Annotated in this window: 48 protein-coding genes; 27 read left to right on the forward strand and 21 right to left on the reverse strand. The window is 73.1% G+C overall.

Features of this window, described 5'->3' with window-relative positions:
- The coding region (locus HII36_RS18300; RefSeq protein ID WP_173524419.1) for a helix-turn-helix transcriptional regulator at positions 1-2,653 on the reverse strand (2,653 nt) is incomplete at its 3' end.
- A gap of 92 nt (positions 2,654-2,745) precedes the next feature.
- On the opposite strand from HII36_RS18300, the gene HII36_RS18305 reads away from it, so the two are divergent.
- A complete protein-coding gene (locus tag HII36_RS18305; protein WP_217369667.1) occupies positions 2,746-3,495 on the forward strand; it encodes an alpha/beta fold hydrolase in 750 nt (249 codons plus the stop codon).
- Between the two features lie 42 nt (positions 3,496-3,537).
- Here HII36_RS18305 and HII36_RS58675 read toward each other — a convergent pair whose 3' ends face one another.
- Entirely contained in the window at positions 3,538-6,264 is a 2,727-nt protein-coding gene (locus HII36_RS58675; protein WP_173524421.1) for an AAA family ATPase, read from the reverse strand.
- A 117-nt stretch (positions 6,265-6,381) separates the two neighbouring features.
- Here HII36_RS58675 and HII36_RS18315 point away from each other — a divergent pair, with 117 nt between their 5' ends.
- The 8 genes from HII36_RS18315 to HII36_RS18350 all read left to right on the forward strand — a co-directional run bounded on the left by HII36_RS18315 (position 6,382) and on the right by HII36_RS18350 (position 15,191).
- The gene (locus HII36_RS18315) at positions 6,382-7,317 is read left to right on the forward strand and encodes an alpha/beta hydrolase (RefSeq protein ID WP_328807772.1); all 936 of its coding nucleotides are present in this window, start codon (positions 6,382-6,384) and stop codon (positions 7,315-7,317) included.
- A gap of 25 nt (positions 7,318-7,342) precedes the next feature.
- Positions 7,343-9,637, forward strand: coding sequence for an ATP-binding protein (locus HII36_RS18320; RefSeq protein ID WP_173524423.1), 2,295 nt, complete (start codon positions 7,343-7,345; stop codon positions 9,635-9,637).
- Between the two features lie 150 nt (positions 9,638-9,787).
- Positions 9,788-10,357 carry an alpha/beta fold hydrolase gene (locus tag HII36_RS18325; RefSeq protein ID WP_173524424.1) on the forward strand — a complete coding sequence of 190 codons (570 nt, stop codon included), beginning with the start codon at positions 9,788-9,790 and terminating at the stop codon, positions 10,355-10,357.
- 32 nt (positions 10,358-10,389) lie between these two features.
- A complete protein-coding gene (locus tag HII36_RS18330) occupies positions 10,390-11,688 on the forward strand; it encodes an MFS transporter (RefSeq protein ID WP_173524425.1) in 1,299 nt (432 codons plus the stop codon).
- 119 nt (positions 11,689-11,807) lie between these two features.
- Positions 11,808-12,632 (forward strand): alpha/beta fold hydrolase, encoded by an 825-nt coding sequence (locus HII36_RS18335; RefSeq protein ID WP_173524426.1) that lies wholly within the window; start codon positions 11,808-11,810, stop codon positions 12,630-12,632.
- A gap of 12 nt (positions 12,633-12,644) precedes the next feature.
- Complete coding sequence (locus HII36_RS18340; protein WP_173524427.1) at positions 12,645-13,469, forward strand: alpha/beta fold hydrolase; 825 nt, start codon at positions 12,645-12,647, stop codon at positions 13,467-13,469.
- A 29-nt stretch (positions 13,470-13,498) separates the two neighbouring features.
- Positions 13,499-14,293, forward strand: a complete 795-nt coding sequence (locus HII36_RS18345; protein ID WP_173524428.1) for an alpha/beta hydrolase — start codon at positions 13,499-13,501, stop codon at positions 14,291-14,293.
- Positions 14,294-14,399: 106 nt separating this feature from the next.
- Positions 14,400-15,191 carry an MBL fold metallo-hydrolase gene (locus HII36_RS18350; protein WP_173524429.1) on the forward strand — a complete coding sequence of 264 codons (792 nt, stop codon included), beginning with the start codon at positions 14,400-14,402 and terminating at the stop codon, positions 15,189-15,191.
- 11 nt (positions 15,192-15,202) lie between these two features.
- Here the strand turns inward: HII36_RS18350 and HII36_RS18355 are convergent, their stop codons facing one another.
- The gene (locus HII36_RS18355) at positions 15,203-15,682 is read right to left on the reverse strand and encodes a winged helix-turn-helix transcriptional regulator (protein WP_328807773.1); all 480 of its coding nucleotides are present in this window, start codon (positions 15,680-15,682) and stop codon (positions 15,203-15,205) included.
- Positions 15,683-15,876: 194 nt separating this feature from the next.
- On the opposite strand from HII36_RS18355, the gene HII36_RS18360 reads away from it, so the two are divergent.
- Together HII36_RS18360 and HII36_RS18365 are read left to right on the forward strand one after the other, a co-directional pair.
- On the forward strand, positions 15,877-16,689 hold the full coding sequence (locus HII36_RS18360; protein ID WP_173524430.1) for an MBL fold metallo-hydrolase: 813 nt from the start codon (positions 15,877-15,879) through the stop codon (positions 16,687-16,689).
- Positions 16,690-16,919: 230 nt separating this feature from the next.
- A complete protein-coding gene (locus HII36_RS18365) occupies positions 16,920-19,307 on the forward strand; it encodes a DUF4132 domain-containing protein (RefSeq protein ID WP_173524431.1) in 2,388 nt (795 codons plus the stop codon).
- Between the two features lie 5 nt (positions 19,308-19,312).
- On the opposite strand, the gene HII36_RS18370 is transcribed toward HII36_RS18365, so the two are convergent.
- A complete protein-coding gene (locus HII36_RS18370; RefSeq protein WP_173524432.1) occupies positions 19,313-22,279 on the reverse strand; it encodes an AfsR/SARP family transcriptional regulator in 2,967 nt (988 codons plus the stop codon).
- A 117-nt stretch (positions 22,280-22,396) separates the two neighbouring features.
- Here HII36_RS18370 and HII36_RS18375 point away from each other — a divergent pair, with 117 nt between their 5' ends.
- Positions 22,397-22,543 carry a hypothetical protein gene (locus HII36_RS18375; protein WP_173524433.1) on the forward strand — a complete coding sequence of 49 codons (147 nt, stop codon included), beginning with the start codon at positions 22,397-22,399 and terminating at the stop codon, positions 22,541-22,543.
- A gap of 296 nt (positions 22,544-22,839) precedes the next feature.
- Positions 22,840-24,897: an AfsR/SARP family transcriptional regulator gene (locus HII36_RS18380; RefSeq protein WP_173524434.1), complete on the forward strand. Its 2,058-nt coding sequence runs from the start codon at positions 22,840-22,842 to the stop codon at positions 24,895-24,897.
- An 18-nt stretch (positions 24,898-24,915) separates the two neighbouring features.
- Here HII36_RS18380 and HII36_RS18385 read toward each other — a convergent pair whose 3' ends face one another.
- Positions 24,916-25,323 (reverse strand): MerR family transcriptional regulator, encoded by a 408-nt coding sequence (locus HII36_RS18385; RefSeq protein ID WP_173524435.1) that lies wholly within the window; start codon positions 25,321-25,323, stop codon positions 24,916-24,918.
- 49 nt (positions 25,324-25,372) lie between these two features.
- Between HII36_RS18385 and HII36_RS18390 the strand changes: the two genes are divergently transcribed.
- Positions 25,373-26,260 (forward strand): NAD(P)-dependent oxidoreductase, encoded by an 888-nt coding sequence (locus HII36_RS18390; RefSeq protein WP_173524436.1) that lies wholly within the window; start codon positions 25,373-25,375, stop codon positions 26,258-26,260.
- A 6-nt stretch (positions 26,261-26,266) separates the two neighbouring features.
- Here HII36_RS18390 and HII36_RS18395 read toward each other — a convergent pair whose 3' ends face one another.
- Entirely contained in the window at positions 26,267-27,427 is a 1,161-nt protein-coding gene (locus tag HII36_RS18395) for an alpha/beta hydrolase family protein (protein WP_236003623.1), read from the reverse strand.
- Between the two features lie 110 nt (positions 27,428-27,537).
- Here HII36_RS18395 and HII36_RS18400 point away from each other — a divergent pair, with 110 nt between their 5' ends.
- Together HII36_RS18400 and HII36_RS18405 are read left to right on the forward strand one after the other, a co-directional pair.
- Positions 27,538-28,752: a sensor histidine kinase gene (locus HII36_RS18400; RefSeq protein ID WP_173524437.1), complete on the forward strand. Its 1,215-nt coding sequence runs from the start codon at positions 27,538-27,540 to the stop codon at positions 28,750-28,752.
- Positions 28,749-29,396, forward strand: a complete 648-nt coding sequence (locus tag HII36_RS18405; protein ID WP_173524438.1) for a response regulator — start codon at positions 28,749-28,751, stop codon at positions 29,394-29,396. The genes HII36_RS18400 and HII36_RS18405 overlap by 4 nt, the downstream gene beginning before the upstream one ends.
- Positions 29,397-29,410: 14 nt before the next feature.
- On the opposite strand, the gene sigJ is transcribed toward HII36_RS18405, so the two are convergent.
- The 4 genes from sigJ to HII36_RS18425 form a co-directional block, all read right to left on the reverse strand.
- Positions 29,411-30,301: an RNA polymerase sigma factor SigJ gene (sigJ, locus tag HII36_RS18410; protein ID WP_173524439.1), complete on the reverse strand. Its 891-nt coding sequence runs from the start codon at positions 30,299-30,301 to the stop codon at positions 29,411-29,413.
- 723 nt (positions 30,302-31,024) lie between these two features.
- On the reverse strand, positions 31,025-31,750 hold the full coding sequence (locus HII36_RS18415) for a class I SAM-dependent methyltransferase (protein ID WP_173524440.1): 726 nt from the start codon (positions 31,748-31,750) through the stop codon (positions 31,025-31,027).
- A gap of 119 nt (positions 31,751-31,869) precedes the next feature.
- Complete coding sequence (locus tag HII36_RS18420; RefSeq protein ID WP_173524441.1) at positions 31,870-32,763, reverse strand: hypothetical protein; 894 nt, start codon at positions 32,761-32,763, stop codon at positions 31,870-31,872.
- A gap of 109 nt (positions 32,764-32,872) precedes the next feature.
- Positions 32,873-34,171, reverse strand: coding sequence for a hypothetical protein (locus HII36_RS18425; RefSeq protein WP_173524442.1), 1,299 nt, complete (start codon positions 34,169-34,171; stop codon positions 32,873-32,875).
- 80 nt (positions 34,172-34,251) lie between these two features.
- Here HII36_RS18425 and HII36_RS18430 point away from each other — a divergent pair, with 80 nt between their 5' ends.
- On the forward strand, positions 34,252-34,476 hold the full coding sequence (locus tag HII36_RS18430) for a hypothetical protein (protein ID WP_217369668.1): 225 nt from the start codon (positions 34,252-34,254) through the stop codon (positions 34,474-34,476).
- A 112-nt stretch (positions 34,477-34,588) separates the two neighbouring features.
- On the opposite strand, the gene HII36_RS18435 is transcribed toward HII36_RS18430, so the two are convergent.
- The gene (locus tag HII36_RS18435; RefSeq protein ID WP_236003624.1) at positions 34,589-35,305 is read right to left on the reverse strand and encodes a TetR/AcrR family transcriptional regulator; all 717 of its coding nucleotides are present in this window, start codon (positions 35,303-35,305) and stop codon (positions 34,589-34,591) included.
- A gap of 65 nt (positions 35,306-35,370) precedes the next feature.
- Between HII36_RS18435 and HII36_RS18440 the strand changes: the two genes are divergently transcribed.
- Positions 35,371-35,850: a DUF1772 domain-containing protein gene (locus HII36_RS18440; protein ID WP_328807774.1), complete on the forward strand. Its 480-nt coding sequence runs from the start codon at positions 35,371-35,373 to the stop codon at positions 35,848-35,850.
- 4 nt (positions 35,851-35,854) lie between these two features.
- Here the strand turns inward: HII36_RS18440 and HII36_RS18445 are convergent, their stop codons facing one another.
- From HII36_RS18445 to HII36_RS18455, 3 genes are read right to left on the reverse strand one after another with little or no spacing between them, the layout of a single operon-like run.
- Positions 35,855-36,670, reverse strand: a complete 816-nt coding sequence (locus tag HII36_RS18445; protein ID WP_328807775.1) for a MerR family transcriptional regulator — start codon at positions 36,668-36,670, stop codon at positions 35,855-35,857.
- A gap of 32 nt (positions 36,671-36,702) precedes the next feature.
- Positions 36,703-36,954 (reverse strand): hypothetical protein, encoded by a 252-nt coding sequence (locus HII36_RS18450; RefSeq protein WP_328807776.1) that lies wholly within the window; start codon positions 36,952-36,954, stop codon positions 36,703-36,705.
- Positions 36,955-36,973: 19 nt separating this feature from the next.
- Positions 36,974-38,422, reverse strand: coding sequence for a Gfo/Idh/MocA family protein (locus HII36_RS18455; protein WP_173524445.1), 1,449 nt, complete (start codon positions 38,420-38,422; stop codon positions 36,974-36,976).
- A 93-nt stretch (positions 38,423-38,515) separates the two neighbouring features.
- On the opposite strand from HII36_RS18455, the gene HII36_RS18460 reads away from it, so the two are divergent.
- Complete coding sequence (locus HII36_RS18460; protein WP_173524446.1) at positions 38,516-38,995, forward strand: hypothetical protein; 480 nt, start codon at positions 38,516-38,518, stop codon at positions 38,993-38,995.
- Between the two features lie 12 nt (positions 38,996-39,007).
- On the opposite strand, the gene HII36_RS18465 is transcribed toward HII36_RS18460, so the two are convergent.
- A complete protein-coding gene (locus tag HII36_RS18465; RefSeq protein WP_173524447.1) occupies positions 39,008-39,520 on the reverse strand; it encodes a MarR family winged helix-turn-helix transcriptional regulator in 513 nt (170 codons plus the stop codon).
- 40 nt (positions 39,521-39,560) lie between these two features.
- Here HII36_RS18465 and HII36_RS18470 point away from each other — a divergent pair, with 40 nt between their 5' ends.
- A complete protein-coding gene (locus tag HII36_RS18470; protein WP_173524448.1) occupies positions 39,561-40,487 on the forward strand; it encodes a DMT family transporter in 927 nt (308 codons plus the stop codon).
- Here the strand turns inward: HII36_RS18470 and rph are convergent.
- Positions 40,423-43,023 (reverse strand): rifamycin-inactivating phosphotransferase, encoded by a 2,601-nt coding sequence (gene rph / locus HII36_RS18475; protein ID WP_328807777.1) that lies wholly within the window; start codon positions 43,021-43,023, stop codon positions 40,423-40,425. The two genes, HII36_RS18470 and rph, sit on opposite strands and share 65 nt — an antisense overlap.
- A gap of 213 nt (positions 43,024-43,236) precedes the next feature.
- Between rph and HII36_RS18480 the strand changes: the two genes are divergently transcribed.
- The gene (locus HII36_RS18480) at positions 43,237-43,455 is read left to right on the forward strand and encodes an EF-hand domain-containing protein (protein ID WP_173524450.1); all 219 of its coding nucleotides are present in this window, start codon (positions 43,237-43,239) and stop codon (positions 43,453-43,455) included.
- A 168-nt stretch (positions 43,456-43,623) separates the two neighbouring features.
- Positions 43,624-45,786: a hypothetical protein gene (locus HII36_RS18485; protein ID WP_173524451.1), complete on the forward strand. Its 2,163-nt coding sequence runs from the start codon at positions 43,624-43,626 to the stop codon at positions 45,784-45,786.
- On the opposite strand, the gene HII36_RS18490 is transcribed toward HII36_RS18485, so the two are convergent.
- On the reverse strand, positions 45,749-46,357 hold the full coding sequence (locus HII36_RS18490) for a TetR/AcrR family transcriptional regulator (RefSeq protein WP_173524452.1): 609 nt from the start codon (positions 46,355-46,357) through the stop codon (positions 45,749-45,751). The two genes, HII36_RS18485 and HII36_RS18490, sit on opposite strands and share 38 nt — an antisense overlap.
- A 71-nt stretch (positions 46,358-46,428) precedes the next feature.
- Between HII36_RS18490 and HII36_RS18495 the strand changes: the two genes are divergently transcribed.
- Positions 46,429-47,694: an FAD-dependent oxidoreductase gene (locus HII36_RS18495; RefSeq protein WP_173524453.1), complete on the forward strand. Its 1,266-nt coding sequence runs from the start codon at positions 46,429-46,431 to the stop codon at positions 47,692-47,694.
- Positions 47,695-48,061: 367 nt separating this feature from the next.
- Positions 48,062-48,625: a hypothetical protein gene (locus HII36_RS18500; protein WP_173524454.1), complete on the forward strand. Its 564-nt coding sequence runs from the start codon at positions 48,062-48,064 to the stop codon at positions 48,623-48,625.
- Positions 48,626-48,783: 158 nt separating this feature from the next.
- Here HII36_RS18500 and HII36_RS18505 read toward each other — a convergent pair whose 3' ends face one another.
- Positions 48,784-49,668: an AfsR/SARP family transcriptional regulator gene (locus HII36_RS18505; RefSeq protein ID WP_173524455.1), complete on the reverse strand. Its 885-nt coding sequence runs from the start codon at positions 49,666-49,668 to the stop codon at positions 48,784-48,786.
- A gap of 27 nt (positions 49,669-49,695) precedes the next feature.
- Positions 49,696-50,157 carry a cupin domain-containing protein gene (locus HII36_RS18510; protein ID WP_173524456.1) on the reverse strand — a complete coding sequence of 154 codons (462 nt, stop codon included), beginning with the start codon at positions 50,155-50,157 and terminating at the stop codon, positions 49,696-49,698.
- Between the two features lie 153 nt (positions 50,158-50,310).
- On the opposite strand from HII36_RS18510, the gene HII36_RS18515 reads away from it, so the two are divergent.
- From HII36_RS18515 to HII36_RS18525, 3 genes are all read left to right on the forward strand, one after another.
- Positions 50,311-51,360, forward strand: a complete 1,050-nt coding sequence (locus HII36_RS18515; RefSeq protein ID WP_173524457.1) for a helix-turn-helix transcriptional regulator — start codon at positions 50,311-50,313, stop codon at positions 51,358-51,360.
- Positions 51,361-51,422: 62 nt separating this feature from the next.
- Positions 51,423-51,851, forward strand: coding sequence for a hypothetical protein (locus tag HII36_RS18520; RefSeq protein ID WP_173524458.1), 429 nt, complete (start codon positions 51,423-51,425; stop codon positions 51,849-51,851).
- Positions 51,852-52,017: 166 nt separating this feature from the next.
- Positions 52,018-52,794 carry a rod shape-determining protein gene (locus HII36_RS18525; RefSeq protein ID WP_173524459.1) on the forward strand — a complete coding sequence of 259 codons (777 nt, stop codon included), beginning with the start codon at positions 52,018-52,020 and terminating at the stop codon, positions 52,792-52,794.
- Between the two features lie 85 nt (positions 52,795-52,879).
- Here the strand turns inward: HII36_RS18525 and HII36_RS18530 are convergent, their stop codons facing one another.
- Positions 52,880-53,779 carry an NAD(P)H-binding protein gene (locus tag HII36_RS18530; RefSeq protein WP_173524460.1) on the reverse strand — a complete coding sequence of 300 codons (900 nt, stop codon included), beginning with the start codon at positions 53,777-53,779 and terminating at the stop codon, positions 52,880-52,882.
- Between the two features lie 71 nt (positions 53,780-53,850).
- The coding region (locus tag HII36_RS18535) for a hypothetical protein (protein ID WP_217369670.1) at positions 53,851-54,695 on the reverse strand (845 nt) is incomplete at its 5' end.

The raw sequence follows: 54,695 nt of genomic DNA on the forward strand, positions 1-54,695 counted from the left end.
CCTTCGCACGCCCGCCCCCGACTCCGACCGCGCCCGCGCTGTCCTTCAGTGCGTCGCGTAAGGCGGCGCGGGAGGTGATCCCGAGCTTGGGGAAGATCCGGTACAGATGGGCGCTGACCGTACGCGAGGACAGGAACAGCCGTTCGCCGATCTCCTTGTTGCTCAACCCGGCTGCGGCCAGCCGCGCCACCTCCAGCTGCTGGGCGGTCAGGCCGTGCGCGGCCTGGGGCCGCTGGGCCACGGCCACCCCGGTGGCGCGTAGTTCCTGCTCGGCCCGCTGCTGCCAGGCGGTCGCGCCGATGGCGGCGAACAGGTCGGCGGCGCGGCGCAGCTCGGGCCTGGCCTCGCCCGGCTGCAGACGGCGGCGCTGCAGTTCGCCGAGCGCGAGCCTGACCCGGGCGTGGTCGAAGGGCCAGCGCTCGGTCCTGGGCAGCGCGAGCGCGGCCTTGAACAGCGGCACCGCCTCCTCCTCCGGCGCCACCAGCGCCTGGGCGGCCATGACGTGCAGGCGCAGCCGGGGCGCCCGGTCGGCCAGCCCGGCCGCGGCGGCGGCGTGCGCCCGGGCCTCGGCGGTTCTGCCGGTGCGTACCGCCGACTCCACCAGCTCGAACACCGCCCAGGGCGCGAACGCCACGTGCGGTGGTATGACGCCGGGCGGGCTGATGCTGCTCCAGTAGGCGTAGGCCGTCTCGTAGTCGCCGTGCGCCATCGCGGCCAGGGCGAGGTTGCGGGCGGCCAGCGACAGGTGCAGGCCGCTGCCGCGCGGGGCGGCCCATTGCTCGATGGTCCTGCTGTAGGCGAGGGCGCTGTCGGCGTCGCCGCGGGCGGCGGCGATCCAGCCCAGGCTGCAGCGCAGGTCGTGGGCCAGCAGTTCGAGGTCGTGGCGGACGCACAGGTCGAGCCCGGCGTTGGCGGCGGTCTCCGCGGCCTCCCACCGTCCGGCCAGGAAGTGGTCGTGGGCGGCGAGCCAGTGGCCGCCGGCGGCGTGGGTGATCGCGCCCTGCCCGGATTCGCCGTCGGTCAGGGCGCGGATACGTTCGCGGTAGTCGGGCAGCAGGTCCATCCAGGTCGCGGCCCGGCACAGCGCGGCCACCCGGCCGGGCGGGGCGTCGGCGGGCAGGGCGTCGAGCGCGGTGCGTACCCGCTCGGCGGTGCCCGCGCCGAGGAAGACGTCGTGCAGCAGGCGCGCGTGCTCGTCGTCGCAGCCGGCGACCACGTCCGTGACCTGCGCCCACTCTTCCGGGTCCTGGGCGTAGGAGGCGGCGAGCACCCTGACCATGGCACCCGCTCCCGGGGTGCCGCGCAGCAGGCGGCGGGCGGCGTCCAGGTCGCCGTCGCGCAGCAGCAGGATCTGCGCGCGCACCGCCAGTGCCCTGGCCGGGTCGTCCAGGTGGCGGCGCGCCTCGTCCAGCAGGGTCTCGGCCAGGTCGAGCTGCCCGGACTCGCCGGCCAGCTCGGCCGCGAGCTCCAGCCGGGCGGCGCGGGCCGCCGTGTCGGGGGTGAGCTCGGCCGCGCGTTGCAGCGCCTTGACCGCCAGGCCGCTGCCGCCGCGCAGGCGTACCGCGCGGGCGGCCTTCTCGATCTCGGCGGCGACCCGCTCGTCCGGCTCGACGGTGGCCGCCGCGAGATGCCACATGCGCAGCTCCGGATCGGACCGGTGCTGCTCGGCCAGTACGGCGTGCGCCTGCCGCGTCTCCTCCGGCGAGGCCAGGTTGATGATCGCCGACCTGACCAGCGGATGACGGAACCGCAGGCCGGACGGCGTCGAGTCGCGGGTGACCAGGCTCAGCCGCTCCACCTCCATCAGCTCGTACGGCGACAGCTCGGCCCGGTGCTCCAGCCGGTCGCCGTCCAGGGCCGTCACCAGCAGCGTGGTACGGATCTCGGGCGGCAGCTCCAGCACCCGTCCGGCGAACGCGGTCTCCAGCCGGGTGCGCAGCGGCGCGCCGGTGGGCAGCAGCTCCGCGTCGACCGAGGTCTGCGGCAGTTCGGTGAGCGCGAGCGGGTTGCCCGCGGCCTCGGCCAGCACCCGCGCGCGCACCGAGCCGGGCAGGCCGGGGTGCCACAGGTCCAGCAGACGCCCGGCCGCCTCGCCGTCGAGCGGCCCGACCTCCATCATGCTGATGCCGGGCGTGACGCGCTCACTGGCCGTCAGCGGCCGGCGCGCGAAGATGGCCCGCAGGTCGTACGGCTTGAGCCGCATCAGGATGAACATCATCACCTCGCGCGTGGGATGGTCCACCCAGTGCGCGTCCTCCACCGCGATCAGCACCGGCCCGTCGGCGGCGACGGCGGCCAGCACCGCCAGCGACGCCACCGAGATCGCCAGCCGGTCGGGCACCGGCCCGTCGCTCAGGCCGAGCACCCGGCGCAGCACGTCCCGGTGGAAGGGCTCCACCCGGTCCAGATACTCCATCACCGGCGCGAAGAGCTGGTGCAGCCCGGCGAAGGCGAGCTGTGCCTCGCTCTCGAAGCCGCTGCCGCCCACCACCCGCATGCCCCGCTGCTCGGCGTAGGCGATGCCGGCCCGCAACAACACCGACTTGCCCACGCCGGGGTCCCCGTGCAGCACGACGTTGGGCGGCACGCCAGGGACGCGGTCGATCGCCTGCCGCAGCGCGGCCAGCTCGCTCGCGCGTCCGATGAGGTCCATGTTCGTCTCCTTGGTGCAGTCATTTGACCGATTGCCCCGGCTTTTCGCGGCGGCATGCTGGGCGGGTGCCGCGACTACAGGTGGGAACAGACGTGACCCTCTTCTACGAGGACGTCGGCGACGGGCCGCCCGTCGTCCTGGTGCACGGCTGGCCTCTGTCGCACCGGTTCTGGGAGCCGCAGATCGGACCGCTGGCCGCGGCCGGGCACCGGGTGGTCTGCTACGACCGGCGCGGCTTCGGACGTTCCAGCCGGCCCTGGCACGGCTACGACCACGCCACCTTCACCGCCGACCTGGCGGCCCTGGTCGAGAGCCTCGACCTGACCGGGCTGGCGCTGGTGGGCTTCTCCACCGGCTGCGCCGAGAGCGTCGGTTACGCCGCCGCGTCCGGCCGGGTGGCCAGGCTGGTGCTGGGCAGCCCGGTGCTGTATCCGGACCCGCTCGCCCACGAGCTGCGCGTCGCCGCGCGCCGGCACCGCCTCCCGATGCTCGACGATCTGCTGCTCAGGTTCTTCGCCGTGCGCGGCCGGCCGACGCTCGACGAGCAGACCCGCCAGTACCTGCTGCGGCACGCCGCGGACGCCTCGCCCCAGGCGACCGCGGACTCGCTGGCCGTCTGGAGCGCCGCACGCCCGGATCAGGACCTGGCCCGCATCACCGTGCCCACGCTGATCATCCAGGGCGAGGAGGACGCGTTCGTGCCCGCGGAGTACGGCGGGACGCGGGTCGCCCGCGCGGTCGCCGGCAGCTCGCTGGCGACGATCCCCGACGCGCCGCACGGCGCCCCGCTCACCCACGTCGAGCAGTGGAACGCGCTCATGCTGGAGTTCCTGGCGGGATGACGGCATGCGGCGACCGTACGTCCCGGGTGACGGACCCCGGTATCAGTCGCGTGACGTATTCGCCAGCGCGTCGCGCAGTTGCCCGCGCGAGGTGATGCCCAGCTTGGGGAAGGCCCGGTACAGATGCGTGCTGACGGTCCGGTGCGACAGGTAGAGCTGCTGGCCGATCTCGCGGTTCGACAGCCCGGCCGCGGCCAGCCTGGCGATGTGCAGCTCCTGCGCGGTGAGCAGTTCCGCGACAGGCGCGACACGCAGGTCGCTGGCCTCGCCCGCCGCCCGCAGCTCCTGGCGGGCCTTCTCGCCCCAGGCGAGCAGCCCGAGCACGTCGAAGGCGTCGCGGGCGGCCCGCAGCGGCACGCGGGCCTCCTGGATCCGGCGCCGGCGGCGCAGCCACATGCCGTGGGAGAGCAGCAGGCGGGCCCGCGCGGTCGGCCAGCCCGACAGGTCGGCGCTCAGCGCGGTCCGGTAGAGCGCGTCGGCTTCGGCGTCGCCGGCCAGCAACGCCCGCGCGTGACGCAGGCCCAGGTGCAGCAGGGGCGATCGGGTCCTGGCGGCCACCGGCTCCAGCTCGGCCACCATCCGCCTGGCCGGCTCGGGCTGGTCGATCGCGACCGCGGCCTCGGCCAGCTCGCTGATCACCCACTGCCGCCAGATCTGGTGATGGGCGGCGTCGCCCGGCTCGAACAGCCGCCACAGGTGGGCGAAGGCGTCGTCGTACCGTCCGGCGCACAACGCGATCACGCCCTTGGCGTGCTGGAGTATCGCCACGGCCGAGCTGATGGCGACGGTGCCGAGCGCGCGTTCGCCCTCGGCGGCCAGCGCCAGGCCGCGTGTCTCCTCACCGCGCAGCCCGGCCAGCAATGCCAGCATGCCGAGGGCGGAGGACTGCCAGCGCGGCTGCGCGGTCTCGCGGGCCAGGCGTTCGGCCTCCTCGGCGACCAGCAGCGCCCCGGCCCAGTCGCCGCAGAAGACCTGGCGCCACATCTGCGTGCTGAGCGCCTGCGTGAGCAGGCCCAGCCTGCCGTGGGTGCGCAGGTCGGCGATGGAGGCGTCCATGAAGTCGCCGACCAGGTCGAAGGCGCCGACCGTGCTCGCCGCGACCCCGAGCAGCCGGGTCATGGCCCCGTCGAGCCGGGCGCCGCGCAGCTTGGTCAGGTGGTCGATGACGTCCGCGCCGCGTTCCAGCGGTCCCGCCGTGGCCAGCGTCATCAGCAGCTCGGGATCGTCCCGGCCGGCCGCGAGGCGTTCCGCCAGGGCGATGACGCGGCCGCGCTGCTCCCAGCCGGGATCGCCCCACCAGCAGCGGATGGCCGCGGCGCGGACGCAGTTGAGCGCCAGAGCGCGATCGCCCGCGGCCGCCACGGCTTCCGCGGTCGTGACCAGCCGCCTGATCCGCGCCGGGCCCTCGTTGCGCCCCTCTTCCAGCACCTCGCTCAGCCAGACCGCCCTGGCCCGCCGCGACTCGCCGAGCACGGACGGCTCGGCCAGCGCGAGCAGCTCCGCGGCCTCGTCGCCGCGGCCGAGCTCGAAGGCCAGCTCGGCGGCGGCCAGCAGGCGGTCGGCGCCCGCCGCGGGATCGTCGCCGACCTCCGCCGCGCGGCGCAGGGCGGCCACCGCGACCGGGATCGCGCCACGCTGCCTGGCCCGGGCGGCCACCTCCGCCAGCTCGGCGGCGACGGATTCGTCCCGGTGTGCGATCGCCGCCGCGCGGTGCCAGGCCCGGCGGTCCGGGTCGCGGTCGTGCACCCGGACCAGCGCGGCGTGGGCGGCGAGGCGATCGGTACGACCGGCCCTGTGGTAGATCGCCGAGCGCACCAGCGGATGCCGGAAGCGCAAGGTCTGCTCGTGCAGTTCCACCAGCCCCGCGTCCACGGCCGGGATCAGCGTCTCCGCGGTCACCTCGGCGCCGGTCAGTAACCTGCCGCCGGCCAGCGCGTCGGCCACGTCGTGTCCGTCGTTGGCCGCGGCCACCAGCAGCAGCCCGCTGGTACGGGGCGGAAGCTCGGCCAGCCGCACGGCGAAGGCCCGTTCCAGACGCGCCGTGAGCGGCAGCAGCCCGGCCTCGGCGGTGACCGTCCCGGCGTCGAGCGCCAACGGCAGTTCGACCAGGGCGAGCGGGTTGCCCGCCGCCTCGCTGAGCACGCGCCAGCGCATGCCGACGCCGAGATCGGCGGCCTGGGCGTCCAGGAGCGCCTCGGCCGCGGCGGGATCGAGCCCGCTCAGCCGCAGTTCGGGTACGTCGCTGTCGTCCAGACTGGTCGGATAGCCGTCGCGCAGGGCCATCAGCAGCACGATCGGGTCCGATCGCACGCGCCTGGCCACGAATCCCAGCACCTCCGTGGTGGGCCGGTCGAGCCACTGCAGGTCGTCGACCACGATCAGCAGCGGACGCTGGGCGGCCGCCTCACCCAGCAGGTTGAGCACGGCCAGCGCGACCATGAAGGGTTCGGGGTCGTCGACCTCGGCCATCCCGAACGCGCCGAGCAGGGCCTCGCGCTGGCGGGCGGGCAGCTGGTCGGCGGCGCCGAGCATCGGCCGCAGCAACTGGTGCAGCCCGGCGAAGGGCAGGTGCGTCTCGCTCTGCACCCCGGAGGCGCTGGTCACCATCACGTTCCCGGCCTCGGCCCGCGCGGTGGCGACCGCCAGCAGGGCGGATTTGCCGATCCCCGACTCGCCGCGGACGACCAGGGCGTCGCCGCACTCGTGCACGCGATCCACGAGCCCTTCGAGCTGCGCCACCTCGCGGTCGCGCCCGAAGAGCGTGGTCACGCGACACCTCCCCCTGGAGCCCGATGATCGAATTGTCGCATGAGTACGTCATTTGACGAATGACCGGTCCCTTGACTTCTCCTAGCATCGGCGTCGCGTCCGCCCTTGGAGTCGCTCGTGACCAAACCCGTTCTGGAGCCGGCTGCCCAGGCCTTCGCCGATGCCACCGCCAACCCGCCCTACCTGCACCGCCTGCCGCTCGAAACGGGCCGCCAGGCGATGGCCGAAGTGCAACGCCCGGACCTCCGCGTGCCCGGCGTGACCCGGCAGCCGATCGCCGGGACGAGGCTCACCCTCTTCCGTCCCGCGCACGCCGAGGGACCGCTGCCCGCGGCGCTCTACCTGCACGACGACTGGGTGTTCGGCGGCGGGCACGCCCACGAACGGCTGGCCCGCGAACTGGCCCACGAGTCGCGGACGGCGACGGTGTACGTCGACTACAGCCTCTCGCCGGAGGCCCGCTACCCCGTCGCGCTCGGCGAGGGCCAGGCGGCGCTGGACTGGGTGCGCAGGCGCGGCGGCGCCTTCGGCCTGGACGCCTCGAAGATCGCGGTGGTGGGCGGCAACCTGGCCGCCGCGCTGGCCGTCGCGGCCCGCGGGCGGCTGGCCGCGCAGGTGCTGCTCTGCCCGGCGACGGACGCGTCGTCCGACACCGGCTCCTACCGGCAGTTCGCCGAGGGCTACTTCCTGCGCGCCGACGGCATGCGCTGGTGCTGGGACCAGTACACAGCGGACGACGCGCAGCGGGCCGACATCACCGCCTCGCCGCTGCGCGCCACCGCGCGGGAACTGGCCGGGCTGCCTCCGGCGCTGGTCATCACCGCCGAGGCCGACGTGCTGCGGGACGAGGGCGAGGCCTACGCCGCCAAGCTGCGCCAGGCGGGCGTGCCCGTGACCGCGGTGCGCTACCACGGCGTCATCCACGGATTCCTCACGCTCAACGCCCTGCGCGGCACCCACGCCGCCCAGGCCGCCATCGACCAGGCCGGACGCTACCTGGCCAGGATGCTCGCTCCGGCGGGCGGGCCGGATTGCCGGGCTCCCGCCCGCTGACCGCCCGGCGCCTTCCGCGTAAGCTTTGGCTGATCTTCACCGGAACGCGGAGAAGGAGCACCCGATCGCCACGCCACCCGGCTTCGCGGAGGTGCTGCGTCGCCATCGGCACGCGGCGCGCCTGACGTTGGAGCAGCTCGCCGAGGCCTCCGGCGTCAGCGCCAGGACGCTGTCCGACATGGAACGCGGCCGCAGCAGGGGCCCGCAGCACCGGACCGTCACCGCGCTGGCCGACGCGCTCGGCCTGGCCGGGGCCGAGCGCGAACAGCTCGTCGGGCTGGCGCGCGAGGGGCGTCTGCGCGACCACTGGACCCGTCCGAGCGGGCTGTGCGAGCTGCCCCGCTCGGTCGACGACTTCACCGGCCGGGCCGCCGAGCTGACCTGGCTCGGCGAGCTGCTGCGCGGCGGGGGCGCGCCGGGCGCCGCCGGAGTCGGGCTCATCACCGGCGCGGCCGGGCTGGGCAAGACCACGCTGACCGTCCGCGCCGCGCACGCCCTGCGCGAAGACTTCCCCGGCGGGGCGTTCTTCCTCGACCTGTTCGGCATGTCCGCGCAGCCCCTGCCCGCCGACGAGGCGCTGGGCCTGCTGCTGCGCGCCCTGGGCAGCACCGACCAGCAGATCCCCGGCGACGTCGGCGGGCGCGCGTCCCTGTACCGGTCGCTGCTGCGCGATCGGCGGGTGCTGATCGTGCTCGACAACGCCGCGTCCGAGGAACAGGTCCGGCCGCTGCTGCCGGGCGACGGCACGGGACGGGCCCTGGTTACCAGCCGCCGCCTGCTGGCCGGTCTGGAAGGAGTGCGCAGGCTCAGCCTCGGGCCCCTGCCCGCGCCGGAGGCCACCGAACTGCTGGCCGGAATACTGAAGGACCGCGGCGGCTCGGACGACGGATCGGCGCTCCGGCAGCTCGCGCGGATGTGCGGCGGGCTGCCCCTCGCGCTGCGGATCGCCGGGAACCGGCTCGCCAGCCGGCCCGGATGGAACGCCGCCGACCTCGCCGCCCGGCTGACGAACGAGGAACGCCGCCTCGACCAGCTCAGCGCCGGCGACCTCAAGATCGCCACCGCGTTCGGCCTGTCCTACGACCAGCTGGCCGACTCGACGCGGCGGGTCTTCCGCCGGCTCGCCCTGGTGCCCGGCCGCGACTTCGACGCCGCGCTGGCCGCCGTCGCGGGCGGCACGCCCGTCGAGGGGGCCTGGGACGCACTCGACGAGCTCGTCGACCTCGGCCTGCTGCAGGACGGCACGTCCGGCCGCTACCGCTTCCACGACCTGGTCCGGCTGTTCTCCCGCGACCGGCTGCGGGAGGAGGAGACCGCGGCCGAGCGCGACGAGCTCACCGCGACGGTGACGTCGTGGCTGCTGCGGATGGCCACCGCCGCCGGGCGCTGGTTCGAGTTCGGACCCGGCCGTCCCGACCCCGACCCCGATCTCGCGGAGCCGTCCTCCGCCGAAGAGGCCGACCACTGGTTGCGCGTGAACGCGGACAACTGGCTGGGCGCGTTACGCCAGGGGGCGAGCGGCGATCAGTTCGCCGCCGTGCTCGACTGCGCCGAGTCGCTGAACAGGTTCTCCGACCGGTGGATGCACGCGCCGCACTGGCACGAGGTCTTCACGCTCGGCGCCGCGGCCGCCGCCGCCCTGGACGACCCGGCCAGGCAGGCCGGCCAGCTGAACCAGGTGGCCTGGGTGCACCTGATACCGCGTGACGACCCGGAGGCCTGCCTGCGCCACACCCCGCGGGCGCTGGACCTGGCCACCCGCAGCGGCGCCACGGCGGAGATCATCCAGGCCCACCACCTGGAAGGCGGCGCGTTCCGCCAGCTCGGACGGCTCGACGAGGCCATCGCGGCGGAGACGCGGGCGGTCGAGATGGCCGAGGCCGATGACGACATCGATCAGTACTGCGAATCGCTCGGCGCCCTCGGCACCTGCCTTCGTCTCGCCGGTCGCCACGCCGAGGCGCTGGAGCAGTACCACAAGGTGCTGGCCCTGGTGAACGACGAGCGGTCCGGCATCACGCCGAGCGTCGCGGCGTTCATCCGGCCGATCGCGCTGGCCCGCGTCGGTGAATGCCTGGGCCTGCTCGGCGAACGCCCCGCGGCGATCGCCAGGCTCGCCGAGGCGATCGAGCTCATGGAGCGGATCCAGTTGGCCGTCCCGCAGGCCCGCGCTCTGGAGACGCTGGCGGCGCTGCTGTCGGAGGAGGACCGGGCCGGCGAGAGCCGCGACGCCTACGCGCGGGCGGCCGAGGTGTACCAGGCCGTCGGCGACACGGCGGCGAGCGGCCGCTGCCGCGACCTGGCGAACACCCCGACCTGACGAACACCGCGACCTGGGCGAACACCGCGACCTGACGGTTCCCGCGCTACTTCTGCGTGCTGTTCTGCGTGGCCCGGCAGCCTGCCCGCCACTTTGATGGAGCGCACGGGGGACAGGCGATGGGCCTGGCCGGCAGCGCGGGGAGCGACCATGACCGCAGGCAGGAACGTCATACTCGTGCCCGGCGCTCTCGCGGACGGGTCCGGCTGGCAGGGCGTCCAGGACGAACTGGCCGCGGCCGGGCTCCGCGTCCACGTCGCGCGGATCCCGATGTCGCCGGCGGGTGACGTCGCGCTGACCCGCAGGCTCCTGGACGGTCTCGACGGCCCCGCCGTCCTGGTCGGCCACTGCTACGGCGGCGTCGTCATCACCGAGGCGGGCACCCATCCCCGGGTCGCGTCGCTGGTGTACCTGGCCGCGTTCGTCCCCGACCAGGGCGAGTCGATCGACACGCTCGTCGCCGCCGGGCCGGCGCTGCCCGTGCCGGCCCGCGGCGCGACGGTCACCGACCCGGCCTGGCGGCACCGGCCGAGCTGGTACCTCGTCGCGCTCCAGGACCGGATCATCGCGCCGGCCCTGCAGCGCGGGATGGCCGAGCGCGCCGGATCGATCGTCGTCGAGGTGGTCGGCAGCCATGCCGTCCACGTCACCCAGCCGGCCGCGGCCGCCGACCTCATCCGTGAGGCGGCCGCCGCCGTCTTCGGCCCGGCCGCTCCATGAGGCGCCGCGGCGCCGCACCGCAGGAGGCAGACATGACAGGCAAACCCGTGACCAAGGCCGCCGTCGTCGGCACCGCGATCGAGTTCTACGACCACGCGCTGTTCGGCCTCGCCGCGGCGATCGTGCTCAACGGGCAGTTCTTCCCCGCGGACAGCCCCGCCGCGGGCACCCTCGGCGCCTTCGCCGCGTTCGCGGTCGGATTCCTGGCCCGTCCCATCGGCGGTGTCGTGTTCGGGCACCTGGGCGACCGGGTCGGGCGCAAACCCGCGCTGGTCGCGACGCTGCTGCTGATGGGACTGTCCACGGCCGGCATCGGGCTGCTGCCCACCTACGACCAGATCGGCGTGGCCGCGCCGGCCCTGCTGATGCTGCTCCGGCTGGCGCAGGGCTTCGGCGCGGGCGCCGAGTACGCGGGCGCGCTGGTCCTGGTGGCCGAGACCAGCGACCCGCGCCGGCGGGGCCTGTGGGCCGCGCTTCCCGGGGCGGGCGTCCAGATCGGCATCCTGACCGCCACGCTGGTCTTCACCGCGGCCGCCGCGTTGCCGTCGTTCGAGACCTGGGGCTGGCGGTTGCCGTTCCTGATCAGCCTGGTGGGCGTGGGGGTTGGGCTGTTCGTCAGGTTCCGTACGCCCGAGTCCGAGCTCTTCGAGCGCGAGCGGGTGCGCGGACTGAGCCGTTTCCCCGCGCTGGAGGTGGTCAGGAGGCAGCCGCGGAGCCTGCTGATCGCCGTCGCGGCCAACGCCCCGTTCGGCGCGCTCGCCTACATCATCAACGTCTTCCTGCTGTCGTACGTGACCAGGACGGTCGGCCTGCCGGCCACCGTGGGCCTGGCCGCCAACCTGTCGTCGTCCGCGGCGGCGATCGCGGTCTCGCCCCTGTTCGGGCTGCTCGCCGACCGGGTCGGGCGGCGTCCCGTCTTCCTCGGCACCGCGGCCTTCCTCGCCGCGTACGCCTTCCCGATGTTCTGGATGGTCGACACCGGACGCCCGGAACTGGTGATCCCGGCGATCACGCTCGGGTACGGCGTCTGCGTCGCCGGGATGTTCGCCGTGCTGGCCTCGCTGCTCACCGAGCTGTTCGACACCCGCTACCGCTACAGCGGCATCGCGATCGCCCGCGAATGGACGGCCGCGCTGACCAGCGGCCCCGCTCCGCTCGTGGCGACCGCCCTGGTGACGGCGGCCGGCGGGGCGTCCTGGCCCATCGCCCTGCTGCTGGTGGTCTGCGCGGCGATCACCTTCGTCGCCGTCCTGCTCGCCCCGGAGACCAGCGGCCGCGACCTGACCGGGGCCGCCGCCGAAGCGCCCGTCCCGGCGCGTGCGGGCGTCTGACGCCGATACCTACGTCACCGCCCCGGAGGCGAGTGCAGTCAACTGACCGATTACCGGCAGGGGGCCCCGAACCTAACGTCGAAGCGCATCGAGACCGCACCGACGAACAGGAAGTCGAAATGCCGTACATCACCGCCAACGACGGAGCCCAGATCTTCTACAAGGACTGGGGCGCCGAGGGTACCCCGGTCCTGCTCAGCCACGGCTGGCCGCTCAACTCCGACGCCTGGGAGGCCGCCGCGCTCTTCCTGGCCCAGCACGGGCACCGCGCCATCGCCCACGACCGGCGCGGGCACGGCCGCTCGGCGCAGACCTGGCACGGCAACGAGATGGACACCTACGCCGACGACCTGGCCTGCCTGATCGAGCAGCTCGACCTGCGCGACCTCACCCTGGTCGGGCACTCGACCGGCGGCGGGGAGGTCGCGCACTACCTCGGCAGGCACGGCGGCGACCGGGTCTCGAAGCTGGTCCTGGTGTCCGCGGTGCCGCCGCTGATGCTGCGCACCGAGGACAACCCCGAGGGCCTGCCGATCGAGATCTTCGACGCGATCCGGGCCGGCGAGGCCGCCAACCGCTCCCAGCTCTACCGCGACCTGGCCGACGGGCCGTTCTTCGGGCACAACCGCGGGCAGGACGTCCCGCAGGGGTTCCGCGACGCGTTCTGGCTGCAGAGCATGGCGTCCGGGCACCGGGGCGCGTACGAGTGCATCGCCGCCTTCTCCGCCACCGACTTCCGCCCGGACCTGGCCAAGATCGACGTCCCCACCCTGGTCATCCACGGCGACGACGACCAGATCGTGCCGTTCGAGGTCGGGGGCAAGCGCTCGGCCGAAATGATCAACGGCGCCGTGCTGAAGGTCTACGAAGGCAGCGGGCACGCCCTGCCCGACACCGACCGCGACCGGCTGCACGCCGACCTGCTCGCCTTCGTGAACTCCTGAGGAGCGCCGCGCATGAACCCCCTACGCCGATTCGGCCACCTGCTGGGCGCCCTCGTCGGGAGCTGCGCCCTGATCCTCGGCCTGAGCGGAGCGGCCGTCCCCGCCTCCGCCACTCCGACCGCCACCGCCGGCTCCGGCGCCAAGCCGACCGTGGTCCTGGTCCACGGCGCGTTCGCGGACGCCTCCGGCTTCAACGACATGATCACGCTGCTGGGCGCGGCCGGGTTCCCGGTGATCGCGCCGGCCAACCCGCTGCGTGACGTGGCCGGTGACGCCGCCTACCTCTCCAGCGTCCTGGACACCATCACCGGGCCGGTCATCCTGGTCGGCCACTCCTACGGCGGCGTCGTCGTCACCAACGCCGCCCGCGGCCACGACAACGTCAAGGCGCTGGTCTACCTGGGCGCGTTCGCGCCGGACCAGGGCGAGAGCGCGCTGCAGCTGGCCGAGCGGTTCCCCGGCAGCGAGCTGGGCCACGCGCTGCTGACGCGGCCGTACCCCGGTGGCGGCATCGACGGCTACATCACCGCGGAGAAGTTCCGCGAGGTGTTCGCCGCCGACCTGCCCGCGTACAAGACCAGGCAGATGGCCGCCACCCAGCGGCCGGGCAGCGCCACCGGACTGTCCGACGGCAGCGGCGACCCGGCCTGGAAGACCATCCCGTCCTGGTACCTGATCCCCAGGCAGGACAAGGTGATCCCGCCCGCCGCCCAGCGGTTCATGGCCGAGAGGGCCGGCAGCAGGGTCCGCGAGATCGACTCCTCGCACGTCGTGATGATGTCCCACCCCGCCGCCGCGACCGCGGTGGTCCTGTCCGCCTACGCCGCCATCCGATAGAGCCGCCACCCGACAGAGGAGAACCTTCGATGAGACCCGACACGATCGTCCTGATCCACGGCTTCTGGGTGACGCCGCGCAGCTGGGAGCACTGGATCACCCGCTACCAGGAGCAGGGCTTCAAGGTCATCGCCCCCGCCTACCCCGGCTTCGAGGTCGAGGTGGAGTCGCTCAACGCCGACCCGACCCCCATCGAGCAGGTCACCGTCCCGCAGATCATCGAGTCGCTGGAGACGCTGATCCGCGGCCTGGACAAGCCGCCGATCCTCATGGGCCACTCGGCCGGCGGCGTGTTCACCCAGATCCTGCTGGACCACGGTTACGGCGCCGCCGGGGTGGCGATCAACTCAGCCCCCACCGAAGGCGTCAAGGTCATCCCGTTGTCGCAGCTCAAGGCCACCTTCCCGGTGCTGAAGAACCCGGCCAACCGGCACAAGGCGGTCGGCTTCACCTTCGAGCAGTGGCGCTACGCCTTCACCAACACCTTCCCCGAGGAGCAGGCCCGCGCCACCTACGAGCGCTACCACATCCCGGCCTCCGGCCACATCTTCTGGGGCAGCGCCCTGGCCAACATCCACCCCGGCAAGGACGACAACTGGGTCGACTACCACAACGACTCACGCAAGCCGCTGCTGTTCATCTCCGGCGAGCACGACAACCTCATGCCGCCCAAGGTCCAGCGTTCCAACGCCGCGCACTACAAGTCGCCGCGCACCATCACCGAGGTCGTCGAGTACGCCGGCCGCTCGCACCTGATGCCGGCCGAGAACGGCTGGGAGAAGATCGCCGACCACGCCCTCACCTGGGCTCTGGACCACTCCTGAAAGCCGGGGGCCGGCTCCCGGAGCGGATCTCCGGGAGCCGATCCCCCCGGACGGGGCTCGCGTGACCGACATGAACGACCATTGGTGCTGACGAAGGGAGAGGTCCGTGACGAAGGTCCGGTTCACGCACATCGGCGGTCCCACGGTCCTCATCGAGTTCGGCGGCTGGCGGCTGCTCACCGACCCGACCTTCGACCCCCCGGGCCGTACCTACTCCTTCGGCTGGGGGACCTCCTCGCGCAAGCTGACCGGCCCCGCCGTCGACCCGGCCGACCTGCCGGACATCGACGCCGTCCTGCTCTCGCACGTCCACCACGGCGACAACCTCGACGACGCCGGACGCGCCCTGCTGCCGGCCGCGGGCACGGTCGTGACGACCTCCTCCGGCGCCCGCGCCCTGCCCTGCCCGGCCCGCGGCCTGCGCGCCGGCCTGACCACCCGGCTCACGGCCGAGGGACGGCCGCCCATCGACATCACCGCCACCCCCTGCAGGCACGGCCCGCCGCTCAGCGGGCCGATCGTGGGCGAGGTCATCGGCTTCGCGCTCACCTGGCCCGGCCAGGAACACGGCCCGCTGTGGATCACCGGTGACACCGTCGACCACCGGGCGCTGCGCCGGGCCGCCGCCGCGATCCGGCCGGGCACCGTCCTGCTGCACCTGGGCGGCGTCGGCTTCCCCGGCACCGGACCGCTGCGCTACACCATGACCGCGCGTCAGGCCGTCCGGCTGTGCGGGGCCATCGCCCCGCGCACGGTCCTGCCGATCCACTACGAGGGCTGGCAGCACTTCAGGCAGGGCCGCGCCGGCATCGAACGTGACCTGCGGGCCGCGCCCGGCCACGTCGCCGGCCTGTTCCACTGGCTGCCCCTGGGCACGCCTGACCAGATCCACCTCTGACCCGGTGGTCGTCACCGTTGCTCGATCTCGGCGGCGGCGAGGCGTTCGAACGGGCCGGCGCCGTCGTGCGGCTTCGGCGGGGCGTCCAGGTGGCGGACGCGCAGCTCGTCCATGAGCTCCTCGACGAACGCCGGCCCGGCGTCGCGCAGGAACCGCTGCCGGCTCCGGTGCCCGGTGTCGCCGGGACGCCAGTCGAGGCCCCAGTCGCCGAGCGCGCAGATGATCGGAAGAGTCCGGATGCCGGCCTCGGTCAGGCTGTAGCGGACGCGCTGCCCCCGCGCGGCGGCGCCCCGGGTGAGCAGCCCCGCCGCGACCAGCCGGACGAGGCGGTCGGCGAGGATGTTCGACGCGATGCCCTCGCCCGACCCGGTGAGCAGCGCACGGAAGTAGCGGCGGTCGCCGAAGATGACGTCGCGCAGCACGAGCAGCGACCAGCGATCCCCGAGCACCTCGACGGCGGCGTTGACCGGACACCCGGACCGTGGTTCCACGGCTTCCTCCTTGACAGGGATATCGCCCTCTCTATAGTAGTTGCAAAATACAATCACTCCTGGGAAGAGGAGCCGATGGGCCGCTTCGTCCATTCCGCGCAGGCGTCTCATGACCTGCGGATCGAGCAGGTTCGCGGAGACGACGGGGCGTGGCCGCGCGACGCCGATCACTTCGCGACGAAGGAGGCGGGCTCGTGCTGACGCAGGTAGCGGCGGGCGTGCTGGTCCACGAGAGCGAGTTCGTGCAGAGCAACGCAGTCGTGGTGCGCGGCCGGGCCGGGGTGCTGCTCATCGACCCCGGGGTGACCGGCGCCGAGCTCGACTGCCTCGCGGACGACCTGCACGCGCTCGGTCAGCCCGTGGTGGCCGGGTTCTCCACGCATCCGGACTGGGATCACCTGCTCTGGCACGCCCGGCTCGGCGAGCCGCCGCGGTACGGCACGGCGCGCTGCGCGGCCGCCGTCCGCGACCAGCTCGCCGCCCCGGACGCCAAGGAGCGCATCGCCGAACACCTGGTCGACACGGAGGTCGCCGGGCAGGTGCCGCTGGACCTGCTCGGCCTCGTCACCGGCCTGCCCGCGGGCGCTGTCCACGTCCCCTGGGACGGCCCCCAGGTCCGGATCATCGAGCACCGGGCGCACGCCCCGGGCCACGCGGCGCTGCTGATCGAGGAGCATGGCGTCCTCGTCGCCGGCGACATGCTCTCCGACGTCCTGGTCCCGATGCTCGACCTGGACACGACCGGTGACCCGATCGAGGACTACCTCGACGCGCTGCGGCTGATCGAGGACGCGGCGGGCCAGGCCGAGGTCGTCGTGCCCGGCCACGGTTCCGTCGGCGGCCCCGGCCGGGTACGGGCGCGGATCGACCTGGATCGGGCGTACGTGCTGGCGTTGCGTGACGGCCGCGACCCCGACGACCCGCGGCTCGGCGCGTCGGCCAAGCCCGGCTGGGAGTGGGTGGACGACGTGCACGAAGGGCAGCGCCGGCGCCTCGCGGCACGATAGGGGGCCGGACCAGTCGACAGCGGGCCGGACCGGTCGATCGCCGTCACGTGTCGCGGGCGGAGCCGAATGTCGGTGCCCGCTGATAATCATGACCCGTCACGCCGACCGACCGACGTTGGAGCCCCCCATGGCCACGGCCGTCCGCAGAATCGAGAGCGCCGCCCGCGGGCGCCCGCCCCAGAACCCGGTGCGCGGGTTCGCCCGCCCCGAGCCGCGAGCCGGAGGCTGACGTGGGCGTGCTCGACAACCTGCCCTGGTCCCTGACCCGCCGGTTCACGTACCGCACCGAGGGCCCGACCAGCGAGCTGCTGGCCAGGTTCGACGCGGGCGGGCGGCCCGGCGCCGACGAGGTCGGGCGCAGGGCGTACGGCATCTGGGCGCAGCTGCGGCTCGGCCTGGGCGAGCAGGGCGGCCACGACTACCCAGGCGAGGTGCTGCGGTTGGTGCGCGAGGTGGCCGGCGCCGACATCCCCTGGACGATCGAGGACACCCGCCTGCTGTGGGAGGTCGCCGACGTGCTGTCGTGCTGGCGTCACACCGGCTACGCCGAGCTGTACCGCATCCCGATGGCCGCCATCGCGACGCTTTCGCACTCCGAGCGCCGTCAGGTCGCCGGCGACCCGCCGCAGCGGCACCCGGGCCTGCGCAGCCCCGGCCGGGCCGCCGTGCGCAAGGATCTGGCGCGCGTCCTGGCCGAGCCGCCCGAGCACGGGCCGGCCGGGATCGTGCGCGGCCTCGTCTGGGACGGCGACCCCCTCGCCCGCGCCATGGCCGGGAAGTACGCCGCCCGCCTGACCGCCCCCGCCATGCTGCCGCTGCTGAAACACCTGTGCAAGGCCAAGGCGCGCCGGCCGAGCGAAGCCTGGCTGGCCAGGGCACGCACGCTGCTCGCCGACGACGGCGTGGTGGTGCTGCGCGAGATCCTGTCCCGCCTGGCCACCCACCGCGAGAGCCGCGAGCCCGGCGGCCGGATCTTCCTGGCCGGGCACACCGTCGTCGCGCTGCGCGGCATGGTGTGGGCCTGCCAGGTGATCGACGCGCCCTGGGTGTCCACGCTGCTCGGCGACATCGCCGTCAACTGCGGCATCGGGCGCAACGGCACCGGCGGCGCCGCCGTCTGCCGCAGCGAGCCGCTGGCCAACGCCGCGCTGAACGTGCTGGCCGCGCGGGGCGGCCTCGACACGGTGGGCGTACTCGCCCGGGTGCGGGCCAAGCTGCGCAGGCCGGCGCTGCTGGAGAAGGCGGCCGCGGCACTCGACGCGGTGGCCGCGCACGAGGGGCTGAGCCACGAACAGCTCATCGACAGGACGGTCCCGGACTTCGGGCTCGGTCCAGGCGGGGTCAGGGAGGAGCGGGCCGGCGACCACGTCGTCCGGCTCGACGCCGAAGGGCCGGCGCTGCGGTTCGTCAACCCGGCCGGGCGCGTCGTCAAGACGGCGCCCCGGTCCATCCGCCACGACCCGGTGGTCACCGATCTCAAGGCCACGCTGAAAGACCTCAAGCGCACGCTGGCCGCCGAGCGGCTGCGCCTGGAGCAGATGCTGATCGTCGAACGCGAGCTGTCCTGGCAGGAGGCCGGGCGATACCTCTTCGACCACCCGGTCACCGGCCCCTGCGCCCGGGCCCTGATCTGGCGGCTCCCCGACGGGTTCGCCGGGCTGCCGGTCAGGAGCGATGGCGGCTGGGCACTGGCCGACGCGAGCGGCCGATCCGTGCGCCCGGGCGCCGGCACGCCGGTCAAGCTGTGGCACCCGATCCTCGACAGCGCGGAAGGCGTGCGGGGCTGGCGCGACCACCTGCTGGAGCGGGGCGTCAGGCAGCCGTTCAAGCAGGCGTTCCGCGAGGTCTACCTGATCACCCCGGCCGAGGAGTCCGCCCGTACCCGCTCCGAGCGGTTCAGCGGTCACTTCGTCCGCTACGGTCAGGCCAAGGCGCTGCTGGAGCAGCGCGGCTGGAGCGGGCTGTCGATCGGCCACTGGGACTACGAGTGCGGCGGCGACCAGGGCTCGGCCGTCAAGACGCTGGCCGGCTGGCAGGCGAGCTGGAGCATGTGCGTCGCCTCCGATCCCGAGCGGGACGACTGGGGCACGGCCTCCTGCGCCGCCACCGAGGCGATCCGGTTCAGCCACGCGGACCTGCCCGGCGACGCGCCGCTCACCGACGTGCCGCCGCTGGTGTTCTCGGAGCTGCTGCGCGACGCCGACCTCGCCGTGGGCGTCGGGTCCCTGGGCCTCGACCAGCAGGCGGCGGCCGGGCTCGACGGCTACTGGCGCTCGTACGGGTTCGGCGAACTGAGCGAGACCGCCCGCACCCGGCACGACGCGCTGACCCGGCTGCTGCCCCGGCTGGCGATCGCGGATCGGGCCGAGCTGACCGACAGGTTCCTGCGCGTGCGCGGGCACCTGCGTACCTACCGGATCCATCTGGGGTCGGGCAACATCCTGATGGAGCCGAACGACGCCTACCTGTGCATCGTCCCCGACCGCGTCGCCACGCCGGTGTTCCTGCCGTTCGAGGAGGACGGCATGTTGTCGGTGATCCTGTCGAAGGCGTTCCTGCTGGCGGACGACACGAAGATCACCGACCCGAGCATCACCCGCCAGCTCGCCACCGGATGACCCGCCTACCCGCCGGCCGAGCCGGGCCCCGGGTCCTGCGGCGGGCGTGCGGCGCGCACCTCGCCGAGCAGTTCGCCGGCTCGTACGGCCAGGGGCCTGGCGCCGATCTCCGTGGCGATCGCCACCGCGGCCTCCAACTGGGCCTCGGCCTGCGCGGTCCGGCCGGCCGCGTGGTGGAACTCGCCCAGCGCCGTCCTCACCCGCGTCTCGTTGAGCAGGCTCTTGATGCTCCTGGTGATGTCCAGGGCCTGGGTCAGCGCGGCCTCGGCCTCCGCCGGCAGTCCTTGCCGCAGGCTCGACACGCCCAGTCCGTGCAGGGCCAGCGCCTCTCCAGCGCGGTCCCCGATCGTGCGCACGCTGGTCAGGGTTCTGGTGAAGGCCGCGCGGGCCTCGGCGTACCTGCCCTCCTGCAGTTCGAGGTTGCCCAGCCAGTAGAGGGTCTGCGCGAGGCCGCGTTGCGCGTTCAGCGGTTCGTAGATCGCCAGGGCGGCGTCGAAGTGGTCCCTGGCGAGCCGGTGCCGGCCGTGGTCGAGGTGGATCTGGGCGATGCTGCGCAGGGCGTACGCCTCGGCGCCGGAGTCGCCCGCCTCCCTCAGCTCCTCCAGGGCCCGTTCGTAGTGGGCCATGGCCCGGTCGGGACGGCCCACGAAACGGTCCACCATCCCCAGGAACGTTCGGGCGATGCCGGTGCCGTGCACGTCGCCCGCCTGCTGGAACAGCTCCAGCGAGCGCTCGAAGTCGGGCGAGGCCAGGTCGTAGCGCGCCTGGTCCGCGTAGAGGCCGCCGCGCCGGTGGAGCACCGCCGCCATGCCGCGGACGTCACCCGCCTGCTCGGCCGCCGCGTAACCGGTCGCGAGCGTCGCGTGCTGGTCGTCGAGGTACTTGCGGAGCGAGAAGAAGATCGCGGTCGTGGTGGCCAGGTCCCAGGACAGGTCCTCGTGCCCGGCGCTCGCGGCCAGCTCGACCGCGTTGACGATGGTCAGCCGCTCGGTCTCGAACCACTCCACCGGATCGGCGACCAGGCTCTCCACGTAGCCGGCGGGCAGGCGCCGGCGCTTGGGCGAGCCGCGGACGATCTGGTACTCGCCGCCGTACAGCGCGCTGTAGGCCGCTCTGCTGACGGTCAGCAGGCAGCTCAGCATGCGTCCGACGGCCTCCTTGCGCACCTGGGCGGGGTCCTCGGCCTCGCTCATCTCCCGCGAGAACAGCCGCACCAGGTCGTGGAAGCGGTAACGTGTCCGCCCGGCCGGGTCGCTGGCGGCGACCTGGAGCAGCTGGGCGTCCACGAGCGTTTCGAGGAACCTCTCCGCCTCCTGGACGTCGATGTCGAGCAGCGCGGCGGCGGCCCACGCGGGGAAGCTCGTGACCTCGACCAGGCCCAGCCGCCGGAAGGCGCGCTGCTCGTCCGGCTCCAGGCCCTGGTAGCTGAGCGCGAAGACGGCACGCACGTGCAGCGGGCCGTAGGCGAACTCGTCCAGCCTGCGCCGCTCGTCGCTGAGATGCGCCACGAGCGCGGCGGTGCTCCAGTGGCGCTTGGCGGCCAGCCGGGCGCCGGCGATGCGCAGGGCCAGCGGCAGGTGGCCGCACAGCGACAGCAGCTCCGTGGCCGCGGCGGGATCCTGGGCCAGCCGCTCCGGTCCGACGATCCGCTCCAGCAGGGTCATGGCCTGCGACGGGCTGAGCACGTCGAGATCCACCTGCCGCGCCCCGGCGAGCGCGGCCAGGGACCTGCGGCTGGTGACGATGACGGCGCACGACGCGCTGCCCGGCAGCACCGGCATGACCTGGGCCGCGTCGGCCGCGTTGTCCAGGATGATCAGCGCCCGCCGATCGGACATCAGCGTGCGGAACAGCTCGGCCCGCTCGTCGAGGCTCGGCGGGATCGAGTCGCCGTTCACGCCCAGGATCCGCAGGAAGCGGCTGAGCACCTCGGCCGGGCCGACCGGCTGGGCCTGTGTGCCGGTGCCGTGCAGATCCATGAACAGCTGCGCGTCGGGGAAGCGGTCGCGCACCTCGTAGGCCAGACGCAGCGCGAGCGCGGTCTTGCCGATGCCGCCCATGCCCGAGATCGCCACGATCGCCACCGTGTTCCGGCCCGCGTCCTCCAGGTATCGCCGCAGCTCCTGCCGGGTCTTCTCGCGTCCGGTGTAATCGGTCACGTCGGGCGGGAGCATGTTCGGGGTCGCCCGGCGGGCCGGCTGCCCGCCGCCGGCGCTCGCCTCCTCCGCCAGCAGCGCGAGGTGGGCGTCGCGGAGCTCGGGCGAGGGATCGACGCCGAGTTCGTCCGCCAGCCTTCTCCTGGTGGCCTCGAACCAGCGCAGCGCCTGCGCCCGGCGGCCGGACGCGCCCAGGACGGTGATGAGCCGCGCGTGCAGCCGCTCGTCGTACGGATGCCGCTCGGCCAGGCCGGTCAGATGATCGACGGCCTCCTCCGGCCGGTCGCGGGCGAGCGCGAGGTTGGCCAGGTCCAGCACGCACGCCAGATGCGTCGTCTCCAGCCGGTGTGCCTCGGCGCTGGCGCGTAATCCCTCGGGCGCGCCCAGCAGCACGGGGGCCCGCCACTCCGCCAAGGCCCGCTGGAGCAGGTCGAGCCGGTGCGCGGGGTCGCGTTCGGCCGCAGCGGTCTGGGTCAGTTCCATGAAGCGGGCGGCGTCCAGCCGGACGCGCGCGACGTCGAGCCGGTAGCCGTGACCGGTCAGCTCGATGGCGTCGGGCAGCGACATCTCCTCGCGCAGCCAGGCGCGGATGCGGCTGACCCCGGTGCGCAGCGCGCCCATGCTCGCGCCCGCCGGACCCCACGCCCACTCGATGAGCCGGTCCTCCGGCACCGGACGACCGGCCCCGAGCGCGATCCCCGCCAGCAGCCAGGGACCGCTACGGCCGGGAACGCTCACTTCGCGTCCCGCGATCCTGACCTCCAACGGCCCGAGAACGCGGATCGCCGGCATGACCTGGTCGTTCTGGTGACGCATGCGTATCCCCCTGGCACGCTGCCCGGCCGTCTCGTCGATCGCTGTAAACGAACTGAAAACGGGCCTTGGCAACATATTTCTTGATCAACGACGACATCTCGAAAGAAGGGCATTCAGATGCTCAAGCGCAAGCTCGCGGCTCTACTGCTGGCACTCTCAGCATGCGTGGCCGCGGGGGCCGCCTATGCCGACTCCCACCAGCAGGCGCCGGTCATCGTCCAGGCGGCGGACTGCGGCGGCGAACACGAGTGGGGCTGCGCCTGACGGCGGCACCGCGGGGGACACGCGGAACGGGGAGGCTGTCTTCGCACGTGACGCCGGTGCTTGAGGGGCAGGATCCAACGGTCGTTCACGTGAATTCATGGTTCTCCGATCCGCGTGGCGCTCTTCACCAGCTATAGAGGCTTGATCGGGGCCATCCGGACAATCGCCGTGCGATTTTTTGTCTGCAGTGATGAGAGGGCCCGCCAGACAATCGGCCATTGCCAGGACCTGCGCCCGTCGCGCGAGATCGGCACCGGGGGATCGGTACGGGGATCGGCATCAGGGGGATCGTGATCATGCACGAGGTCATCGCTTCACCGACGGCACGGGCCGGGACGAGTGGTTCGGGGATGTGGTTCGGCATCCTGGGGCCGCTGGCCGTGACCGTCGGCGGCCGGCCGGTCCACATAGGCGGGTCGCGAACACGAGCCACACTCGCGGCGCTGCTGCTGGCCGACGGGCGGATCGTGTCCGTCGAGCGGCTCATCGACCAGGTGTGGGGGGAGGAGCCCCCGCTCTCCGGACGTAATCAGGTGGCGATCGCCGTGTCCGCGCTGCGCAAGGCGTTCCGTGCCGCGGGCGGCGATCCCGACGTGATCGAGACCGTGGCGTCCGGGTACCGGCTGCACACGGTCGCACTCGACGCCCGTCAGGCGGAGGTGAACCTGGCCCGCGCACGTCAGGCGCCGCCCGCCGCGAAGGCCGCGCTGCTGCGCGAGACGCTCGGGCTGTGGCGCGGGCAGGTGCTCGGGGGGATCGGCAGCCGGCCGTTGCGTGCGGTCGCCGGCCGGTGGGAGGAGCTGCGGCTGAGCGCGCTGGAGGACTGGGCCGAGGCGGAGCTCGACCTCGGCGGGCATCGGGAGCTGGTGGGCGTGCTCGGGGTGGCGGTGGCCGAGCACCCGCTGCGCGAGCGCATCAGGTCGCAGCTCATGCTCGCGCTGCACCGCTCAGGACGCCGCGCGGAGGCCCTGGAGGTCTACGACCGGGGCCGGACGGTGCTGGTGGAGGAGCTCGGCCTGGAACCCGGGCAGGTGCTGCGCGACCTGCACGCGGCGATCCTGCGCGACGAACCGGGCGTACGGTGGGCCGCTGCGGGGGCACGGCTCGCCGGGGGCGCGGGCGCCCGGCAGCCGGACCCGGGGCTCCGGCCGGCCCGGGTACCACCCGCGGTTCCGTCCCAGCTGCCGCCCGCGGTGTCGGCCTTCATCGGCCGGTGCGCGGAATTCGCCGCACTCGACGCGCTGCTCGACCGGCGGGACGGCAAGGGGCTCGCTCTGCAGGACGGCAGCGGGCTCGACCGGCGGGACGGCAGCGGGCTCGACCGGCAGAACGACAAAGGGCTCGCTCGGCGGGACGGCAGCGGGCCTGCTCTGCAGGACGGCTGCGAGCTCGACCGGCGGGACGGCAACGGGGAGCTGCCGCTCTGTGTCGTGTACGGCATGGCCGGCGTCGGCAAGACCGGGCTGGCGGTGTCGTGGGCGCATCGGGTGGCCGACCGGTTCCCCGACGGCCGGCTGTTCGCGGACCTTCGCGGACACCACCGCCATGCGCCCCCGCTGCGCCCGGAAACCGTCCTGGATCGTTTTCTCCGCGCACTCGGCATGCCGGAGAAGAGCATCCCGGCCGGGCTGGACGAGCGCGCCGCGCTGTTCCGCAGCCTGCTCGAAGGCAAACGCACGCTGATCGTGCTGGACGACGCGGCCTCGGCCGCGCAGGTGCGCCCGCTGCTGGCGGGATCCGACTCCTGCTGCGTCGTCATCACCGCGCGCTCGCCGCTGGGCGCGCTCGTCGCCCAGGACGGCGCCCGCTGCGTCGGCCTGGACGTCCTGAGCCCGGAGGAGGCCGAAGAGCTGCTGGCCCGGATGGTGGGCGCGGACCGGATCGCCGGGGAGCGGCCCGCCGCCCGCCGGCTCGGCGAGCTGTGCGACAGGCTGCCCCTGGCCCTGCGCATCGCCGCGGCCAAGCTGATCTCCAGGAGCGACTGGACGGTGTCCGGCATGGCCGCCCGCCTGGAGAGCGAGCACGGCCGCCTGGACGAGCTGCGCCACGCCGAGCTGGAGGTGCGCGGCGGCTTCGAGCTGAGCTACCGGGGCCTGCCGCCGGCGGCGAAGCTCGCCTTCCGCCGTCTGGGGCTGCTCGATCCGCCGGGCGGGTTCGCCGCCTGGACGCTGGCCGCGCTGGCCGAGGTGCCGCTGCCGATCGCGGAGAGGTTGTGCGAGCACCTGGTGGACGCCCAGCTCGTCCGGCCGCTCGACCGGGACCCGGCCGGTGGGCCCCGCTACGGGCTGCACGACCTGGTGCGGCTGTACTCCAGGGAACGCGCGCACGCGGAGGAGGAACTCCGCGCGGGGTGAGATTCGCGGCGGGCCGGTTCAGGCGGGGACGGACTCCAGATCGGCGCCGTCGAAGGGGCCGTAACGTCCGGCGCCCATGCGTTCGGCCGCGTCGATGTAGCCGGCGAGGGCGCCGCGCGAGCGGGCGAGCAGGTCGAGCTGCTCGTCCAGCCGCCGCAGCCGCGAGCGCATCGCGGCCAGCAACTCCGGGCAGCCGACCAGCTCAGGAGCCTCGCCGGTGGCGCAGGGCAGCAGGTACGCGATGTCCTCCGACGACAGACCGGCGCCGAGCAGGTGCCGGATCTGCTTCACCCGCAACACCGCGCTCTCGTCGTACTCGCGGTAACCGTTCGCGCCACGCCTCGCCTCCAGCAGGCCCTGGGCCTCGTAGTAGCGCAACTGGTGAGCGTTCACGCCCGCTCGCCGGCTCAGTTCCCCGATCAACATCGAAACCTCGCTTGACCTTCATACCGGTATCAACGTTGACGATGCTGCCATGAACCACGAAACCAAGACAGCGGTGACCGTCATCGGGCTCGGGCTGATGGGCCGGGCGCTCGCCGGCGCGTTCCTGAAGGCAGGACATCCCACGACCGTGTGGAACCGGACGGCGTCCAAGGCCGACCAGCTCGTCGCGGAAGGCGCCAGGCCGGCCGCGACGGTCGCCGAAGCGATCGAGGCGAGCCCTCTGACGATCATCTGCCTCACCGACTACCAGGCCGTGCACGACCTGCTCGACCCGTGCGACCTGGACGGCGCCATGCTGGTCAACCTGACGTCCGGCGACTCGGCCCAGGCCAGGCAGGCCGCCCGCTGGGCCGCCCAGCGCGGCGCCCGCTACCTGGACGGTGCCATCATGGCCGTTCCGCCGGCCATCGGCACGGACGAGGCGGTCATCCTGCACAGCGGGCCGCTGGCGGACTTCGAGTCGCACGAGGCGACGCTCGCCGCGCTCGGCACCGTCACCCACCTCGGCACGGACCACGGGCTGGCGTCCCTGTACGACGTGGCCGGCCTGGCCATGATGTGGAGCGTGCTCAACGCCTGGCTCCAGGGCACCGCGATGCTCCGCACGGCCGGCGTCGACGCCGCCACGTACGCGCCGTTCGCCATGCAGATGGCCGTCGGCGTGGCCGGCTGGCTGCCGGGGTACGCCGAGCAGATCGACAGCGGCGCCTTCCCCGCCGAGGTGTCGGCGCTGGAGACCGACGCGCGGGCGATGACGCACCTGATCGAGGAGAGCGAGGCGCTGGGCGTCAACGCCGAGCTGCCGAGGCTGTTCAAGGCGATGGCCGACCGGGCGATCGCCGCGGGGCACGGCGGTGAGCAGTACCCCGTACTGATCGACGAGTTCAGCCGGCCGGGAAAGGCCGGTACGGAGTGAGCCGGTCTACCAGAACCGCACCTCGGGATGGTCCTTCGACGGCCCGTCCAGCAGCGGCCGGCGCTCACCCTTGAGGTGCAGGTCGAGGAAGGCCGTGACGTACGCGCGGGTGATCGCGATGGCCCGCGCGCCGTCGATCGGCGCCTTCGGCAGCCCGAGCTGCGGTTGGAGCACCGCGTAGTCGACGAAGCTCAGGTGCTCGGCCCCGGTCACGGTCAGCCAGCGCTTCCAGTCGCCGGTGACGTGCGGCCAGAACGCGTCCCACGAGCCGTCCCTGTCACCGGAGTCCGGCCGGTGCCTGGGGTTCCCGATCATCATGAACGGCTTGGCCAGCGGCTCGGCCGGGGTTCTGGGGTGGTAGGTGCCGTCGAGGTTGACCGCGGCCTTGATCCGCTCCGCGGCGGGCAGCAGGTGCGCGGCGCTCTGGCCGCCGACGGAGTGTCCCACCATCGCGATCCGCCGCTCGTCGATCAGCCGGTTCCAGTGCTTGCTCCGCTCCAGCCGGTCCAGGACGAACGCGGTGTCGGCGGCCCGCACCCGGGCCACCTTGGCCCCCGTCTCGGCGGTCTGGCCGGCCTTGCCCGCCTCGAAGGTGACGGTCCGGCCGTCGGGGAACGTGGTCGCCATCGACTCGTAGGTGTGCTCGATCCCGGCGACCAGGTAGCCGCGGCTGGCGAACTCCTCGGCCAGCGTGGTCATCGTCGCGCGCGGCATCGTCATGCCGGGGGACAGGACCACCAGCGGCCAGCCGCCTCTCCGCTTCAGCGCGGGGGCGTCGGCGCGGGCGTGCGTCGGGGTCTTGGCGAGCGTGTCGGCCGGTACGTCCTTGAGCTGCGGCACGCTTCTGATGATCAGCTCCGACTCCTGCGGGGTGAGGTACGGCGCGCGCCTGCCCGTGGCCTTGCGCGCCGGGTACCAGAGGGACACCATCAGCTCGCGGGCGTCACGGCCGGCGACCCAGGGGTCGGGACGGCTGGAGTCGACCAGGTGCAGGTCCGTCCTGCCGACCGGATGGCCACCGGTCGGCGCCGGCAGGGAGGTCACGGGCAGGGAGGTGACGGGCGGGGAGGCTGCCGCTGGGGAGGTGCCCGGGACGGCCATTGATGCGGAGAGCGCGAGAACACTCGCGGCCACGGTCTTCTTCATGTGCCCGACTGTCTTCTTCATGTGTTCAACCGTGCCGCGCGGCCCCGCGGGACCGTCCCCGGCGAAAGACGCGCGGCACCCGCAACTTTCGTAGGGGATGTCCGGCTCGTTATGCCTTGTAACCTCTGGCCATGATTGACCGGGCTACCAGGATTGCCGACCTGATCACGCCTTGGGTGCTCGGCGCGACGGTGTTCCTGCTGTCCCTGGCGTCGACGTCCGGCTCGATGGGGGTGCGGTCGGCGCTGCCCATGCCGCTGCTCGTGGCCGTGGCGGCAGGTTGCGGAACGGCCGCGGCCTTCGCCAGGCGCCGGCTGTGGCCGCTCGTCGCGGCGGGCGCCGTGGCCTACGCCTGGCTGGTGATGTGGCCGGCCGCGTTCGTGGCCTCGTACTACGCGGGGACTCGGCTGCGCCGCCGCCGTGACCTGTGGCTCTACGTCGGCGGTGCGGTCGCGCTGCACGCGCTCGCCGGGCTCATCTCCCACCGCAGCGAGGGATACCGCGCGCTGGTCGCGGGCACCGTCGTCAACGTGCTGCTGATGGGCGCGGCCATGCTCGCGCTGCCCCTGGTCGCCGGGCTGTGGGTACGCGCCAGGCGTCAGGTGCTCGACGGGATGCGCGAACACGCCGAACAACTGGTGCGCGAGCAGGTGCTCCGCGCCGACCAGGCCCGCGACCAGGAACGGGCCCGCATCGCCCGCGAGATGCACGACGTGGTGGCACACCGGGTGTCCCTGATGGTCCTGCACGCCGGGGCGCTGGAGATGAACGCGCCCGACGCCCGTACGGCCGAGGCCGCGGCGCTGATCGGCGGCGTGGGCAGGGAGGCGCTGACGAATCTGCGGGAAGTGCTCGGCGTGCTGCGCTCACCGGTCACGGACCGCGGGCAGCGGCCGGCGGCCGATCGCGGCCCGCAGTCGGCGGCCGAACGCGGCCCGAGCCTGGTGGCCGAGCGCGGTCCGCAGCCGACGCTGGCCGATCTCGACCGGCTGCTCGACCAGTCGCGCGCCCTGGGCATCGTGGTCAACCGCCACGACGAGGGAACCGTCCGCCCGCTCACGCCCACCGCGGAACGCACCGCCTACCGGGTCGTCCAGGAGGCGCTGACCAACGTGCACAAACACGCGGGCGACGCCGAGACCGACGTGCACGTCCGATACCGGCCCGCCGAACTGGAGATCCTCGTCCGCAACCAGTCCACCACGGCGGCCGACGGCGACCTGCCCGGCTCCGGCTGGGGCCTGGTCGGGCTGCGCGAACGCGTCGAACTGGTCGGCGGCAGACTGGAGGCCGGGCCACGGGACGAAGGCGGCTTCCAGGTTCGGGCCGAGATCCCCGTCGCATGATCCGGGTGCTGATCGTCGACGACGAGGCGCTGGTCAGGTCGGGCCTGCGGATGATCCTGGAGGCGACGGGCGAGATGGCGATCGTCGGCGAGGCGTGCGACGGCGACGCGGCCGTGGCCGCCGTGGCCAGGCTCAAGCCGCAGGTCGTCCTGATGGACGTGCGCATGCCGGGCACCGACGGCCTGACCGCCGCCGCCCGCATCCTCGCCGCTCCGGGCGCGCCGAAACTGATCATGCTCACCACGTTCGACCTGGACGAGTACGTCCACGAGGCGCTCCGGCTCGGCGCCGTCGGCTTCCTGCTCAAGGACACGCCGCCGCGCGACCTGGCCGCCGCCGTCCGGACCGTCGCTGCGGGCCAGGCCATGTTGTCCCCCGCCATCATCAAACGGCTGATCGGCTCGTTCGTCGACAAGGCCCCCTCGCGCGCCGAGTCCGCGCGCAAGCGGCTCGCCGCGCTGACCGCCAGGGAGGAGGACGTGATCAGGGCGGTGGCCTGCGGTCTGTCGAACGCCGAGATCGGGCGGGAGCTCCGGCTGACGGAGGCGACGGTGAAGGCGCACGTCAGCCGGGTGCTGACCAAGCTGGGCCTGGCCAACCGGGTGCAGGCGGCCATCCTCGTCCACGACGCCGACCTCGGCTGACCGGCGGGCGTCCGTCACGAATTCAGGGCGGTCAGGTCGAGACGGGACAACCGGTCGGGGTCGGACAGGATGTCGATCGCGGCGATCCTGCCGTCGGCGACGGTGAAGCTCATGACCGAGATCAGCCCGTCGTCGACGGTGTTGACCAGGCCGGCCAGGCCGTTGACCAGCGCCGGGCGGGTGGTGGTGCCGGTGGCCATGCGCTGGAAGACGGCCAGCCGCCCGGCCACCGCGGCGGAGCCGCGCAGGACCCGCAGGCCGCCGGTGCGCATCCCGCCGTCGGCGCGCAGGACCACGTCGGGGTCGAGGATGGACAGCAGCGCGTCGAAGTCGCCGCCGCGCGCGGCGGCCAGGAACGCGTCCACCACCCGCCGCTGTCCCGCCGGGTCAGGGTCGGGGCTGGGCGCGGCGCCGCGGACCCGCTGCCTGGCGCGGCTGGCGAGCTTCTTGGCCGTCGCCGGGGTGCGGTCCACGATCGACGCGATCTGCTCGAACGGCAGGCCGAACAGGTCGTGCAGCACGAACGCCAGCCGTTCCGCCGGGGTCAACGACTCCAGCACCACCAGCAGCGCCAATCCCACCGAGTCGGCCAGCAGCACCTCCTGCTCCGGGTCGGCGACGGCGTCCGCACGGCTGATCACCGGATCGGGCAGGCGGTCCTCCAGCGAATCCTCGCGGCGAGACTTGCGCGCGCGGAGCAGGTCCAGGCAGACCCGGCCGACCACGGTGGTCAGCCAGCCGCCCAGGTTGTCGATGTCATCGGAGTCCGAGCGCGCCAGCCGCAGCCACGCCTCCTGAACCGCGTCCTCGGCCTCGGTCAGCGAGCCGAGCATGCGGTAGGCGACCGCCCGCAGATGGGGGCGATGCTCCTCGAACCGCACGGCCAGGAAGTCATGGGGCGTCACGGTCTCGATCCTCTCTTTCGGTGAGATGTCGTACCACTGACGTCGCGAGGGCGACGAAGGTGACCGCGCGGGGGGCACGTTTGTCTGTGCCCTCCGTCGGCGGGGGTGTCGGTCCCTCTGCGGATCCCGGGACGGCGACACCGCTGGGGAGAAAATCGTCCGGCACCCGGTCTCCGGTCTCCGGTCTCCGGTCTCCGGTCTCCGGTCTCCGGTCTCCGGTCTCCGGTCTCCGGTCTCCGGTCTCCGGTCTCCGGTCTCCGGTCTCCGGTCCCCGGTCCCCGGTCCCCGGTCTCGGGCCCTGGCCCCATCCCCGGCCCCCGGTCACATGCGCAGCAGCCGGTTCGGCGGGCCCGTCCCGGCGTTGGACACCGTCCCGATGCTCGCCGCATCCGGGTTGGTCCGCGGGTCGGTCCGCGGGCAGTCTGTGGGTCGGTCCGCGGTCGTCACCGGCTGGTCGCGTTCCGCGTGTTGTACGGCGGGGTCGGCGGCCGCGCCTCTGGCCGCCGGGCCGAGCCGCCGAGCCGCCGGGCCGAGCCGCCGGGCCGTGAAACCCGCGCGGTGTGTGCTGGGCAGTGAAGCCGTGCGGCGTGTGCCGTCTCGGTGTTCTCAAAAGCCCAGGCAGTCGCCGCCCCGGCCGTTGGTCATGAGGGTGAAGGGCGTCGGCCGCCTGTGGTCGCCAGGCTGGCGGTGGCCGCCCGTCACGGTGGCGCATCAGAGGGTGGATCAGCGGCGTCGTGCCAGGAATACGAACTCCTTTCCCGGGCGGTCGGGCGCGTCGCGGACGTCGTCCACCACGAATCCATGCGCGGCCAGATCCCGTTCGACCTCCTCCCGCTCACGAAAACGCAGCGTCGAATCCGACGTCAGCACCTGGCCGTCCGCGGCGAACCGGTAGGTCCAGCGGAACGTCACCAGCGGCCCGTCCACCTCCGTCAGCTCGACCCAGCTCTCGACGGAACCGACACCGGGAATCTCGGTCACCCGGTGGGAGTTCTCGCGAGTCCACTCCTCCCAGGCGCGCTTGGCCGGATCGCGCGTCTCGAAGACCAGACGCCCGCCGGGCCGCAACGCTTCGCGGGCTCCGCGCAGCGTCCGCCGCCACGCCCCCGGATCGGCGATGGCCTGGGCCACGTTCGCTGTCATCGTCACCAGGTCGACCCGCAGCGGCGGCAGGTCCGTCGCGTCCCCGTGGATCCAGCGCACTCGCTCACTCCCCGGCTTGGCCCGGGCGACGTCGATGGACGCCAGGGCCGGGTCCACACCGACGACCTTGACCCCGCGCTCGGCCAGGAGCAGCGCGAACACCCCCGTGCCGCAGCCGATGTCCAGCACGCGCCGCGCCTCGAACTCCTCCGCCAGCCGCAGGTACGCGTCGAGGTCGCCGCGGTCGGGGTCGAGCGGATCGTAGATCGCGGCGAGCCGTGGATGCGCGAAACACTCGTCAGCCATGCGCCCGAACGTATGCGGACCGCCCCCCGACGGCCACCGGGTTTCGCACCGCGATCTTCCCCCAGACCACGACCAGCCGACCAAGCGGGCCGAGCACCAGATGCGCTGTGCCTGGCCGGCTACTCGTCGAATCCGTGTTGCTTCAACCGGGCGATGAGGTCGTCCAGGTTCTTCGGTTCCAGCCAGGCGGCGCCGCCCACGCCGAGCGGTTCGCGGCCGCCGACGAGTGCCGTCTGGCCGTCGGCCGCCTGCGTCCTGAGGAGTGGGTCTTCGAGCACGAGGTCCTGCGGGCCCACGCTCATCAGCTTGGCCAGGGGCGGGATCGGTTGCCCCGGCTTGCCGACCGGGCCGAGCGCGTGCTCGGGCGTCTCCTCCGCGAAGACCAGGACGCGGGTGCCGGGCGGCATGGCGGCGGCGAAGTCCCGCGCGTCGCGCTCGGGTTTCCACTCTTCGACGGGCAGCGCGTCGTCGCGGATGACCGCGCCCTGGTCCAGGACGATGTACAGCAGGCCGTTCACGATGGACGTCCTGCCGGTCACGCCCTTGAGCGGGTCGATGATCCGGACGCGGAGCAGCATCCGGTAGTCGAGCGGCCCACCCGGGTAGCTCTCCAAGGCCGGGCCTTGCTGCCAGCCGTCGATGACCCCGGCCGCGACGATGGGGCTGCCCGCGGCGAGCGCCTCCGGCGTCTCGATGGCCGGAAAGTCGACCTCGGTGACGCGCAGCGGAGACACGTCGAGCGAGCCCTCGACGGCCGTGACTGCGGGCTTCTGCCGGGTCGTCGCCGCGACCGTGGGTTCCCGCGACGCCGACGCCGCGACCGCAGGTTTCTGCGACTCCGGTGCCGTGACCGTGGGTTTGTGCGGGGTCGGCGCGGCGGCCGGGGCGCCGCCGGCGCACGCCGTCAAGACGGCGGACGCGAGCGCGAGCGCGAGCCTGGCAGCGAGAGCGGACGCGGCCGGGAGAGCGGACGCGGCCGGGGGAGCGGACGCGGGCGGGAGGTGTCTGGCCATAGGTCATTCTCCGCGCATCCGCGCCTGCCGACCGTCGACTGCCGACCGCCGAGAGCGCCCGCGGACCGTGTGCGCCCACCGTGGCCGCCAACCGCCCTCAGCGGGGAGATCAGTGCGCCCGCCGCACCCTGATTCCGTGTGCGTCGGCGCGTTCGACGCCCGTTGCGTCCACGTTCGTGATGGGGATCAGGCCGCGGACCTCACCGGTACGCCCGCCGTCGGTCATCCACACGATCAGCATGCCCGGGTTGTGCCCGTGTGAGGAGTGTGGGTCGCCGGAGAGCGGGTTCGGACCGCGCGTGGAGGCGAACAGCCACGACCGATCGGGGGACGTGGCGAACAAGTCGACGGTCGGGTCCGCGCTGAACGGCGACGTCAGCGACACCGTGCCGACGTGTGCCCCGGTGGAGCCGCCGAAGACCTCGGCCACGTTGCCGTCGCGGTCGCCCACCCAGACGTACCGGTCGCGGGCGCTGACGGCGGTGCCGTGGGCGTCGCGGTCGGGGGAGTCGTCGTCGTAGAGCCGCTGCACGGCGGGCGTGTTGGGCGGGTTGGCGGCGCTGTAGCCGGTGCGCGGCAGCCGGAACACGCTGAACTGGTCCAGGTTGGCGGGGGTGCCGCCGCCTCCGTCGCCGAAGACGGCGTCCCTGGCCTCGACGAAGCCGCAGCCGTTGGCCGGTACGTGGGCCGCGTCGTACTCGCCCACGATGGCCATCGGCGTGGTGCGCCAGTCCACCGCGAACAGGCCGCCGCCGCGCAGGCTGACGAACACCGGGCCGTCGTCGGAGGCGATGAACGGGCAGATCGGCGCGTTGTCGGGGCGCAGCTCGGGCGACTGGCAGGGCGCGCCGTTCGGGGTGAGGCAGCCGGCCAGGTCGAGCGTGGCGGCGGGTTCGTGGGTGAACGTGCCCGCGGCGTAGTCGGTGCGGATCCGTTCCAGCTTCTTGCCGTTCTGGTTGGCGATGACGAGGTGGCGGTCGTCGCCGGTGGGCCACAGCGCGTGCGCCTGCCTGGCGCCGCCCGCGCCGGTCTCGGTCGACAGGCAGGCCAGCGGCGAACGGGTACGCGCGTCGAAGATCACCACATGGCCGCTGGCGACGAACGCGAGCGCCGCGTGCGTGTCGGACAGGTTGAACACGATCATGTGCGGCCTGACCGGAGCGCGGCCGGTGGCGGCCAGGCACAGGGCAGAGGTGGCGCCGCCGAGGTCGATCATCGCGACCGGCCTGGCGGCGGACAGGCGCCTGGTGACCTGGCCGCCGTCGTAGACGTTGATGGTGCCGCCGTGCGCGAGACCGTTGGTGTCGGACTGGTCGACCAGCCAGATCTCGTACGACTCCCTGGTCACGTCGGCCGCCCCCATGGTCAGGGCCAGCACGAGCGCGACGATCACGGCACGCCACCGCATGGCGTCCTCCCCGTTGTCTCCGGTACGGATCCGTCCGAAGTGTCTCCGCGATCTCCTGTCCCAACAAGAGCCGATTTTTCTTGCACGCCGACGCCGACGCCGACGCCGACGCCGACGCCGACGCCGTGTGGCGGGCCCTGCGCGACCGGATCGCCCGCCTGCTCGCCGAGCACCGGGCCGGGGATGTCACGCTCGAACGCGCGCAGGAACCGCCGCAGCAGTCGCCCGGCGGCAAGTTCCGCCGGATCATCCCGCTGCCGCTCAGCCCCGAGGCAGGAACGGAGACACGAACGATGCCGATCTGATCGCGCCCACACCGGAAGATCGCCGGCCGCTGACCGCTTCTTCGTCCGCGCGTCCGGTTGCCGGGGCGGCCGCCGGGCACGCCTCTCAGGCAGGCAGAAGGCGGCGCCTCGGCTACTGACCCGCGCCGGAGGACCCAGAGGGCCCGGAGCGCCCCAGCAGGCTCGCCGCGAGCGTCGTGGCGAGCCATTCCTCGTACTCGGCCGCGCTCCACCCGCACACCTCGGTCAGCTTCTCGAAGTTCTCCGTCGAGGTGAGGACGTAGATCTGCGCGGCCGCCCGGGCGGCGGTGAGACCCGGGCGCAGCGCGCCGAGCGCGTGCAGGTGTTCGGCCGGTCCGCGGCTTCCCGTCAGCCGTTCGCGTTCGATGCCGGCCAGCAGGTCCTGGAGCCCGGCGTCGGCCGGGGACGCGGCGGCCGCGGCGCGCAGCACGCGGTGCACGGGCTGGACGCGCCGCAGGATCGCGGTGGCCATGGCGGCGTACCCGGCCAGCTGGCGTACCGGGTCGGGCTCGTCGATGATCGCCAGCACCTCGGGACGGTCGCTCTGCGGCAGCGGCCGCGCGTCACCGGCCAGCGTGACGTCGTAGACGAGCTTGGCCAGCGCGGGCTTGCCACCGGGTGACGACGTGTACAGCGTCTGGACGGCCACGCCCGCCGCGCGTGCCACCTCGGCCATGGTGGTGTCGGCGTAGCCCTTCCTGATCATGAGTTCCCGCGCCGCGGTCGCGATCTTCTCGCGGGTGATCCGGGCCTGCTCCTGGCGCAGCGCACTGGAGTAGGGACGTCGCTTCTTCTGGTCGGTCATCGCCAGCCATGATTCCAGACGCATATTGACTAGACATATCTCTAATGAAAGAGTCTCGTTCCAATGGAAATGCGGGTGGAGGAGGCTCGGTGTCCCTGGTTCTCGGCGCGTCCAGGATGGTCGCGCTCCTGCTGGTCGGCCTGTACGCGGGCGGCGTCTTCTTCACGGTGATCGCCCCGTCCGTGGCCCGGATGCCGGGCGCCGCCTACGTCAGGTACTGGCAGGCGCTCAACGCCGACTACGGCCGCGCCATGCCGCCGCTCCTGCTGGCCGGCATCGCGGCGATGATCGTGGCGGCGGTCCTGTCGTGGCGGAGCGGTTGGCCCGTCTTCGGTGTCACCGTGGCCGCGCTGGTCCTGGTGATCGCCACCGTCGTCCTCACCCTGGCGGGCCTGGAGCCCGTCAACCGGATCGCGGACGCCTGGGACCCCGACCGGTTGCCCGCCGACTGGCCCGAGCTCCGCCGGCGGTGGTCGAACCTGCACCTCGTCAGGACCGGGCTCGCCGTCGCCGCGTTCGCGTGCCTGATCGTCGCGCAGGCGCTCGACCGGGGCCGGACGGTCGGCTGAGCCGTCAGGCCCAGACCGCCGTGTCGGGGTCGACGCCCTGGGCGAGGGCGTTGGCGTCGATGATGTCGCGCAGCCAGCCGCCCAGGCCAGGCTCGATCGCGTCGTAGTAGGCCGTGAAGCCGGGATCGGCGGCCTGCTGCCTGCCCAGGCACACCTGCATGGACAGGGTGCAGTCGAAGTACGCGCCGAGCGAGGCCCGGTGCCGCTCCGCGAGTTCGCCGGCCGCGGCGCTGCCCGGGCTGACGCCGGCGCGCTTGGCCGCCGCCAGGTCGCTCTCGAGCGTGACGATGGCGTCGGCGATCTGCTGCCAGTCCTCGGCGGACCTGCTCGCGGCGCGCTCGGCGTACTGCGCCCACTGAGCCGTGTGGCCCCACCGCTCGCGCGCGCCCGCCGCCCAGGACGGCTGCCAGCGCTGCCCGAAGATCGCGACCTGTTCCTCCGCGGACAGCAGGATGCCGGCGCTGGCGGCCTCGATCATGCGATCGACCGCGTCGACCATGCCCTGCAGGCGGGAGATGCGGTCGAGGAGTTGGTCACGCTGCTGCCTCAGCGGCACGGTCATGTCGGCCGCCGGGGCGTCGAGCAGTTCGCCGATGTCGTCGAGCGACAGGCCGAGCTCGCGGTAGATGAGCACCCGGTGGATACGGGCGACCTCGGCCGCCGAGTAGAGCCGGTAACCGCCGGAGGTCCGCCCGGACGGACGGACGAGCCCGATCCTGTCCCAGTGGTGGAGCGTGCGGACGGTGACGCCCGCGTGCGCCGCCGCGGCCCCGACGGTCAGCCCGCCGGATGCCGCCGAGTCGTCCAGGATGTCGGTCACGGTGCCGAGCATACGTCGCTGACCTACGCGCTCTACTCAGCGGGCAGCGGGATGCCGACGGCTTCGAAGTCGCGTGCCTCGACGCTGTCGCGGTCGAGCGGGACGAGCAGGACATCCTGGAACATCCACCGCCGAAGGTGCGTGACCTGGCCGGGAATCGTGAACAAGTCGACGAATCCGAGCCCGCGGGTCCAGAAGTCCACGGACGCGGCCAGGTCCTGCGTCGTCACGTTGACGAACATCGGCATCCCGTAGATGCCGCGGAAGATCTCAGGCGGCGTCACGTCAGGGTCAAACCGCCGCCTAACTGCCTTTGAGCAGCGGATCGACCGGCTGCGGACGGTCGAACGTGGGCCGCGCCTCCTTCCAGTGGCCGCGGGTGAAGTCGGGCACCTTGACCGGGCGCAGCCGCTCGGACTTCATCGACTCGTGGCTGAGCGGGATCACCGAGCACCAGGCCGCCGAGTCGTAGACGTCGATGTCGGGGGTCATGCCGAGCCGCATGAGCTGGACGAGGCGGAAGATCGACACGAAGTCGCCGCCGCCGTGCCCGCCGTACTGGTCGGCCAGCCTTTCCAGCAGCGGCCACAACCAGTGGTCGTACTGCTTGAGAATGCCCGCGTAGGCGGCGCCGGTCCGCCACGTGTGGTCGTTGTGGCCGAGCGATTCGAGGTAGATCCGGGCGTTGTCCAGCTCGACCGATCCTCTGGTGCCGGTGAGCGTGGTCTCCCTGGTGTACGGGTGCGGGGAGTTCACGTCGTGCTCGACCCGGATGAACCGGCCACTGGCGGTGGTGACGAAACAGGTGTGACGGTCACCCGAGATGTACGGCTTGTCCTGCCAGGACGAGTGCTCCTCGCCCACCCGCGGATCCTCCTCCCTGAACAGGGCCAGCGCCTTGGGCGGCGACGCCACGGCGACCAGCTCGTCGAAGCGGTCGCCCCGGTTGATGCCCATGGACGCGGACACCGGCCCCAGGCCGTGCATCGGGTAGTGCAGGGCGTTCATCCGCGTCTGCCAGCGCCGCCGCCAAGGCTCGGGGAAGTAGGCGCCGCCGAACAGGTACGGCCAGCGCAGGTCGTGGACGTAGCCGCCGGAGGCGTGCTGCACGTCGCCGAAGAGCCCCGCCTTGACCATGTTGAACATCTGCAGCTCGGGCCGGAAGTAGTTGACGTTCTCCAGGAGCAGGCAGTGTTTGCGGGTCCGCTCGGAGGTGCGGACCAGGTCCCAGATCTCGTCCAGGTGCGGGGAGATCGGCAGCTCCACGGCGACGTGCTTGCCGTGTTCCATGGCCGCCTTGGCCTGCGGGTAGTGCCACTCCCACGGGGTGGCGACGTAGATCAGGTCGAGGTCGTCGCGCCGGACGAGGTTGAGGAAGTCCTCCTCGCCGGCGGAGTATCCGACCGGCTCGACGTCCTGGAAGCCTTGCCGCATGATCCGGTCGATGGTGCGGCTGACGCGTTCAGGCCGGATGTCGCACACGGCCACGACCGTGGCGACGGCGCCGAACCGCACGTCCTGGCCGCCGCCGCGGTTGCCGAGCCCGATGAGCCCGACCCGGACCTTCTCGAAACCTTCGAACGGTACGTCGACCATGCTGCGCTCGTGGGGACCGCGGGAGGGTTCCCAGGCGGTCGAGTCGGCGTCGGCGGGGGAGCCGGCGGTGCCCGCGGCGCCGGTGGCGGCGCCCAGCACGATGCCGGACTTCAGTAGATTGCGACGTGAGGGGGCGTAACGGTTCGCAGGGGCCACTGCGATCACTCCCTGGGGGGTGGATGTGATTGAGCATGGCGCTTTTTGCCCGATAGTGGGCAGTATCGATCGTCATCGACCAGAGGGCAAGAGGTGACGGAGGCCGGTGGCCCGCCATCACTGTGGCGGCTGTGCTTCGTCCTGGTGCTGGCCGTCGCGATGCCCCTGGTGCTCTCCGTCCGGGAGTCGTGGCCGCCCGAGCCGCCCTACGCCGGGGGCGTCCACCGGGCCTCGGTGGACGGCCGGGCTCTCGTCCTGGAGGTGAGCGGGCGGGGCTCCTCGTCCGCATGCCTCACGGCCGACCGGGTCGAAGCCGCGGAAACCGGGACGAGCGTGCGGGTCCGGGTGATGCTGCGCGACGTGTGCCGGAAGCGGGAGCGCACCCTGCTGGAGAAGTGGCGCGAGGAGCTGTGGCCGCCCGTCACCATCCGTGTCGGCGCGGGCGTCGAGGTGACCGTCATGCTCGACCGGCCGCTGGGGCGCAGGAAGGTCGTCGACGAGCGGGGCCACGAGGTCCGGGTCTGCCCGATCGTGGGCTCCAGGTGGCGGACCCTCGGACAGTGCATGAGGTAGGGACGCCCCGGCTCAGTCCTCCTCGATCGGCGACTCGAAGCAGGCCAGCCAGGCCGTCAGCAACGCCTGGAGCTGCGCCGCCTGCTCCGGCGTCAGCTCCGCCACCAGCCGGTGCTCGTTCCGCATGTGCTCGGTGAACGCCCGGTCGATCAGGTCCTTGCCGGCGGACGTCAGCGCGACCACCCGGCCGCGGCCGTCGCGCTCGCTGACCCGGCGGGTGACCAGGCCGATCTGTTCGAGCCGGTCGATGCGCTTGGTCATCGCGCCGGTGGTGACCATGGTGAACGCGGCCAGTTCCCCGGGAGCGTGCTCGAACGGCTCCCCGGCCCTGCGCAGGGCGGCCAGCACGTCGAATTCGCCCTCCTTGAGCCCGTAGCGCCGGTACACGACGCGAAGCCGCTCGGTGAGGTGCCCGGCGAGCCGGTGCAGCCGGCCGATCACGCCCTGCGGGCTGACGTCCAGGTCGGGCCGCTCGCGTGCCCACTGCCGCTGGATGCGGGCGATGTGGTCCAACGGTTCGCTCATGCCGCCGAGTATATCTTCCTCGGAAGATATAATGGCTTCCATGAAAGCTACTGTGGGTTGGGCGGCGATCACCGCGATCGCGCCGGTGGCCTGGGGGACGAACTACTACGTCACCCACGAGTTCCTGCCCGCCGGTCACCCGCTGTGGGGGGCGGCCATCCGGGCGCTGCCCGCCGGGCTGCTGCTCCTGCTGCTCGCCCGCAGGCGGCCGCGCGGCTCGTGGTGGTGGAAGTCCCTGGTCCTCGGCACGCTCAACATGAGCGCGTTCTTCGCGTTGATCTACCTGGCCGCCCAGCTCCTGCCGACCAGCCTCGCCTCGACGATCATGGCCACGTCACCCGTCGTGATGATGCTCCTGGCCTGGTCGCTGCTGGCGGAACGGCCGCGGCCGCGGCACCTCGCCGGGGCCCTCGTGGGCGTCGCCGGCGTGTGCCTCATGGTGCTCAGCGGCACGGGCGCGGTGGACGGGCTCGGCGTGCTCGCCTCCGTCGCGGCCATGCTGATGTCGTCGCTCGGCTACGTCCTGGCCAAGCGCTGGAGCGCGCAGGTGGACGTGCTGTCGGCGACGGCGTGGCAGCTCGTCGCGGGCGGCCTGGTGCTGCTGCCGTTCGCCGTCGCGGTGGAGGGCCCGCCACCGGCCCTGCCGCCACCCGCGCTCCTCGGCTTCGGTTACGTCACCGTCGTCGCGACCGCCGTCGCCTTCGCCGCCTGGTTCGCCGGGCTGCGGCACCTGCCCGCGGGGACGGTGGGGCTGCTCGGGCTGCTGAACCCGGTGACCGGGGTGCTGCTCGGCACCACGATCGCGGCCGAGACGCTCACCCCGCGGCAGATCTGCGGGGTGGCACTCACCCTGCTCGGCGTCCTGCTCGGCCAGGCGGCGGCGGCCCGGCCGGCCGCCACGGTCAGTCGAGGATCTGCACGAATCCGTCGGTCCCGTGCACGCGGATCCGCTGTCCGTCCCGGATGAGGACGGTGGCCCGCGCCACGCCCACCACGGCCGGCAGGCCGTACTCCCGCGCGATCACCGCCCCGTGCGTCATGAGGCCGCCCACCTCCGTCACCAGCCCGGCGACGGTGACGAACAGCGGGGTCCAGCTCGGGTCGGTGTAGGCGGTGACCAGGATGTCGCCCGACTCCAGCTCGGCCCGCGACATGTCCGTGACGACCCGGGCCCGGCCCTCGACGGTCCCGGCCGAGACGGGGAGCCCGGCCAGCGCGCCGTCCGGGACGTCGTCGCGCCGGTACGTCCCGTTGATGGCCTCGCCGTCGGAGGTGAGGACCCGGGGCGGGGTGAGCGCCACGTACGACACGAACGCCTCCCGCCGCTCCGCGATGAGCCCGGCGTCGGCCACGCCGGTGCGCACGACCTCGTGCAGCTCCTGGAAGCGCAGGTAGAAGACGTCCTCCCGCGCGCGCAGCACGCCGGAGGCGACGAGCCGGTCGGCTTCGCGCAGCACCGCCTGCTTGTAGGCGAAGTAGCGGCTGATCATGCCGTACTTGGGGTACTCCCGGTAGCCGGCGAAGGCGCGGACGCGGTCGATCATCCGCTTGGTCTCCGCGGCCTGCCGCTCGCCGTCGGGCAGGGCACGCAGGCGCGTCAGCAGGTCCACCTCCTTCCGCCGCGCCTCCTGGAGCCCCTGCTCGAAGTGCCGTTTCCCGGCGCCGGGCGCGAAGTTCCTGACGTGGCCGAGGATGACGGGCACGAGCGCGGCGGGGTTCTCGCTCCACCGGGTCCGGGTGATGTCGATCTCGCCCGCGCAGCGCATGCCGTACTCGTCCAGGTAGGCCCGGATGGCGTCACGTGCCCGCGGTCCGCCGGGCAGCCCGGCCAGTTCGTCCAGGAAGGCGTCGCCCGTCCGGCCTTCGTCCGCGACACGCCGCAGGACGGCCACCACGTCGCGGTGCGGCCGGACGGCGTCGGCGACGTCGAGGAGCGCCAGCCCCATCTCCGACGTGACGTTGTACGGGACGGACTGCGTCAGCACGTCGGCCGCGTTCTTCTCGCCCAGCCACGACTCCAGGTGCTCGTTCAGCCACCAGGTCGCCTCCATCCCCGCCATGATCACCTGCGAGCTGCGCGGATCGAACAGGACGCGCTTCATCTCGGTGATGTCGGCCAGGATGAAGTCGAGCAGCGCGGGCCCGGACCTGCTCTGGATCTCGCGCCGCAGGGCGGCGACCGACTCACGGTTGTGGGCGATCAGCTCGGGCACGACGGCCGGGTCGATCTCGGCCGGGGCCGGCGGGGCCACGGCCGGAGCGGCGGCGGCGGGCTCCTCGTCCGGCGGCGAGTCCACGAGGTCGCCGCGCTCGATGACGGTCCGCAGCGCGTCCCTGACCAGCGGGTCGGACTTGCCCAGGCCGTCGATGAGCCGCGCCCGGCCCGCGTGCGTGGCCAAATCGCCGGCCACGTCGACGAACAGCCGGCCGCCCGCCTCGTACATCGTCCGCGGCGTCGTGAGCTGCCACAGGGACAGCCCGAGCGGCTTCATCGCGTCGGTCATCATCTGCTGGTGACCGACGGAGACGTAGAGGTGTTTCTCCTGGTCGCCGGCCTCGGGGACGGGGAACAGCGTGGTGATCGGCCGGCTCTGCACGATGTGGAAGTCGTCGCCGGCCAGGCACCACTCGATGTCCTGGGGCCGGCCGAAGTGCGCCTCGATGCGCCGGCCCAGCCGTACCAGGCGCACCACCTGGGCGTCCGTCAGCACCGGCCGGGTCTGCCGGTCCGGCTCGACCGGCGCGTCCTCGGTGCCGCCGCCCGGCGCCGCCCGGACGAGCCGCCGCTTGTCGGCGACCGACACGGTGACCACCTGATCGCCGCGCACCGCGTAGACGTCCCCGCCGACCAGGCCCGAGACGAGCGCGTCACCGAGCCCCCAGCCGGCCTCCACGGTGGCGACCTTCCTGTTGGACGTCACCGGGTCGGCGGTGAACAGGATCCCGGCCGCGTCGGGGAACACCATCCGCTGCACGACCACGGCCATCCGCACCTTGCGCTGGTCGAAGCCGTTGCGCAGCCGGTAGGTCACGGCCCGCTCGGTGAACAGCGACGCCCAGCACCGCCGGACGTGCCGCAGGATCTCCGCCTGGCCGACCACGTTCAGGTACGAGTCCTGCTGGCCGGCGAACGACGCGGTCGGCAGGTCCTCGGCCGTCGCGCTGGAACGTACCGCGTACGAGTGCCCCTCACCGAGCCGGGCCAGCGACGCGCCGATCTCCGCCGCGAGATCGTCGGGGATCGCCGCGCCCTCGATGACCTCGCGGATGCCGGCGCTCAGCGCGCCGATCGCCTGGCGGTCGTCCGGTTTCACCAGCGCCAGCCGGTCGAGCCGGGCGTCGATCGACGGCGCCGCGGCCAGCACCCGCTGGAAGGCGGCCGTGGTGACGCAGAAGCCGGCCGGCACCCGGACGCCGTCGATACGCGACAGTTCCCCCAGGTGCAGTCCCTTGCCGCCGACGTCCGCGATATTCGTCGAGTCGATTCGCTGGAAATCCAGCACGTAACCCAATTTCGGTGCCCCCATCGATGGTCGGGTCGGTTGGCAACGGGCAGTATGAAGCAATTCTCGATTTCTCATGAGGCGCGCTCATCTGATATAGAGTGAAAGTGGCGGGACGGGGGTTTCCGCGTGGCACTCGCGTGGGGTGCGCGATCATGCTTCGATATGGCGTTGTTCGTACATCGCGCGTATCGCACCAACGGGAGGCCACCGATGCCGCATCTCGACGACCCCACCGCCACGTTCCAGGAATTCGACCGCGACGGCGACGGCTACATCACGCGCGAGGAGTTCGTGCTCGCCATGAACGCCCGCGGTGAGCAGGTCACCACCGCCGAACTCGACTCGATCTTCGCGGTCTCCGACGAACGCGACGGCGACGTGGACGGGCGCATCTCACTGCCGGAGTTCCTGGTCGCCTGGAACAGGTGACGGTCCCTGGTCGCCTGGATCAGGTGACGACGGTTCGCAGAGCGGTACGGCCGGCACCGTAAGACCGGCCGCTGGTTCAATCCGATGCCGATGAGGTCTTCGGCGTCGTTCCGGGCACGGCGCGGAATCTAGGCTCATGGCCACATCCGTGTCCCACTGGAGGCCTCCGTGCCCGGGCCTGATCGCTTCGGGGAGGCGCTGGCCGAGGTCCTGCGGGGCGGCGTGGTCTGGCGCGCCTACGCGTTCGCCGTCCGGCACCTGATCCGGCTGCTGGCGCCCGCCCTGCTGGTGTTCCTGCCGATCGGCCTGCTCGCCGCGGTGGCGCTGATCCCGTTCGCGGACGGCACGGCCGCGCTGGTCGACGGCGACTTAGAGCTGATCGGCCTGCCCGGCTCACCCCTGCTGACCTGGGCGGCGGCGCTGGTGGTCTCGCTGGCCGGGCACGTGGTGGCGCTGCGCGCGACCATGGTGATCGCCGCCGGGCGGCTGGCCGGCGAACACGTCCCCACCTCCGCCGCGATGCGGGCCGCGCTTCGGCGCTCACCGGCGACGATCGTGCTCGGCCTGATCGGCGTGGTGATGCTGGCCGCGGCGCTGGTCGCCTCGGCCCGGGTGCTCCTGTGGACGGATGCGCGGATCCCGGCCTACGCCGTGCTGGTGGTCCTGGTCATGGCCATGATGCCGGTTTCGCTGGCCGTGGCGTCCGTGGTCCTGGAGGGCAGGTCCGCGGGGAAGGCGCTCGGCCGCGCGTACCGGCTGACGGGCGGGGCGCCCTTGGCGACCTCGATCACGGTGGCCTTCGGCGTGGTGATCTTCCCGGTACTGGCCGCGCGGGCGGCGGGCTGGGCACTGTCCGGCGTGCCCGTCGCGCCGGTCGTGGTGGGCTCCGTGCTGGGCCTGGTCACCGTCCCGTTCCAGGCGGCCGTGATCACGCGGCTGTTCCTGCACCGCCTGGCCATGGAGCGGCCGTTCACCGAGTTCACGGAGCTCGTCGCCGGGCTGCCCACCGGCGCGCCGCGCCCGGCCAGGCCGGTGCGGGTGCTCGCGGCGCTGCTCCTGCCGAACCTGCTGTACGGCGGCGTGCTGCTGATCAACCCGCTCGGCTGGCCGGAGGTCTCCGAGACGGTCGTCACCGAGGACTGGTCACGCCACCCGTACCCCGGGGTGTCCGCGCGCGACGGGCGGCCGCTCCCCAGCCTCGGCACGTCGGACCTGCGGCTGCTCCAGACCGGTCCGGACGGCCGCATGGTCATGCTCATGGACGATGACGACCAGGCGAAGATCCTGACCTGCCTGAACGACGACTGCACCCAGCTCCGTTACAGGTGGGCGGAGGCGTACGGCGCCGCCGGCGGGTACCTCGCGGCCGGCGCCCGGCTGGCGGACGGCCGGCTCGTCGTGTCGACGTGGACGCCGCAGGACGGGTCGCCGGCGGCGGACGAGGACCGGCGTGTCCGGCTGGACCTGCTGATCTGCGACGCGACCGGGTGCGCCGGCGCCCCCGGCGGACGGCCCGTCGCCGAGGTGGAGGGGACCGGCGACGACCGGTGGGTCGCCCTCGCGACACGTCCCGGCGGCGGCCTGCTGATCGCACTCCTCGCCGAGCTCGAACCGAGCGAGAACGACGTCGACACGGCCGGGCTCTCGATCATCACCTGCGACGATCCGCTCTGCACCCGGCCGCGCGCGCGGGAGGTCGCCAAGCTGCCCGTCAAGCCCTACCTGGACGACGGGCGCGGCCTGGTCGCGGGGGTCGGGCCGGACGATCGTCCCGTGGTGTCGTGGTTCGACCGCGAGACCGGCTCCATCTTCGTGATCTCCTGCGATGACCCGGCCTGCGTCCAGGCCCGCATGGGACGGCACGTCCGCCCGGACCGGCACGACGACTCGGAGGAGCTCCGTGACCGGGTCGGCGCCGCCATGGCGGTCAGGCCCGACGGCCGGCCGCTGATCGCCTACCTGGACGTGTCCGACGGCGCGGTCAAGCTGCTCGACTGCCACACCCGCGAATGCGCGCGGGCCGGCACCACCACGGTGGCCGAGCCCGGCCAGAACGCGAATCCGGCGATGGTGCTGGACCGCGACGGCCGCGCGCTGGTGGCCTACCAGGACCTCGCCCGCCGCCGGATCGTCATCGCCACCTGCGCGTCCACCGGCTGCACGCGGACCGCGGTCGCGACGATCAGGCGGCGCGGCGGCGAAGGGCTCGCCCTGACGCTGGACGGCGCCGGCCGCCCGGTGATCGCCTGGATGGACGCCGAATGGAGCTACTGGGACCTGGTGCTGACCAGGCTCACCGCGTGGCGGCCGGTGGCTGGAGATAGCCGGTGACGGTGGCGAGTACCGCGTCGCGCCAGTGGGCCTCCGCCTGTTCGGCCGGGCCGAGGTGGCCTTGGAGTTCGAGCGTGGCCAGCCCGTGCACCAGGGCCCAGAGCTGCCGGCCGACGGCCCGGGGTTCGCGGCCGGGCAGCTTCCCCGTCTCGGCGAAGCGCTGGACCGCCTCGACGACCCGGGCGAGGCTGCGGCGGGCCAGTAGCGCGTCGTCACCGGCGGGACGGAAGCCGGGCACGGCGCCGCTCATGAACAGGCCGTACAGGTTGGGTTCCTCCAGCGCGGCGGCCCGGTAGGCCAGCGTCAGCGCGGTGATCTCCACCAGCGGGTCGGCGTTCTCGGGCACGGCCTCGTGGTGGCGGCGCATGGTCTCGGCGGCCTGCTGGTAGAGCGCTCTGAGCAGGCCCTCCCTGTCGCCGAACAGGCTGTAGACCGCCCGCGTTGTGGTGCCCGCCTCCTGCGACACCCGCCGGACGCTCACCCCGCCCGACCCCTCCGCCGCCAGCAGGTCACCGGCCACGGCCAGCAGGGTGCGGCGGGTCTGCTCGTCGTGCTCGCGTGGACGTCCCATGCTGGACAGCATATCGTTCCGCTGTTACGTTACGGCGTAACGAAACAGTGAAACGAAACTCGGAGCACGCCATGGAGTACGACGTCGTCATCGTCGGAGCCAGCGTCAGCGGCTGCACCGCCGCGATCCTCTACGGCCGGGCCGGCTTACGCGTCGCGCTGCTGGAGAAGCACCGCGACATCGCCACGCCCAAGCGGTTGTGCGGCCACTTCCTCCTCGGCGCCGCCCAGGCCCCGCTGCTGCGGCTCGGCCTCTGGGACGACCTGCTGGCCACCGGCGCCGGCACCGGCGAGGTCTCGGTCCGCACCGCGTACGGCTGGACCGACCCCTGCCGCGTGGGCGTCCCGCCGTTCGTCAACGTCCGGCGCGCCACCCTCGACCCGATGCTGCGCGAGCGCGCCGCCGCCACGAAAGGCGTCGACCTGCTGCTCGGCCGCACCGTCACCGACCTGCTCACCGAGGACCGCCACGTGCCCGGCCCGCGCACTGAGGGTCGCCGTGTGATCGGCGTCCGCGTGCGACTGCTCGACGGCACCGAGGAGACCCACACTGGACGCCTGATCGTCGGTGCCGACGGCCATCGCTCGAAGGTCGCCGCACTGGCCGGCGTCCGCACCCGGTTCACGCCCAACGGCCGCGCGTTCTTCTACACCTATTACCGGAACGTCCGGCACACGCTGCCCACCCCCGCCGCCGTGTGGTGGAACGACCGCGACTGGGTGGTGATCGCCCCCACCGACGGCGGACTGACCGAGGTGGCGGTCATGCCCGCCAAGGACACCCTGCCACCCGGCCTGACCGACCACGCCGGCTACCTCGAACGTTACGTCGCCGCGCTGCCCGACGCCCCCGACCTGGCCGGCGCGGAACGCGTCGCCAAGGTCGTCGCCGCGCTCGACTACCCGCTCATCCGCCGTCACCCCACGCCCGCGCCCGGGCTGGCGCTCATCGGCGACGCGGCGCTGACCGCCGACCCCACCCCGGCCCCCGGCTGCACCTGGGCGCTGCTGTCCGGCCAGTGGCTCGCCGACGCCACGGCCCCGGCCCTGCTGGCCGGCGACGATCCGGCCCCGGCGCTGCGCCGCTACCGCCGGGCGCACCGCGCCATCGAGCGCGAGCACGCGTTCATGCGCGGCGACGGCGAAGTGGCCCCGCCCGGCCGGGCGCAACGGCTGCTGCACGAGGCCGCAGTGCACGACCCGGAGGTGTCCCGCCGCCTGGCGCTGGTCGGGATGCAGGCCGCCCCCACCACGTCCCTGCTCAACCCGTCCCTGGCCGTCCGCGCCCTGCTCGCCCGCCACCGCGCCCGGCGACACCTCACCGTACGGACGGGGTAGATGGTCGGCTCGGCCCATCTCCCGGGATCTGTTGCGGCAGGCGTTCGTGATCACCCAGGTGACTGTCACGACTGCACGGGAAGCGCCGCAGGCGGGAGAACTGCGGCGATAACGGAAAAGGCGGGTCACCAGCAGGGACGCCAACCCGGCGTACATCGCTAGCGTGGACCCAAGTACAAAGAACTGCAATGCGACGAGTACCCGTTCACGTCCACCAAACAGGGTGCGGCCAACGAGGACTACAACTACTCTCTTCGAGCCGTCGGAAAAGAGCACGACGGTCTTCATGGTTCAGCGCTCAACGTTTCTACTCCCGCTATCGGGTGGGAGGCGGAAACAGCTTCTGGGTCTCGAGGAGGCGACCGCAGTGCCCGACAATCCACCTGGCCAACCTCCCGTCGACCAATGGGACCTGCTCTGTACGTTCGGATTCTCGACCCGGTTCGCCGGCACCTGGGTGGAGAACGAGGATCCGCATGAGGTCGCGCGTCAGCTCGGGGTGGATCCGGCGACGCGCCTGGACTGTGACCTGCGCACGGCCATGCGCTCCTACGAGCCCTGGGGGAGCGACGAGATCATCTGGATCGGTGCCCACGGTCAAGGCTGGACACATCTGATCAGCATCAGCGGGCCCGTGGTGGCGCCGGGGCCGCCCAGTGCGAACGGCCGTCGTCTGTTCTTCGTGGAGTACGACGATGACGAGGGCGTTCACGGGCTCAGCTACTGGCGGGACGGGGAGCCGCTCGGCCAGTACGGCGACGGAGGTGAGCTCGGGCCGATGCTCGTGCATCATGGCATCGACCTGGCCTCGGCCCAGAGCGAGGCCGATGAGATGAACGCCTACCTCACGCTCGTGGGACTGGCCACCGGCCGGTTCGTGGACAGCGGCCTGCTCTCGGAAACGAGGACGCTCTACCGTCTGTCCTCGTGATCCGGCTACCGATGAGCGCGCGGAACCAGTTTCCTGAACGGGCCGGCCGCCCTCGAGTCCCGGTCACCGCATTCCACCAGTGGCTCGCCTCACCATCTCGACCTGCCCGCGAGCTGAGAGCTGCTCACGAGCCGAGACACGAGCGCGTGGCGCCTCGTTCAGCGTGCAGGAGTCGTGCGGCCGGCTGGGCGGGAGCGCTTGGGTGCCGTTCTGTACGGCATCGGGTGCCGCGCCGCCGGTCGCGCGGGCCCGAGCAGGCTCACCGAGGTCCGCAGCGTGAGCGCCGGATCGTGACGCAGGATGCGTTCCTCCATCAGGCGCAGCCCGGGCCCCAGGTCCAGCCCGAAGTCCTCGGCCAGCCGCCGGCGGCCCTCGGCGATCAGGGCGAGCGCCTCTGTCTGGCGTCCCGCCTGGTAGAAGGCGTGCGCGGTGAGCGCGCGCAGCCGCTCCCTGAGCGGGTGCGCCGCCAGCAGCCGGGCCAGTTCGGGCGCCAGGACGGGGCCCAGGCCCTGGGCGAGCTCCGCCTCGGCCGCGTCCTCGGTGAGTGCCGTGCGCAGTTCGGCCAGGTAGTGGGCCTCGTCGCGGATCCACGGCCGGTCGGGCAGCCCGTCCAGCGGTTCGCCGCGCCACTCGGCCAGCGCCCTGCGCAGTTCGGCAGCCGCGCCCGCGCTGTCGCCCGCGGTGAGCAGCCTGCGGCCCTCCCTGGCCAGGATGCGCACCCGTCCCACGTCCAGTGACTCCTGGCGGATGGCCAGGCGGTAGCCCTCGGGACGCCTGGTCAGGATCTGGTACGTGCCGCGCCGCACCGCGTCGGGCTCCAGGACGCGCCGCAACCGGCACACGTAGGCCTGGACGGTGCTCAGCGTGGCGCGCTGGTCGGCGGTGTGGGGCCAGAGCGCGTCCACGAGCTGTTCGTGGCCGGTGGTCTGGCCCGCCCTGAGCATCAGCACGCCCAGGATGACGCGCTGCTTGGGCGGGCCGAGGTCGAGCGGGGTGCCGTCGGCGGCCAGCACCGCCGTCTCGCCGATGAGCCGGAATTCCATGACGTACTCCGAGGGGGTGGGGCGGCGCTACTGGGCGGGACGGCTGAGGAACGTGGTCCGGTTCCGTTCGGCGATCTCGGTGATGAGCGGGGCCACCTCCGCCATCGGACGTCCGGCCGGGACGTTGGCGTCCAGGTCGGCGAAGAGCCTGCCGGTGCCGTCGGTCAGGCTGAAGGCCAGGAACTTCACCGCCTTGCTGGTGACCTCGATGGTGTGCGCGGCGCCGGTGGGGACCGTGATCGACTCGCCCGGGCCCATGTCGTACCGCTTGGACCCGACCTGGACCGACATCCTGCCGTGCAGCACGTAGTACGACTCCGGCCAGGGGTGGCGGTGCGGCGGCACGAAGCTGCCGCGCTCGCCGTCGATCTCGAACAGCTCGTACGCGCCGTCGGTGTGCTCGGCGCCGACCTTCACCGTCGCGGTGCTGTCGACCGTGAACAGCTCCCTGCCCTCACCGGCGGGACTGTGGTGCACCTGCTGGGACATGCCGTCTCCCTCTCGTAACCGTTGTCGTGCGGTTCACAAGCTAGGGATCGCGCAGGCCCGGGCCCATCCCACGGAAACGGGTGATCTCGCCGGCCGGCCACCCCCACGAATCTGGGATGGTGGCCGGCGCGGGCACTCCCCGATACTGGCGGCATGGTGAACCAGGCACGGGCCAGGCAGGTCAGGAGCGCCCTGTCCGCGCTGGCCGTGGAGGGGCTCGGCCTCGCCGACGTCCAGGAGGCGGCGATCGAGCTGGTCTCCCGGGTCGTGCCGTACGACGCCACCTGCTGGGCGGCGGTGGACCCGCAGACCCTGCTGCCGGCCAGCTCCGTGACGATCGACCTCAACCCGTCCGCGCAGCAGGAGGCGTTGTTCGCCGAGATCGAGTACACGCTGGGCGAGGGCGACACCTTCGCCGAGCTGGCCCGCAGGGAGGTCCCCGTCGGACGGCTCTCCGACCTGCCCTACGGCCAGGCCGCGCGCAGCCGCCGCGTCAACGAGCTGTACCCCGCCATCGGCGTGGCCCACGACGTGCGCGTGGCCTTCGTCAGCGGCGGCGCCTGCTGGGGCATCGCCGGTCTCATGCGCGGCCCGGGCGGCCCGGACTTCTCCGCCGCCGAGGCCGACTTCCTGGCCACGGCCGCGCCGCTGGTCGGCGCCGCCCTGCGCACCGCCGTCAAGAGCCGGCTGCCCGCCGCCGGCGCCGGATCGAGCGGTCCCGTGGTGATCGTGCTCGGCGCGGACGGCGACTTCCGCGCCGCCACCCCGGCCGCCCGCGACTGGCTCGAACAGTCGCAGGCGGCGCGGCCTGGCTGGATCGGCATCGCGCTGCGCGGCCTGGCCGCGGCCGTGTCCCGCGCTTCCTCGGCGACGGCACGCGTGCGCATGCGTGACGCCTCTGGCGCCTGGGTCGTCCTGCGTGCCGCGCCGCTGATGGACCTGGACTCCCCGGCCGAACGCGTCCTGGTCACCGTCGAGCCGATCTCCGGCGAGGAGGTGACCAGCCTCATGCTGAGCGTCTACGCGCTGAGCCCGCGCGAGCGCGAGGTCTGCGCGGAGGTGCTGGCCGGGGGGACCACCGGGCAGATCGCCGAGCGGCTGCACCTGTCGTCCTACACCGTGCAGGATCACCTGAAGTCGATATTCGCCAAGGTCGGCGTGCGCAGCCGGCACGAACTGGCCGGTCGCCTGCGCGCCTCCTGACCCTGGCCCGACGGGGACGGCCTGACATGCCTTTTCCCGTGGGCTCGGCTATGGTCGGCCCCATGACGGGACCGTGGCGGACGCTACCGGGGTCCATCGCGTTCGCCGGCGTGATGGGCCTGGTCCTGTTGTCCCTGGTGCTGGGCGGGATGTCGGGGCGGGCGAGCGGCGGCCAGGACGTCGCGACCGGTCCGGGTTCCGGGTCGGCGGGGTCCGATGCTTCGGCCGGGTCGGCCGGGTCGGCCGGGTCGGCTGGGTCCGCCTGGGGGCTCGGCGGCTGGGACGCCGAGTTGTCCGGTCTGCCGCCGCTGGCGAACGGTGCCCGCGAGCACCATGTCCTGTCGTCGTGGCCGCTGATGCGCGGCGAACGCGCCGGCGAGCCCGCCCATCTGGCGCTGCTGCCGTCGCCGGGTTCGGACGCCGACGGCCTCCGCGACCCCCAGCAGCTCGCGCACCGCACCGCTGGATCGCGCAGCCCGCCGCTCACCTAGCCGACGTCCTTTCTCCCACACCCTCAGGGGTGTTCGTTCGTGTTGCCGTTTTCCTGTTCGGCGTCAGCTAGGAGTCGATCATCGTCATGGTCGTTGTGGAATCAGTCCAGGCCGGTGTCCGGCCGGAGCCCGCGCATCCGTCCCCGGTGGCGCGTGGGAGCGCGGGATGAGCCAGCCCCGGCGCTTCATGGCGCTCGACCTGGGCACCTCACGTACCCGGTCGCTGGCACTCGGCGGTCATGCCATCGCCGACCGGGCCTCGACCATCGTGCGGCGGTCGTCCGCCGCCGACGGGCCGGACGTGGTCTGGCCCATCAGGCACGGCATGGTCGCAGACCCGGGCGCCTGCCTGCGCCTGGTGCGGCTGGTCCTGCAGGACACCTGCCTCTACGACAGCCGGCCGCTGGAGCGGGTCCTGGCCGGGGTGCCGGTGGCGGCCACGGCGAGCGACCGGCGGGCGGTCCGCGTCGCGGTCGCCGAGATCGCCGGGTGCGAGGTGGGGCTGGTGGAAGAGCCGCTGGCCGCCGCCGTCGGTGTCGGCCTGGACGTCCTCGATCCCCGGCCGCGCCTGCTGCTGGACGTCGGGGCGGGCATCGTCGAGGCGGTGGCCATCGAGGGCGGTGCCGTCATCGACGCGGCCGCGCTCCAGCTCAGCGCCACCACCGGGGCGGGGCCCGCCGCGTACGCGCTGGACGGCGTCGTCGACATGACGGCCGGTCTGCTGCGCCGGCTACCGGCCGCCGCGCGACCGGCCGCGCGTGAGCGGGGCCTGGTGGTCACCGGTGGCGGCGGGCAGCACGAGGTGCTGCTGCGTCGGCTGCGTACCGCACTGCGGCTGCCGGTCAGCGTGGCGACTCAGCCGCAGCACGCCACCGTGCGCGGCCTGATGCGGTTGTGCCTGCAGCCTGCGCTGGCGGCGGGTCTCACCCCGCTCGCCCGCTGACTCCCCGTTCCGCCTCCCTGTTCCGCGCACGGTGGCCACCGCCGACGTGCCGTTTCGCCGCGTTGTTGGTTCGTTGGCGCGCACGTCAGGTGGTGGCCGCCGCGACGGCGGGGCGGAGCTCGGCCCAGGCCCACGCGCCGAGCGTCGTGTCGGTCGTGGTGGCGAGGGTTCGTGGCTGCTCGGGGACGAATCCCTCGCGCAGCCCGGTCGACATGCCCATGATGGCCTCGACCTGCGCCTCGGACATGCCGACCTGGGTGAGCGTGGCGCGCATGGCGTCGTCCGCGACCCGGTGCGCGGTGACCGTACGGCCCAGGACGTCGCCGACCACGGCCAGGGCGTCGTCCCAGGACAGGTCGCAGGGCCCGTGCACGGCCCGCACCCGCCGCCCCGACCAGCCGGAACGGAGCAGCAGGGACGCGGCCACCATCGCGATGTCGGCCGGCGCGACCCAGGGCATCGGCTCGTCCGTGGGACGGAGCACGGCCACCGAGCCCGCGCGGACGGCGTCGAGTTCGAGCAGCAGGTTGCTGAAGAAGTAGCCGCAGCGCAGGTGGGTGACGGCCAGGCCGGCGTCCGCGGCCACGACCCGGTCCAGCGACTCCTCCACGCGGGCCAGCCCGTCGATCTCGCCGGCGCCCTCGCGCAGCTCCGCGCCCACGCTGCTCTGCAGGACGGTGTGCGTAACCCGGTTCCCGGCCACCGCGGCCGCGACGATCCGGCCGACCTCGGCGTAGGCGGCGACCGGATCGTCGGACTCGCCGGGCGGCACGACCAGGTACAAGGCGTCGATGCCGCGGGTCGTCTCGGTGACGGCCGCGGCGTCCCGCAGGTCGACCTCGCGGACGTCGACGAGGTCGCCCCAGCGCGCGCGAAGCCGCTCCGGGCGACGGCTCAGCAACCGCGGCCGGACGCCGGCGCGAACCAGGTGACCGACCAGGAAACGGCCGACGTTGCCTGACGGTGCGGTGACAGCGATCTCCATGCCACCCACCGTACGCGTCACTTTCGGACGACGTCGTCGCAGGTAGAGGGAATGGCGCCGGCCTCGGCTGGCTAGCCGATCTCCTCCCGGGTGGGCTCGCGGAGCAGCTTCTCCAGCTTGGTGAAATCGACCGAATCGATGATCTTGAGGTATTTGGCGCGGTGTTTGTCCGTCATGCCGTCCACGAAGAAGACGACCTTGAGGTCGGGGACGTACCAGATCTCCGCGACGACCGTCCGATACGTGCAGGTGTACTTCCAGCGCGCGTGCTCGGCGGCGTGCCCGCCGACGGTCACCTTCTCGTGGAGCAGGCGTTTCGGCGGGGGGATCGTGGCGTCGTATCGCCAGGAGTCCTTCGGCGGGTCGAACGCCGCGCCCACGAGATCGCAGACGGTTCCGCGCTGCTGGGATCCGAAGTAGTCGTCGGCCAGGTCGTACTCGGTGCCTCTGGCGAGTTCCAGCCCGCCCAGGCAGCCCGCGCGGCGCTCGCCGATCGTGAAGTCGGGCAGGAAGCAGTAGGTGTCCGTGCCGCCCGTCGCCTCCCATGAGGGAGGGAGGACGAGCTTGATGCCGCGCTCGGTGGTGAAGCGCACGGGTTTGGGCTTGGGGGTGGGGGTCTCGCTTTCGGGCTCGGCTTCGGCTTCGGTTTCAGGCTCGGGCTCGGGCTCGGGCGTGGTTTCGGTTTCGGGCTCGGTTTCCGGTGCCGGGGTGTCCGAGTGGGACGAGGACGAGGCCGGAGGTGCGGCGGCGAGGGCCGAGGACGCGTCCGTGCCGTTGGACGCGGCGGTGGGGGTGTCCGTGCCACGGGAGACCAGGGTGGCGGCGCCCCCGAGACCGGCCAGGACAATCGCGGCGGTCAACCCCACGGCGACCAACGCCCGCCGCCCGGTCCGCACCGGCGTGACCGAGGCCGAGG

The sequence above is a fragment of the Nonomuraea antri genome (assembly GCF_013283785.1).
In the GTDB taxonomy this organism is placed as follows: Bacteria; Actinomycetota; Actinomycetes; order Streptosporangiales; family Streptosporangiaceae; genus Nonomuraea; species Nonomuraea antri.

Coding starts and splice junctions, on each gene's coding strand:
- HII36_RS18380 (WP_173524434.1), top strand. CDS start 22,840: ATGCACGAGGTCATCGCTTCACCGACGGCACGGGCCGGGACGAGTGGT.
- HII36_RS18520 (WP_173524458.1), top strand. CDS start 51,423: ATGACGGGACCGTGGCGGACGCTACCGGGGTCCATCGCGTTCGCCGGC.
- HII36_RS18340 (WP_173524427.1), top strand. CDS start 12,645: ATGAACCCCCTACGCCGATTCGGCCACCTGCTGGGCGCCCTCGTCGGG.
- HII36_RS18435 (WP_236003624.1), bottom strand. CDS start 35,305: ATGCGTCTGGAATCATGGCTGGCGATGACCGACCAGAAGAAGCGACGT.
- HII36_RS18385 (WP_173524435.1), bottom strand. CDS start 25,323: ATGTTGATCGGGGAACTGAGCCGGCGAGCGGGCGTGAACGCTCACCAG.
- HII36_RS18530 (WP_173524460.1), bottom strand. CDS start 53,779: ATGGAGATCGCTGTCACCGCACCGTCAGGCAACGTCGGCCGTTTCCTG.
- HII36_RS18495 (WP_173524453.1), top strand. CDS start 46,429: ATGGAGTACGACGTCGTCATCGTCGGAGCCAGCGTCAGCGGCTGCACC.
- HII36_RS18335 (WP_173524426.1), top strand. CDS start 11,808: ATGCCGTACATCACCGCCAACGACGGAGCCCAGATCTTCTACAAGGAC.
- HII36_RS18400 (WP_173524437.1), top strand. CDS start 27,538: ATGATTGACCGGGCTACCAGGATTGCCGACCTGATCACGCCTTGGGTG.
- HII36_RS18505 (WP_173524455.1), bottom strand. CDS start 49,668: ATGGAATTCCGGCTCATCGGCGAGACGGCGGTGCTGGCCGCCGACGGC.
- HII36_RS18510 (WP_173524456.1), bottom strand. CDS start 50,157: ATGTCCCAGCAGGTGCACCACAGTCCCGCCGGTGAGGGCAGGGAGCTG.
- HII36_RS18370 (WP_173524432.1), bottom strand. CDS start 22,279: ATGCGTCACCAGAACGACCAGGTCATGCCGGCGATCCGCGTTCTCGGG.
- HII36_RS18330 (WP_173524425.1), top strand. CDS start 10,390: ATGACAGGCAAACCCGTGACCAAGGCCGCCGTCGTCGGCACCGCGATC.
- HII36_RS18465 (WP_173524447.1), bottom strand. CDS start 39,520: ATGAGCGAACCGTTGGACCACATCGCCCGCATCCAGCGGCAGTGGGCA.
- HII36_RS18420 (WP_173524441.1), bottom strand. CDS start 32,763: ATGGCCAGACACCTCCCGCCCGCGTCCGCTCCCCCGGCCGCGTCCGCT.
- HII36_RS18375 (WP_173524433.1), top strand. CDS start 22,397: ATGCTCAAGCGCAAGCTCGCGGCTCTACTGCTGGCACTCTCAGCATGC.
- HII36_RS18515 (WP_173524457.1), top strand. CDS start 50,311: ATGGTGAACCAGGCACGGGCCAGGCAGGTCAGGAGCGCCCTGTCCGCG.
- HII36_RS18490 (WP_173524452.1), bottom strand. CDS start 46,357: ATGGGACGTCCACGCGAGCACGACGAGCAGACCCGCCGCACCCTGCTG.
- HII36_RS18395 (WP_236003623.1), bottom strand. CDS start 27,427: ATGAAGAAGACAGTCGGGCACATGAAGAAGACCGTGGCCGCGAGTGTT.
- HII36_RS18345 (WP_173524428.1), top strand. CDS start 13,499: ATGAGACCCGACACGATCGTCCTGATCCACGGCTTCTGGGTGACGCCG.
- HII36_RS18470 (WP_173524448.1), top strand. CDS start 39,561: ATGAAAGCTACTGTGGGTTGGGCGGCGATCACCGCGATCGCGCCGGTG.
- HII36_RS18415 (WP_173524440.1), bottom strand. CDS start 31,750: ATGGCTGACGAGTGTTTCGCGCATCCACGGCTCGCCGCGATCTACGAT.
- HII36_RS18325 (WP_173524424.1), top strand. CDS start 9,788: ATGACCGCAGGCAGGAACGTCATACTCGTGCCCGGCGCTCTCGCGGAC.
- HII36_RS18425 (WP_173524442.1), bottom strand. CDS start 34,171: ATGCGGTGGCGTGCCGTGATCGTCGCGCTCGTGCTGGCCCTGACCATG.
- HII36_RS18390 (WP_173524436.1), top strand. CDS start 25,373: ATGAACCACGAAACCAAGACAGCGGTGACCGTCATCGGGCTCGGGCTG.
- HII36_RS18405 (WP_173524438.1), top strand. CDS start 28,749: ATGATCCGGGTGCTGATCGTCGACGACGAGGCGCTGGTCAGGTCGGGC.
- HII36_RS18480 (WP_173524450.1), top strand. CDS start 43,237: ATGCCGCATCTCGACGACCCCACCGCCACGTTCCAGGAATTCGACCGC.
- HII36_RS18525 (WP_173524459.1), top strand. CDS start 52,018: ATGAGCCAGCCCCGGCGCTTCATGGCGCTCGACCTGGGCACCTCACGT.